Raw genomic sequence first — 57,413 nt, forward strand, 5'->3', positions numbered from 1 at the left:
TAGGCCATGCGCAGCCCGTATTCGGCGAAGGCCCGCTCATCGCGGCTGCCGACGCCGAACTGCAGGGTGCGCGATTCATGGCCGTTTTCCGGCAGCACCGGGCGCTCGACGTCCAGGCGCGGCGGCGGGTTGCGATTGATCGCCTGCAGCAGACGGTAACTGTGCGCGGCATTCGCCGGATCGCGCTCCTCACCAGTCACCCGGTAGCGCACCAGGCGATAGGCGCCGTCCTGAATCAGTGCCCGCCGCTCGCTCGGCAGCGCCTGGAAATCGTCCCGTTCGAGCTGCTGAGGATCGTCGGCCAACTGGCGTACCCAGCGCAGCTCCTCGCTCTCGAGCGGTGCGGTACGGGTCAGCAGTTCACGCTCGCGCGACGGCCGATAGTCGATGTCGGCGACCAGCCCGGCGTCGATCACCGCGCGCACGGTATCGGCCGGAATGGCGGTCAGCGGGAACTGTGCAGTCAATCTCAGGCCGGGCCGGGCAACCTCCAGCAGTTCAAGCAGACGGTAGGAACAGTTCTCGTCGAAGAAGAAGTAGTCGAAGCGAATCTGCTTGAGCTCCCAGACATGCTCGAGCATTCGGCCCGTTTCGTCCGGCGTCAGATTCAGCCGGTACTCCCACAGATCACGATTCTCCAGGCGGCTGTATTCGCCGATCTTCTCGCGGTAGGGCAAGAGCGAGAACAGTCCCGGATAACCGCCCATCAGGCCCTTCCATGCGTAGAGGACGCTGTTGTCCATCCCTTCGATGTAGGCGCCGAAGTTGAGTGCCGAACTCAGCAGCGGACTGCCCTGGGTATCGATATCGGCTTGGTCGATGCGCAGCAGGGTGTGGCCGAACATCGACGACGGGCTGTTGAGATAGGCCGCCGGAAAGACCAGCACGGTACTGTGCGGCGCGACGTCGGCGTACCAGGTGCGGAACTCCTTGCACTCGACGGTCGGCAGGTCGGTAAGGCTCAGCCGCTCGCGCAACCAGCGCGTGCGCGCCGGGAAAACACACTGGGGGTGACGGTCGCCAGCGCTCGCCGGCGCGTAGAGCGCGGCAAGGGTCGCCGCCAGCTCGGCAGCAGGATCATGTTCACCGCCGTCGGCCAGGAAGAAATCGTCGTCATCGACATAGCTGCGCCAACCGCCCAGCTTGCCGCTCTCGTAATGTCCGAGCGAGTGCCAGTAGGGCTCGTCGGCCAGCGATCGCAGCGTGGAATCGTCAGGTGGGGCAGACAGCGCGAGGGTGCTCGCGCTACAGAGCGCCAGCAGTAGCAGGGGTCGAAGCATATTCGGCCAATGGCAAGCAGATACGAAAGTGCCCGCCGGAGCGGGCACGAGAGAAGGAGCGTGAAACTCAGGCCTGCTCGGCGTACTGAGCCAGGCGAGCGTCCTGCTTGAGCACCGCCAGGGTGGCGGCATGCACCTGCTCGGCGGTCACGTCAGCGGAGCTGAAGATCTCGTCGAAGTGTGCCTGGGTGACGCTGGCGAAATGCGCGCGATCCTCGGGCTTGATGCCGAGGACGACGGCGTAGGTGGTCAGAGCCTCACCTTCGCCCATCGCCATGTCTTCGGACAGCTCGGTCATGATGCTGCCCAGCACGATCATGGACTTGCCGTTGTACTGCAGCGCGCCATCGGTCGAGCAACCGTTGGTGCCGGAGGTCATGCCGAAGGTGGCGTTACCGGAAGTGCCGTTGGTGGTCGAAGCCACCAGGTGGGAGGGCAGGCCGCGCTGGCCTTCGAACAGCATGTTGCCCCAGCCGCAACCTGGGCCACCCGGTGCGGTGGCGAAGGCACTGGCCGATGCGGAGAGGAGCAGGGACGCTAGCAGAATCCGTTTCATGATCGTTCTCTTGTGCGTGAGGAAAAGGCCGGCGCCCTCGCCGGCTGCGGTGTAGCTTTGGCAGAGCGGCGAGCGGTGTCAAGCCAGAAAGCCATTCGCTGCTGAATGGTTCAAGCTAAAGCGGTTGCAGCCACGCATCCACCCCTCGTCGGCGCACACCAAAAGAACAGATACCTGCGCAAAATCATGTCAACTTGCCATCACACCATGATAGCTTCCGCGCCGCGCGTCACGGAGCGCGCATGAAAAACAGACAACAAGGAGCTGTCGTGAAACTCACCCCTATTCTTCTCGCTGGTGCGATCCTGGCTTCCACCGGCTGCGCGAGCGGCCTGAATTCTTATCAGGAATCCGAGCTGCGCCACTTCGAAGCCGCCGGCCTGGCGGTCGAGGAAAAGAGCCCAGCGCTGGGTACCGCGCTGGGTCTGCTTCCCGGCGGCGGTTCGTTCTACGGTCGTGAGTACGGCCTTGGCGTGGTCAATCTGCTGTTCTGGCCGCTTTCCATTCTGTGGGATCCGGTCAGTGGCCACAGCGCAGCGGAAACCATCAACTACCACGCCACCAAGCATCACGTCAGCAAGTTGGAAAATGGCGAGCTGGACAAGCTGGAAGACCAGCTGGCACAGAACCAGATCGACATGACCCAGTTCACCCTGCAGAAGCGCAAGATCGAAGCGAAGTACCGCTACAACTGATCGAGCGCTCCGTGCCGGCCCTCAGCCGGCACGGACTCTCACTGCACGCTAGCGGGCAGCAAGCGCCTCACGCGTGACCAGCTCGATGAAGGCGCGCGTCAGCGGTGACTGCTCCTGACGGCGCTTGACCAGCCAGACGGCGGTGGTCGCGTCCTTGTCCAGCAGGGTACGAAATGCCACGCCGTCGATGCGGATGCGCTGGAACGACGCCGGCAGCACCGAAACCCCCAGCCCAGCAGCGACCAGGCCGATGATGGTCAGCGCCTCGTTCGCCTCCTGGGCGATGCGCGGGTTGAAGCCGGCCTGACGCGCCAGGTTGAGCAACTGGTCGTAGAGCCCGGTGCCGTAGCTGCGCGGAAAGAACACGAATGGCTCGGCGGCCAACTCGGCCAGGCAGATGCCCTCCTCGCTACCGCTCGCCAACGGATGGCCGGCGTGCATCAGCGCCACCAGCGGCTCGCTGAACAGCTCCGTGGTCTGCAGGCCGGCCGGCAGCGCGAACGGGCGGATCATGCCGACCTGCAGCGTCTCATCCTGCACCGCCTCCACCACCTGCTTGCTGGTCATCTCCTGCAGCGCCAGATGCACGGCTGGAAAGGCTTCGCGGAAAGCCAGAATCGCCCGCGGCAGAATCGAGGTGAACGGCGCCGAGGAGGTGAAACCGATCTGCAGCTCGCCGATCTCGCCCTGATTGGCGCGGCGCACCACATCCACCGACTTGTCGACCTGCACCAGCGTGCGGCGGGTTTCCTCGAGAAACAGCCGACCGGCATCGGTCAGCGAAACCCTACGGTTGGTGCGATCGAACAGGCGCACCCCCAGCTCGGCTTCCAACGCCTGGATCTGCTGGCTCAGCGGCGGCTGGGAAATGCGCAGCAGCTCGGCGGCACGGCCGAAGTGCAGCTCCTCGGCCACAGCGACGAAATACCGCAAATGGCGTAGCTCCATGACGACCTCTTTGATTCGCCAATCATATTGATTGGGTCGAATAATATATTGGAAACATTAAACAAAGCTCCCTATCGTTCTCCTTATCAGCCTGCGATCCCGACGCTCAACGAACGTCGAGCGGGTGAACGACAGCGAGAATCGGCGATGAACAGTTTCCAGTGCGCGACCGGCGAGCCGGCTCAACCCGACGCGCAGCCCTCCCCCGACGCCGTGGACCGCGCCGCCTTCACGGAGAAGGGCACACCACGCTTCACCCGCACCGTGCTGGCGCTGTTCGCCGGCGGCTTCGCGACCTTCGCCCTGCTCTACTGCGTGCAACCGCTGATGCCCATGCTGTCGCAGGCGTTCGCCATCAACGCGGCGCAAAGCAGTCTGGTGCTGTCGTCCTCGACCATCACCCTGGCGATCGGCCTGCTGCTCACCGGGCCGATCTCCGATGCCATCGGGCGCAAGTCGGTGATGGTCACCGCGTTGCTGGCCGCCGCGCTGTTCACCCTGCTCAGCGCGGTGATGCCCGGCTGGCATGGCGTGCTGTTGATGCGTGCCCTCGTCGGACTGGCACTGAGCGGACTGGCGGCGGTGGCGATGACCTATCTGAGTGAGGAGATCGATCCACGGCACCTCGGCCTGGCGATGGGCCTGTACATCGGCGGCAATGCGATCGGCGGCATGAGCGGCCGGCTGATCAGCGGCGTGCTGGTCGATTACCTGCCGTGGCAGAGCGTACTGACGGTGATGGGCGGGCTGGCGCTGTTAGCCGCACTGCTGTTCTGGCGCTTTCTGCCCGAATCGCGGCACTTCCGTCCGCGCCCATTGCGTCCGCGCGGGCTGGTGCAGGGCTACGCCATGCACTTTCGCGATGCCGGCCTGCCGTGGCTGTTCCTGCAGGCATTCCTGCTGATGGGCAGCTTCGTCACGCTGTTCAATTACATCGGCTACCGGTTGATCGCCGCGCCGTTCGAGCTCAGCCAGACGCTGGTCGGCCTGCTGGCGGTGGTCTACCTGTCGGGCATCTACAGCTCGGCGCAGGCCGGTGCGCTGGCCGACCGGATCGGCCGGCGCAAGGTGCTCTGGGCGATGATCGTGCTGATGCTGGGCGGGCTGGGGCTGACGCTGTTCGATGTACTGGCAGTCATCCTGCCGGGCATGCTGCTGTTTACCTTCGGCTTCTTCGGCGCGCATTCGGTAGCCAGCAGCTGGATTGGCCGCCGCGCCACCCAGGCGCGGGGTCAGGCGTCGTCGCTGTACCTGTTCGGCTATTACCTGGGCTCCAGCATCGCCGGAACGCTGGGCGGGCTGTTCTGGCATGCCGGCGGCTGGATTGGCGTAGGCCTGTTCATCGCCGCCCTGCTGCTGGTCTCGCTGCTGGTCGCGCTGCATCTGGCACGCTTGCCGGCCACGCCGGAAAACCACGCACGCGGATAGCAAAACGCCCCGCATGAGCGGGGCGTTTTGTCGTGCGCCAGGTGCTTAGCGGTGGTACTGCGCCGACAGCTCGTGCACGGCCTCGATGAACGCGCCGGCGTGCGCCGGATCGACTTCTGGGGTGATGCCGTGACCAAGGTTGAACACGTGGCCGTTGCCTTGGCCGAAGCTGGCGAGGATACGGCCAACCTCGGCACGAATCGCCTCCGGCTTGGCATACAGCACGCTGGGGTCCATGTTGCCCTGCAGCGCGACCTTGTCACCGACCCGCGCACGGGCGCTGCCGATATCGCAGGTCCAGTCCAGACCGAGTGCCTCGGCACCGGCATCTGCCATCGACTCCAGCCACAGCCCGCCGCCCTTGGTGAAGAGGATCACCGGCACGCGGCGGCCGTCATGCTCGCGGATCAGCCCGTCGACGATTTTCTGCATGTAAGCCAGGGAGAATTCCTGGTAAGCCGCCGCCGACAGGCTGCCGCCCCAGGAGTCGAAGATCTGCACGGCCTGCGCGCCGGCACGAATCTGGCCGTTGAGGTAGGCGGTGACCGATTGCGCCAGCTTGTCGAGCAGTGCATGCATCGCCGCCGGATCGCTGTAGAGCATCGCCTTGGATTTGCGGAAATCTTTCGACGAGCCGCCTTCGACCATGTAGGTCGCCAGAGTCCAGGGGCTGCCGGAGAAGCCGATCAGCGGCACGCGGCCGTTGAGTTCGCGGCGGATGGTGCGCACGGCGTCCATCACGTAACCCAGATCCTTTTCCGGATCGGGGATCGGCAGCGCGTCGATGTCCGCGGCGCTGCTGACCACCTTCTTGAAGCGCGGCCCTTCGCCGGTCTCGAAGTACAGCCCAAGACCCATGGCGTCCGGCACGGTGAGGATGTCGGAGAACAGGATCGCCGCATCCAGCGGATAGCGATCCAACGGCTGCAGGGTCACCTCGCAGGCCAGCTCCGGATTCATGCACAGGCTCATGAAGTCGCCGGCCTTGGCGCGGCTGGCGCGGTATTCCGGCAGGTAGCGGCCGGCCTGGCGCATCATCCACACCGGGGTGACGTCGACAGGCTGCTTGAGCAGGGCACGAAGGAAGCGATCGTTCTTCAAGGTGGTCATGGCGGGGTCCCGGCAAAAAAGTGCCGTGCATTGTCGCAAAGCGGAAAACAAAAGGCACGGCGAGTGCCGTGCCTTTTCCGCGAGCTTGATTCATGTCAGGCGCGGCGCGCCCGGCACGGGCTCAGACGCCGAGGTAATCCATGATCCCTTCGGCGGCCTGCCGGCCTTCGTAGATCGCCGTCACCACCAGGTCGGAACCGCGCACCATGTCGCCACCGGCGAAAATCTTCGGGTTGGCGGTCTGGTGCTTGAATTCACCCTGCGCCGGCGCGACCACGCGGCCCTGGTTGTCGAGCTGCACGCCCTGGGCCTCGAACCACGGTGCCGGACTCGGGCGAAAGCCGAAGGCGATGACCACCGCATCGGCCGGCAGCACCTGCTCGGAACCGGGGATCGGCTCCGGGCTGCGACGACCGCGGGCATCCGGCGCGCCGAGACGGGTCTCGACCACCTTGACGCCTTCGACCCGGTCCTCGCCGACGATGGCGATGGGCTGGCGGTTGAAGAGGAACTTCACGCCCTCCTCCTTGGCATTCTTCACTTCGCGACGCGAACCCGGCATGTTCGCCGCGTCGCGGCGGTAGGCACAGGTCACGCTCTTGGCGCCCTGGCGGATCGAGGTGCGGTTGCAGTCCATCGCGGTGTCACCACCGCCGAGCACCACCACCTTCTTGCCCTTCATGTCGATGAAGTCATCGGCAGACTTCTCGAAACCGAGGTTGCGGTTGACGTTGGCGATGAGGAAGTCCAGCGCGTCGTGCACGCCGGGCAGGTCCTCACCGGGGAAGCCACCCTTCATGTACGTGTAGGTGCCCATGCCCATGAATACCGCATCGTATTCGTCGAGCAGCTGCTCGATGCTGACGTCCTTGCCCACCTCGGTGTTCAGACGGAACTCGACGCCCATGCCGCTGAAGATCTCGCGGCGGCGACTGAGTACGGTCTTCTCCAGCTTGAACTCGGGAATGCCGAACGTCAGCAGGCCACCGATTTCCGGATTGCGGTCGAACACCACCGGCGCCACGCCGTTGCGTACCAGCACGTCGGCGCAGCCCAGACCCGCCGGGCCGGCACCGATGATGGCGACGCGCTTGCCGGTCGGCTTGACCTTGGACAGGTCTGGCCGCCAGCCCATCGCGAAGGCGGTATCGGCGATGTACTTCTCCACCGAGCCGATGGTTACCGCACCGAAACCGTCGTTCAGGGTGCAGGCGCCCTCACACAGGCGGTCCTGCGGGCACACGCGGCCGCAGACTTCCGGCAGGGTATTGGTCTGATGCGCCAGCTCGGCGGCGGCGAGAATGTTGCCCTCGGACACCAGCTTCAGCCAGTTGGGGATGTAGTTGTGGACCGGGCACTTCCACTCGCAATAGGGATTGCCACAGCCCAGGCAGCGGTGCGCCTGCTCGCAGGCCTGCTGCGGCTTGAAGGGTTCGTAAATCTCGACGAACTCCTTCTTGCGCTGGCGCAGCAGCTTCTTCTTCGGATCCTTGCGCCCGACCTCGATGAACTGGAAGTCGTTATTCAGACGTTCAGTCATTTCAAAACCTCTCAACAGCAGCGGCCAGCCACAGGCTGCAAACCGCATGACGATCACGGAGCCGTGCCTCACGCCGCTCGGGTCGTGAGGCTCGCGGCTTTAAGCTGCTTGTTATTGCGGGTTGGCCCGAGTGCTCGACAGCAGCGAGGCCAGGTTGGCCGCCTTCGGCTTCACCAGCCAGAAGCGCCGCAGATAGTCGTCGAGATTTTCCAGCAGCTCAGCACCCCACTCGCTCGCGGTTTCGGCGACATACTCGCGCAGCACGCCGTGCAGGTGGCTGCGATAGGCCTCCATCGCTTCGCCGGTGATGCGCTGCAGATTCACCAGCTCATTGTTGACCCGGTCAATGAAGCTGTTGTCCATATCCAGCACGTAGGCGAAGCCGCCGGTCATGCCGGAACCGAAGTTGTGCCCAGTCTTGCCCAGCACGCAGACGAAGCCGCCGGTCATGTACTCGCAGCAGTGATCGCCGGTGCCTTCCACCACGGCATGCGCGCCGGAGTTACGCACCGCGAAACGCTCCCCGGCGGTACCCGCCGCCAGCAGCTTGCCACCGGTCGCGCCATACAGGCAGGTGTTGCCGATGATGGCGGTGTCCTGCGAGGCATAGGCGCTGTTTTTGGGCGGGGTCACGATCAGCTTGCCGCCGGTCATGCCCTTGCCCACGTAGTCGTTGGCATCGCCTTCGAGATAGAGGTTCAGGCCGCCGGCGTTCCACACGCCGAAGCTCTGCCCCGCCGTGCCCTTGAAGCGGAAGGTGATCGGCGCCGCGGCCATGCCCTGGTTGCCGTGCAGGCGTGCAATTTCACCGGATACCCGTGCGCCGATGGAGCGATCGCAGTTGCAGATTTCCAGATCGAATTCGCCGCCGCTCTTGGCTTCGATCGCACCCTTGGCGAGTCGCACCATTTCCTCGGCCAGCAGGCCCTGATCGAACGGTGGGTTCTTCTCCACCTCGCAGAACTGCGGTTTATCGGCCGGAATATTGCTGCCGCCGAGCAACGGCGTCAGGTCGATATTGCCCTGCTTGGCGGTTTCGCCGGGCAGGATTTCCAGCAGATCGGTGCGCCCGATCAGCTCGCCGAGACTGCGCACGCCGAGCTTGGCTAGCCACTCGCGAGTTTCCTCGGCAACGAACTGGAAGAAGTTGACCACCATCTCGACGGTGCCGATGAAGTGATCCTTGCGCAGCTGCTCGTTCTGCGTGGCGATGCCGGTGGCGCAGTTGTTCAGGTGGCAGATGCGCAGGTACTTGCAGCCCAGCGCGATCATCGGCGCGGTGCCGAAGCCGAAGCTCTCGGCACCGAGGATCGCCGCCTTGACCACGTCGAGGCCGGTTTTCAGCCCGCCGTCGGTCTGTACTCGTACCTTGCCGCGCAGGTCGTTGCCGCGCAGAGTCTGGTGGGTTTCAGCCAGACCTAGTTCCCACGGCGAGCCGGCGTAGCGGATCGAGGTCAGCGGCGAGGCGCCGGTACCGCCGTCATAACCGGAGATGGTGATCAGATCGGCGTAGGCCTTGGCGACGCCGGCGGCGATGGTGCCGACGCCGGGCTCGGCCACCAGCTTGACCGACACCAGCGCGCGCGGATTGACCTGCTTGAGATCGAAGATCAGCTGCGCCAGGTCCTCGATGGAATAAATGTCGTGGTGCGGCGGCGGCGAGATCAGCGTCACGCCTGGCACCGCGTAGCGCAGTCGCGCGATCAGACCGTTGACCTTACCGCCGGGTAGCTGCCCACCTTCACCAGGCTTGGCGCCCTGAGCCACTTTGATCTGCAGCACCTCGGCGTTGATCAGGTATTCCGGCGTGACGCCGAAGCGGCCGGTGGCGACCTGCTTGATCTTCGAGCTGCGCTCGGTGCCGTAGCGTGCCGGATCCTCGCCACCCTCGCCGGAGTTGGAGCGCGCACCGATACGGTTCATCGCCGCGGCGATCGCCTCGTGCGCCTCTGGCGACAGGGCGCCCAGGGAGATACCGGCGGAATCGAAACGCTTGAGGATCGAATCCAGCGGCTCGACCTCTTCCAGCGCCAGCGGCTGCTCCGCCAGTTTGACGCCCAGCAGGTCACGCAGCATCGATACCGGACGCTTGTCGACCAGCGCACTGTATTCCTTGAAACGGGCGTAGTCGCCCGACTGCACGGCCGCCTGCAGGGCGCCGACCACGTCGGGGTTGTAGGCGTGGTACTCGCCACCATGGACGAACTTCAGCAGACCACCTTGCTGGATAGCCTTGCGATTGTTCCAGGCCTCGTCGGCCAGTGCCTTCTGCTCTGCCTCGAGATCGACGAAACGCGCGCCCTGGATGCGGCTGGCGACGCCGCGGAAGCTGAGCTCAACCACTTCTTCAGCCAGTCCGATCGCCTCGAACAGCTGCGCGCCGCGATAGGACGCGATGGTCGAGATGCCCATCTTCGAAATGATCTTCAGCAGGCCCTTGGAGATGCCCTTGCGGTAGTGCTTGAACACCTCGTACAGATCGCCGAGCACTTCGCCGGTGCGGATCAGGTCGCTGAGCACCTCGTAGGCGAGGAACGGATAGACCGCGGTGGCGCCGAAGCCGATCAGCACCGCGAAATGGTGCGGATCGCGTGCGGTGGCGGTTTCCACGAGAATATTGCAATCGCAGCGCAGACCGGTTTCCACCAGGCGATGGTGCACCGCGCCAACCGCCAGCGAAGCGTGCATCGGCAACTTGCCCGGTGCGATGTGGCGGTCGCTGAGCACCAGCAGAACCTTGCCAGCGCGCACCGCTTCCTCGGCCTGCTCGGCCAAGTTGCGCACCGCAGCCTCCAAGCCCAGGCTCTCGTCATAGTTCAAATCAAGGAAATGGCGCTCGAAGCCGGGGCGATCGAGTTCCATGATGGTCCGCCACTTGGCCGGCGAGATCACCGGCGTGGTCAGGATCGCGCGGTTAGCGTGATCGGCGGTTTCCTCGAAGACGTTGCGCTCGGCCCCCAGGCAGGTTTCCAGCGACATGACGATGGCTTCGCGCAGCGGGTCGATCGGCGGGTTGGTGACCTGCGCGAACTGCTGGCGGAAGTAATCGTAGGGTGAACGCACGCGACGCGACAGCACGGCCATCGGCGTATCGTCGCCCATCGAGCCGACCGCCTCCTGACCTTGCTCGGCCAGCGGGCGCAGGACCTGATCACGCTCCTCGAAGGTGACCTGGAACATCTTCATGTACTGCTTGAGCTGGTCGACGTCGTAGACCGCCGAGCCATGGTCGTTGTCGTCCAGGGTCGACTGGATACGCAGCGCCGTGCCACGCAGCCACTTCTTGTAGGGATGCTGGGCTTTCAGGCGGTTGTCGATGTCGCTGGTATGCAGAATCTGGCCGGTGTGGGTATCGACGGCGAGAATCTGACCCGGACCGACGCGACCCTTGGCGATGACATCCTCAGGCTGGTAGTCCCATACACCCACCTCAGACGCCAGGGTGATATAGCCATTCTTCGTCGTCACCCAGCGCGCCGGGCGCAAGCCGTTACGGTCCAGCAGGCATACCGCGTGGCGACCATCGGTCAGCACCACGCCGGCCGGCCCGTCCCAGGGCTCCATGTGCATGGAGTTGTATTCGTAGAACGCGCGCAGATCGGCATCCATCGTTTCGACGTTCTGCCACGCCGGCGGAATGATCATGCGCAGGCTGCGGAACAGGTCCATGCCGCCAGTGACCAGCAACTCGAGCATGTTGTCCATGCTTGAGGAGTCGGAACCGGTGCGGTTGATCAGCGGTGCCAGGCTTTCCAGATCCGGCAACAGTTCGTTGGCGAACTTGAGCCGCCGCGCCTGCGCCCAGTTGCGGTTGCCGGTGATGGTGTTGATTTCACCGTTGTGCGCGAGATAGCGGAACGGTTGGGCCAACGGCCAGCGCGGCAGGGTGTTGGTGGAGAAACGCTGGTGGAACACGCAGATCGCGGTCGCCAGGCGCTCATCACCGAGATCCGGATAGAACTGCGCCAGATCGGCCGGCATCATCAGGCCTTTATAGATGATGTCCTTGTCCGACAGACTGCAGACATAGAACTCTCGGTCGGCCAGAGCGACCTCAGCCCGACGGCGGGCGAAGAACAGCTTGATGCCGAAGTCACGCTCGGACAGGCCGGCGCCCGACACGTAAATCTGCTCGATGCGCGGCAGGCGCTCGAGGGCGAGGCGGCCAAGTACGCTGGTGTCCACCGGCACTTCACGCCAGCCGACCAGCGTCAGCCCTTGTGCCGCAACCTCTTCGTTGAGGCGCGCACGCGAAATGTTGGCTTCGCTGGGATCCTGGCTAAGGAAGATCATGCCGACCGCATACTGATCCGGTAGCTCAGTGGCAAAGTGCTCACGGGCCATGGCGCGCAGGAAAGCGTCCGGCTTCTGCATCAGCAAGCCACAGCCGTCACCGGTCTTACCATCGGCATTAATGCCGCCGCGGTGAGTCATGCAAGTGAGCGACGCAATTGCGGTTTTGAGCAGGTGATGGCTTGCCTCGCCCTGCATGTGGGCAATCAGACCGAAGCCGCAGTTATCCTTGAACTCTTCAGGACGAAACAGACCTGCTCTCATAGGCACTCCACCAGCTAAATGCGTTGTAAATCAACCCCTTACTGACGGAGCACAGGAGAGCCCCGTCATTCACGCGGGCGAAAGGGGGAGCAGTTTACAAAGCAACCGTGGAACGACACAATTTTTTTTTGCAAGCCCCAATTCGGTGCATTGCGCACTTTTTTGGGGCATTTTTTCGCTTATTTACGCATCTCCTGCTGAACGCTTCCCAGACTCCGCGCCCATGGCTTACCCGCCTGCAGTTCCGCCGGTAATGCCTTGATCGCCGCAGTGGCTGCGGTGCGGCTGGCGAAGCTGCCATAAGTCACTACGTAGAGCGGCTTGCCCTGGTGCTGCTTGATGAAATAACGGTAGCCAGCACCATGCTTGGCTATCACCGCCTGCGCACTCTTCTCGCTGCGCGTTCCGAGAATCTGCAGCAGATAGTTGCCGCCAGGTTGGCTGGCGTACCAGTTTCCTCCAGCCGCGTTCGTTGCCGGATTCGCCGAGGCCGCCGGTTTAGGAGCCGGGGTGGGCGCGGGCGCTCTAACTGGAGGAGTTACCGTCGGTGCCGGTGCGAGTGCTGGTGCTGGTGCTGGTGCTGGTGCTGGTGCTGGTACAGGCTCGCGCGCCGTCTCGGCCGGAGGCAGTGCCGCTGGCTCCATCAGCCGGGGTGAATCGACAGCACTCTGCATGCCGCTCGGCCCATCCTCTTGCTCGCCTCCGGCCGCCGCGGCCAATGGCTCACGAATTACCGGCTGGGCATTCGCCGTCAGCGGCAGCGCCGCCGGCCGATCAGCACCATCGAACTCGATTGCGGCCTCACCGGTCGCTGGCGATTCGGCCGAGGCGCCGCCTCCCAGCGGAAGCGCCGTGCTGCTCGGTGCCGCCGTATCCTGCTCGCCCGCGCCACGAAACAACAACGCCAGCCCAACGACGACCAGCACGGCGAGCACTGCCAGCAGGTGTTTTCTCGGAACAGGCAGGGAAAAACCGCCAGTGCGAGAGTGCTTCCTTTTCACCTGCATACCTTCGATCAGTTCCTCTCGCGCAACCTCGTTGATTGCACCAGGCCATCCACCAGCCAGCTCATGAATGCGCGCGATCTGCTCCCCGCTCAGGCACTCCAGACCAGCGCCCGCACCCTCCAGGCGCTGAGCAAGGTATTCGCGCGTTTCGTCCTCTTCGTAAGGCTGCAGAGCGATGACGTGATAACGCTCACCGGGTCCGTCGCTGAGCGCCTCCAGCCGCCCAACCAGGGCCGACTCGCCAAACAGAAACACGTGCGGTCGTGCCTCCGGGCTGCCTGCGGCGAAGCGCAACAGCGTCTCGATTGCCGCACCGGTCAGACGCTCGGCATCATCGACCAGCAGGTACACCTCCTGACCAGTGAGCGCCAACTGGACGATCTGCGCCATCACCGCGTCGAAATCGCTCCGCTGCACGTTCAGCGCCTGAGCCACCTGCTGCAGTATGGCGGCAGCATCTGCGGTTTCCTGCGGCGTGATCACCACGCTTTGCACGGACTGCTTGTTGCTGCTGGCGACCAGCGCCTGACGCAGCAGCGTCTTGCCGCTCCCCTGCGGGCCGGTTACCACCAATAGCAGCTGGCTGTATCGTGCCAGGTGATGTAGCTGCCCCAGCACCGGCTTGCGCTGAGCGGGAAAGAATTTGAAACCCGGGACACGGGCTCCAAAAGGATCATGACTGAACCCGTAATGGTTCAGAAACGAGTCGTCCGCAGACAAACTAGTCATGGAAATTTCTTACGCTCCTAAATGTTGCGTCAGCGCCCCATAGTCGACGCGCAATGTGTCTTCCAGCGCCTCACGGGGAAAATCGCCGGTCACGACGGCCTCACCGAGCTTCTTGAGCAGCACCAGCCGCAGCTTGCCGTCGAGAACCTTCTTGTCGACCGCCATGTGCTGCAGAAAATCCGACGCCGCCATATCCTGCGGCGGCACGACCGGCAAACCTGCGCGCACCAGCAGGCGGATCGCCCGGTCACGCTCGGCGGTTTCGATCCAGCCCAGCTGGCGCGACATCTCCAGCGCCATTACCGTGCCCGCCGAAACCGCCTCACCATGCAGCCAGGCACCATAGCCCTGATGTGTCTCGATGGCGTGCCCGAAGGTATGTCCCAGATTCAAGGTGGCGCGGACCCCCGACTCCCTCTCATCCGCTCCCACCACCCGAGCCTTGGCAGCACAGGAACGGTAGATGGCCTCGCTCAATGCCTTCGGCTCCAGCGCACGCAGGCTTTCGATATGAGCTTCCAACCATCCTAGGAAAGGCGCATCGCAGATCAGGCCGTACTTGATCACTTCCGCGAGTCCGGCCGAAAGCTCACGAGCCGGCAAAGTACCTAGCGTAGTCGTATCGATGATCACGGCGCGTGGTTGGTAGAACGCACCGATCATGTTCTTACCCAGCGGATGATTGATCCCGGTCTTGCCTCCGACCGAAGAGTCGACCTGCGATAACAAGGTCGTCGGCACTTGGATGAAATCGACGCCCCGCTGGTAGCTGGCCGCGGCATAGCCGGCCATATCACCGATCACACCGCCGCCCAGCGCGATGATCGTGGCGCCTCGATCAAGCCGCGCGCCGAGCAGACCATCGAAGATCAGCTGCAGCGTCTGCCAGCTCTTATGGGCTTCGCCATCGGGAAGGATGATCGGCGTGACCAAGAAAGCGCTCAATGAACGCGTCAGTTGATCCAGATACAACGGCGCAACGGTCTCGTTGGTGACGATCGCCACTTGCCTGCCGCGGATTCGAGCGGATATCACATCGGCATGATCCAGCAGGTGCTCGCCAATTTCTATCGGATAACTGCGCTCGCCGAGATCGACCTGAAGTGTCTGCATGAGGCCTCCAAAAAAGGAGGCTAGGATAGCGCAGTTCCGTCACGGCTTTCACGGTGCCGGAGCGCCTGGAGCCGCTCGAGAATTTCCATCACCACAAGTCGTGGCGGACGCTCATCGGTTTCCACCACGATATCGGCGATCTCCCGATAAAGCGGATCGCGAACGGCCATGAGAGTCTCCAACACAGCCCGTGGATCTGCGGCCTGCAGGAGCGGACGATTACGATCCCTGGAGGTTCGCTCCAGCTGCTGATCCACGGAGGTGCACAGATAAACAACCTGCCCGCCGGAGCGCAATGCGCGACGATTGTCCTCCTGCAACACAGCGCCCCCGCCCGTCGCCAGTACTACCCCGTTCAACAGGCAAAGGTCAGCGATCGCCGCGTGCTCGCGCTCACGGAAGCCGCCCTCACCCTCCACATCGAAGATCAGGGGGATACTGGCGCCAGTGCGCTGCTCGATCTCCTTATCCGAGTCCTTGAACGGCAAGCGCAACTCTTTGGCAAGCAAACGCCCGATGGTGCTCTTGCCAGCTCCCATCGGGCCTACGAGGATCAGATTTTGCACCCAGTCAACGACTCACAGCTATGGCGTTGTTGTTTACTATACGCGGAGTAAGAAAGACCAACAGCTCCGATTTCTCCTCCGTAACGGAGTCGCGACGGAACAGGCGACCGAGGAAGGGCAAATCCCCCAGCAACGGCACCTTGTCGACTGAGCGGCTCTGGGTGTTCGAGAAAACGCCACCGATGACAATGGTTTCACCATCGTTGACCAGTACTTTGGCATTTACTTCGTTCTTATTAATAGGCGGAACATCATTGAGCGCGTTTGCATAGTCCGGCGCATCCTTGGTGACCTTGACTTCCATGATAATGCGATTGTCCGGTGTGATTTGTGGGGTCACTTCCAACGACAGCACCGCCTCCTTGAACGACGTACTGGTCGCTCCGCTGGAGCTGGCTTCCTGATAGGGGATTTCAGATCCTTTGAGAATCTTCGCCGTCTCTTTGTCGGAGGTCACTACCTTGGGCTGGGAAACGATTTCACCGTTACCCGACTTTTCCATGGCCGAAAGCTCGAGATCAAGGATCAGATTGTCGGTCACATAGCCGATACCAATGCCTGCGGTACGGTTAGTAACCCCCAAATCGACGAATGGGTAATTGCCGTTACTATCTTCGCCAGCGTCGCCACCCTCATCACCGAAGTCGTCGCTACCGTATACGGCGCCGCGGCCGTTAGCGAATATCTGGGTACCACCCCAGCGGACCCCCAGACTCTTGTCGTAATCCACGTTAGCTTCAACAATTCGCGCCTCGATCATCACTTGACGAACCGGAATGTCCAACTGCGCAACGATACGCCGCAATTCGTCCAGCCGATCCTGCGTCTGATAAGCAATGATATTGTTGGTTCGATCATCAACGGCAATTGAGCCACGCTCGTCCACCTGACCCTCGGTGTTGGTCACTGACTGGAAGAGCTTGGCGATATCGGCCGCCTTGGCGTAGTTGACCTGTACCACTTCCCGACGCAGCGGAGCGAGTTCGGCGATCTGCCGCTGCGATTCGAGTTCCTGGCGTTCGCGCGCCGCAATCTCGTCAGCAGGCGCGACCAACAGCACATTACCAACCTGACGCTTATCCAACCCTTTGGTCTTGAGGACAAGATCAAGAGCCTGGTCCCACGGCACATTCTGCAGGCGCAGGGTGATATTTCCCTGCACCGTATCGCTGGCGACCAGATTGAGATCGGTGAAGTCTGCAATCAACTGCAGTACGGAGCGAACATCGATGTCCTGGAAGTTAAGGGACAACTTCTCTCCCGAATAAGCAAATCGCTCCGCCTTACGTTTCTGCGCCTCATCTTCGGTCAGCGGTTTGATGCTGATCGTCAGCTTGTCGTCGGTCTGATAGGCCAGATAGTCGTAGCGACCTGTAGGCTCAATGGCGATAGCTGCACCACCACCCTGTGCGGTGGCATCGACAAACTTCACTGGAGTAGCGAAATCCTGCACATCCAGACGAACCCGCAGAGACTCAGGCAACTGAGTCTTGGCAAACGAAACGCGGATTTTCCCGCTCTGCTCTTCGATATTCGAACTGATCGAAGGGTCGGAAAGCGTGATGATCACATTGCCAGCGCCATCCTCACCGCGCCGAAAATCAATGTTGTTAATCGCCTTGCTCGTTAGCAGCGGCTTAGAAGGCGCCGGAGTAGCTACAGGGGCGGCGACGGTGGAATTGGATACGGCAACCGGTGCCGAGGAGTCGCCGAGCACAACGAACAGGTTGCTACCCTCAATGCGCGTCGAGTACGGCACCAGGGTGGTCAGATTGACGATCAGACGGGTACGTCCTTGCGCCTCGACAACCGTGACGCTGCGAGCATTACCTACCCCCAACTCACGATTCTTCACACCCAGCTTGTTGGACACGCCGGGCAAATCCAGGGCAATGCGCGCCGGCTGCTCCAGCGTATAGCCATGCGGCTTATTCACTGGCTCGTCGAACGCCAGCTTGAGCTCGACACGATCACCGGGAAGCGCCGCAACATCCAAGGCGTTGAGGTTGGCAGCCAGCAGAGCCGGGGCGGCCAGGAACGCCAACAATGCGACACCAAGACGCGAGACGGTGCTATTCATAGAGTTCTTCCGTTGTGCAGACCGGTATAGGTTTTCCATTCTTGTTGCCCCGCGCTCAGGTGCGCTCTTTCAAATTCAAACTGCGCGGGCGCTCTAGCCACCCACCCTCACCATCCGGAACTATCTCCAGCACCTCGACTTCGGCATCGGTGATATCGACGATGCGACCGTGGTTTCGTCCCAAGTAATCGCCGACCTTGACGCGATGAACACCGTCCCCTCCCTTAACCAAGGCGAAGCGGCCGTCACCGTTAGCCAATGTTCCAACCATGACGAAATTTTCGATATTGAAACCTTCGAGGAACTGTTTGATCCGGGTTTCGTCCGGACGAATATCCTTGGATCCCTTCTCCCGCTGCGCCAGGTCTATTTTCACCGGCGGTTGGAATGGATGGCGCAAGGCGGCTGCGCTATAGGTGAAGGCCTCGTATGGAACAAAGGCTGGAAGAGGCTCGATCGTGCCCTTCGGCCGGGCTCGCACCTCGTCGAGATACCGCTGCAAATCGGAAAAATCGGATCCGCCGCCACAACCTGCCAGCGCCATCAGACCCAAGCCCAATACGGCGAAACGGGCTCTTTTCATTTTTGCAGCCCCTTGTCGTTATAGCGATAAGTCTTGGCCAAAATACTCATGCGCAACTTGTTGGAGGTATCCGCTTTTTCGGTCTTGATCTCAAAGTCATGCAACGTGACGATACGCGGCAAACTTGCAACACCGCTCACAAACGTCGCCAAATCGTGATAGCCGCCCACCACTTTTATCTGTATGGGAAGTTCTATATAGAACTGCTGAACAACTTCCGGCTGAAGCTTTATCTCCTCGAACTCCAGCCCACTTCCCAATCCGGTGCGAGTGATATCTTCGAGCAAACCGGGAACTTCCGTATCGCTAGGCAGTTGACGCAACAGTGCACCAAAGGAAATTTCCATTTCAGCCATTTGCTCTCGGTAGGCTTCTAGGTTCGCCGCCTGGAACGCCTTCGTCGAGAACTGCTGCTTCAGCGTTTCCTCTTGAGCCTGCTGCTGTTCAAGATTCGTCTGCAGGTCTTTCAAATGAAAGTAGTAACCCAGCGCAAGTACGACGGACAGCAGGAGTACCGAAGCAATGACCTTAACTGGCCCGGGCCAGGAGCCGAGGTTGTTGAGATCCAGCTCTGCCAGATCGACCTTGCGCAGACTTTCCAGCGAATCGGCCAGACTCATGGCTTGCCTCCTTCCATGGCGACGCCAGGTTGCGTCTGTTGCACCGTAAGCTGGAACACGTTTTCCTGATCCACCGCTCCCGCCGTGACTGCCTTGACCTCAGTGAGATTCGGCGCATCAAGCCAATCTGAACCATCGAGGTTGCGCATCAGGTTTGAAACCCGATTATTCGATTCCGCGGCGCCGACGATGGCGATGTTCTTACCGGTCATCTTCAAGCCGGTGAAATAGACGCCATCGGGCAAGGTGCGCACCAACTGGTCGAACACACGACCGATAACCGGTCGATTGCCTTGTAGATCCTGAATGATCTTCATACGCTCCAGAAGCTGCTGGCGCCGCTCCTTCAGCTCTCTGATCTCCTTGATACGCGCATCGAGCACAGCAATCTCCTTACGCACGAAGTCGTTACGCGCGTTCTGGTACTCGATAGCACCTTGAAAGTAACGATCGCCAAGGAAGACAAGTCCGCCCGCGAGCAGAAGCACACCAGCCAGCGTCGCCAGAAAGCGCTGCTTACGCTCCTCGCGCAGCTGCTCGCGCCAAGGAAGCAGGTTGATCCGTGCCATCAGTCGAAACTCCTCATCGCCAAGCCACACGCAATCATCAGCGCCGGTGCATCACTGGCCAGCGCACCAGCGTTGACCTTGTTACTCAGCGACATATCGGCAAAGGGATTGGCGACTAGAGTCTGCGTACCGATCTTCTGCTGGATCAGACGATCGAGTCCCGGCAGCGACGCCGTACCTCCGGCCAGCAGAATGTAATCCACATCGTGGAATTGCCCGGCGGCGAAGAAGAACTGCAGCGAACGCGAGACCTGTTGCACCACCGCCTCTTTGAACGGCTGCAACACCTCGCTGTCATAGTCATCTGGAAGACCGCCCTGTTTCTTGGCCAAACCAGCTTCCTCTACGGACAAACCATAACGCCGCTGAATCTCTTCGGTCAGCTGGCGGCCGCCGAATAGCTGTTCGCGCGTATAGATAGTGCGTCCGTTGTGCAACACGCTTAGCGTCGTCATGGTGGCACCGATATCAACGACAGCTACCGTCAGCTCGCCCTGCGCACCTGCCAACATCGGAGCAAGCAGGCCATAGGAGCGCTCCAGCGCATAGGCCTCGACATCCACGACCTTGGCAGTGAGGCCCGCCAGCGCAAGGGCGGCCTCACGAATTTCGACGTTTTCTTTACGACAGGCTGCCAGCAGTACCTCTACACGTCCCGGTGTACGCGCAGCAGGTCCCTGTACTTCGAAGTCGATGGCGACCTCTTCAAGGGGATAAGGGATGTACTGATCCGCCTCGATCTTGAGCTGATTCTCCAACTCATCGTCCGAGAGGCCGGACTCCATCTCGATGCTCTTGGTGATGACTGCCGAGCCAGACACGGCAACCGCCGCCTGCTTGGCATTGATCTTGGCCCTGGCGACAACACGCTGCAGCGCCTGACCGACACCTTCGAGCTCGACGATATTCTTCTCGACGACGGCATTCGGCGGTAGCGGCTCAACGGCGTAAGCCTCCACCCGATAGCGATTACCCGAGCGGCTCAATTCGAGGAGCTTGACGGATGTCGAACTAATATCGATCCCAAGTAGCGTGTTCGCTTTCTTCGTGAAGAGCCCTAGCACGACCAATTTCCTATTTTATCCGCGACTTACGGATTAATTATGGTTATCCACATTAGATTACAGCCTTGACAGAAGCGCAAATGGCTAGCCGACAAAAAAACCGCTTATAATGTGACCGGTTTTTCCCTTTCAGCATCGCCTGCGGCGCCCTCCTATATTCCGGATTTCAAGAACCCCGATGCGCTTTCTGAAGTTTCTCTTCTGGTCTTGCTTTGCACTTTTTTGCGCATTTTCGCTCAGCCTCAGCGGTGCCTTTCTGTATCTGAGTCCGAACCTGCCGTCCGTGGATTCGCTACGCAGCATTCAGCTGCAGATCCCGCTGCGGGTCTACAGCACCGATAACAAGCTCATCGCGGAGTTCGGCGAAATGCGTCGTTCTCCTGTTCGCTTCGAGGAGATTCCCAGCGACTTTATCCAGGCTCTGCTGGCCGCCGAAGACGACAATTTCGCAAATCATTATGGCGTCGACGTCACCGGCCTGCTGCGCGCTGCCGCGCAATTATTGAAAAGCGGGCACATTCAGACCGGCGGCAGCACCATCACCATGCAGGTCGCCAAGAACTTTTTCCTGACCAGCGAGCGCAGCTTTTCCCGCAAGATCAATGAAATCCTGCTGGCCCTGCAGATCGAGCGCGAGCTGACCAAGAACGAAATTCTCGAACTCTACGTGAACAAGATCTACCTGGGCCATCGCGCCTACGGTATCGAGGCGGCGGCGCAGGTCTATTACGGCAAGTCGATCGGCGAGCTGACGCTGGCCCAGAAGGCGATGATTGCCGGCCTACCCAAAGCCCCCTCGGCGTTCAATCCACTGGTCAACCCCGCGCGCAGCAAGGAGCGTCGCGACTGGATTCTGGGCCGCATGTATCGATTGGGCTCGATCGATGAGGCCAGCTACCAGCAAGCCATCGCCGAGCCCGAAACCGCACGCTACCACGGCGCTGCGCCGGAGCTGGATGCAGCCTACATCGCCGAAATGGCACGCGCAGAGATGGTCGGCCGCTTCGGCAGCGCAGCCTATACCGATGGCTTTCGTGTCTACACCACCGTCAGCAGCGAACGGCAGCAGGCCGCCAATCTGGCACTGTTCGAAGGTCTGATCGAATACGACCAACGCCACGGCTACCGCGGGCCCGAGGCTCGCCTGGGTGAAAAGTCGCGTGATGCTTGGCTCGAAGAACTGACACAGCATCGCGCACTTTCCGGTCTGCTCCCGGCCATCGTCAGCCAGGTCGACGCTGACGGGATCAAGGTACTGCTGCGCGACGGCAGCGAACACGCGGTGAGCTGGGAAAGCATGAAATGGGCCCGCCCGTTCCTCGCCACCAACAGCCTTGGTCCTCGCCCGCAGCGACCTGCTGAAGTCGTGGCGCGTGGCGACCTGATTCGCATCCGCCTCGATGGCGAGAGCGCCCGCTTCAGTCAGGTTCCGGTCGCGCAGGCAGCACTGGTATCGCTGAATCCCATCGACGGCTCCATCGAAGCACTGGCCGGCGGTTTTTCGTTCGGCCAAAGCAAATACAACCGTGCGATCCAGGCCAAACGCCAACCGGGATCGAGCTTCAAACCCTTCGTCTACAGCGCCGCGCTCGATGCCGGCTACACCGCCGCCACGCTCGTTAACGACTCACCAATCGTCTTCGTCGAAGAAGGAATGGATCGCATCTGGCGACCGAAGAACGACAACAACACCTTCCTCGGCCCTATCCGCATGCGCGAGGCGCTATACAAGTCGCGCAACCTCGTTTCGATCCGCTTGCTGCAGAGCATTGGCATCGATTACACCATCGACTATATCAGCCGTTTCGGCTTCCGCCCGCAGGATCTGCCACGCAACCTTTCGCTGGCGCTCGGCACCGCGACACTCACGCCGATGGAGATCGCCACCGGCTGGACCGTGTTCGCCAATGGCGGCTACAAGATCGAGCCCTATCTCATCGAGCGCGTCGAGGATCGCGAAGGCCAGCAGATTTTCGCCGCCAACCCCACCCGCGTTCCTGATGCGCCGAACGCAGCTACCGTCAGCACCAGCGAAGTCGAACCCGCGGAGGCAGACACGGCCCCGCGCATTGCCGAGCAGATCATCGACGAACGCACCGCCTACATCATGACCAGCATGTTGCAGGACGTAATCACCCGTGGTACCGGCCGGCGTGCGCTGGCGCTCGGCCGCCACGACCTCGCCGGCAAGACCGGCACCACCAACGACTCGATCGACAGCTGGTTCTCCGGCTACAACGCGGATCTGGTGACAACAGTCTGGGCCGGCTTCGATCAGCCACAGAGCCTCGGCCGGCACGAGTACGGCGGCACCGTGGCACTGCCCATCTGGATGAAGTACATGGGAAGCGTGCTCAAGGACCTTCCAGAACATATGCCAGCCGAGCCAGCCGGGCTGCTGACTCTGCGGGTCGATCCGCAGAGCGGCCGCGCAGCGACACCTTCGACACCGAATGCCTATTTCGAGCTATTCAAGAGCGAAGACTCGCCTCCCTCGATGAGCGAACTCGAACCCGGCGCTCCAGTGCCTGGCAGCCCACTGCCAGCCAGCGAAGCGGCGCCGATCGACCTGTTCTAGAATCTCTTCGACCCCAAACAAAAAAGCCCCGCAGAATCTGCGGGGCTTTTTCATTCAGACCGGGATCAGCCGTTGAATACGTCGTTGACCGACTTGAGCGGGTAGTTCGACGGATAAGGCAGCGTCGCCACGCCGCTGTCGATTGCCGCCTTGGCAACCGCATCCGATACCAGCGTGATCAGGCGCGGGTCCATCGGCTTCGGAATGATGTACTCGCGACCGAACTGCAGGTCGGACACGCCATAGGCCGCGGCCACTTCCGCCGGCACCGGCAGCTTCGCCAGATCACGCAGCGCGAGCGCCGCCGCGATCTTCATTTCCTCGTTGATGCGGGTCGCCCGTACGTCCAGCGCGCCGCGGAAGATGAACGGGAAGCCAAGCACGTTGTTGACCTGGTTCGGATAGTCCGAACGGCCTGTGGCCATGATCACGTCGGAACGGGTGGCGTGCGCCAGCTCCGGACTGATCTCCGGATCCGGATTGGAGCAGGCGAAAACGATCGGATCGGCCGCCATGCGCTTGAGACCCTCGGCGCTCAGCAGATTGGCCCCGGACAGGCCGACGAACACATCGGCGCCGTCCAGCGCGTCGTCCAGCGTGCGCTTGTCGGTTTCGTGGGCGAAGATCGCCTTGTACTGGTTGAGATCGTCGCGACCGGCGTGAATCACGCCCTTGCGGTCGACCATGAAGATGTTCTCGATCTTCGCGCCGATGCTGACCAGCAGCTTCATGCAGGAAGTCGCGGCAGCGCCGGCGCCGAGGCAGACAATCTTTGCCTCTTCGATGGTCTTACCAGCGATTTCCAGCGCGTTGAGCATGCCGGCGGCGGTCACGATGGCCGTGCCGTGCTGATCGTCATGGAAGACCGGAATATCGCACTGCTCGATGAGCGCACGCTCGATCTCGAAGCACTCGGGCGCCTTGATGTCTTCCAGGTTGATGCCACCGAAGGTGATCGAGATGCGCTTGACGGTGTCGATGAAGGCCTGCGGGCTTTCGGCGTCCACTTCGATGTCAAACACATCGACGCCGGCGAAGCGCTTGAACAGCACACCCTTGCCCTCCATCACCGGCTTGGAGGCCAGCGGGCCGAGGTTGCCCAGACCGAGAATCGCGGTGCCGTCGGAGATCACAGCGACCAGATTGCCCTTGCCGGTATAGCGGTAGGCCAGCTCCGGGTCACGGGCGATTTCTCGTACGGGAGCGGCAACACCTGGACTGTAGGCCAGCGAGAGATCGCGGGCGGTGGCGGTAGGCTTGGTCAGCTCGACACTCAGCTTTCCCGGACGCGGCTGGGAATGGTAGTCGAGAGCGGCGGTTTTCAGGTCAGTCATTGGCATTTCCGCTTGTTTTTACTGGGACAGACAGGCGGTCGAGCATACGCCAAGAGCGCGCGCCGTCACAAGCGAGCCAAGAGGAGAGTGTCAAGCGCCGACGCCTGCGACTTTTAGGGAATAAATGCCACGCAAAACGGCGTTTTGCCCAAGCTAGTTACCGACGAACATCGAGCGCCGCCGGATGCGACAGCCGCATCAGCCAGCGCGCCTGATCGCGGCGCGTCCGCGAACCACGATCGACCACCCAGCCGCGCGCCTCGATTCGGGCACCTCGCAGCGACGCCTGCAGCGCAGCGAAGGCTGCGACATCTCGTAGCGGCACGTGCAGCACCAGCGGTCCGTCAAGCTCGATCCACAGACCACCCCGGTTGCGCTCGACGCGCTCGACGCGACCCTCGACCAGGGCGAAGCCGCCGGCGCGAATCTCCCGCGCCTGCCGCAGCGGAGGCCGCTTCCAGAGCCCGCGATGCTTTTGGCGCGCCTGCGCCTCGGCGGCGCGATGGCAGTCGACCAGCTCGGTATTGGGCGCCACCGCGACGAAGAAGCCGAGCCCCTGCGCCAGCAATGCTGCCTCCAGGTTGTTTCCCTGGACATCGTAGGCATGCGCCAGCACGCGACCGTAGCGATCGCGCGCCTCGCGCCCCATGCGCAGGCCGAGCCGACCGTCACTGGCCTTCACCAATTGCTGCAGATGGTTGCGCGCCGCATCTGCCAGCGGCTCGGCGACACGGCCCTTGCGTCCCAGCTCCGGCGTGTTAAGGCCAATCAGGCGGACGCTGCGGCCATCGGTCAGGCGCAGGGTATCGCCATCGATGACCTGCGCTACCGCGACCTGTGGCAGGCGTTCCGGCGCAGGGCAGAATGCCTGCACCGACAAGCTGCAAACGACGGAAACGAAAAAGGCGCCCACCAGGGACGCCTTTTTCATGTACTCGGAGAACTGCATAAGTTCTCGATACGCCAGCTTACTTGGCGCCGAACACACCGAAACGCTGCTTGAAGCGATCGATACGGCCGCCGGTATCCAGTACCTTCTGCTTGCCGGTGTAGAACGGGTGGCATTCGGAGCACACGTCGATGTTCAGGTTCTTGCCCAGCGTGGAGCGAGTCTTGATGACGTTGCCGCAGCTGCAGGTGGCGTCGATTTCGACGTAATTCGGATGGATATCGGCTTTCATGATGAATCCTCTGGATTATGTGCCGCCACCCGACCCTATGCCGAGTACCGCACGAATTAGGGCGCGAATGATACCAGAGCATCCGAGTGATGCAAGCGCGAGCCATCGCCACCAGAGCAGCGGCGCGCGCGGCGATCGTTTACCATCGGCGCCCGCCCTCCAGGGATTGCCGCGTGCCCACGACCATCCTTCGCCTGGCCCTGCCCTCGCCGCTGCGCCGCCTGTTCGATTATCTGCCGCCGGCAGGCTGCGCGACCGCCGCGCTGCAACCGGGCGTGCGTCTGCGCGTGCCCTTCGGCCGGCGCGAGGTGGTGGGCGTGCTGGTCGAACTGGCCGACCACAGCGAAGTACCGGAAGCGAAGCTCAAGCCCGCACTCGAACTGCTCGACCGCCAGCCGCTGCTGCCGGCCGCACTGTTCCGGCTCTGCCTGTGGGCCGCCCAGTATTACCAGCACAGCCTCGGCGACACCTTCAGCTGGGCACTGCCGGTGCTGCTACGCCAGGGCGAACCGGCGGAAGCGCGGCAGGAGCGCTTCTGGCTGTTGGCCGAAGGCGCACGCGCCGACGATCCACGCCTGGCACGCGCGCCACGCCAGCGCGAAGCACTCAAGACCATCGCCCAGCACCCGCACGGCGTACCGCATAGTCTGCTCGGCAAGCTGCAGCTGAACCGCGATAGCCTCGAACTGCTGCTGGAAAAACGCCTGCTGCGCATCGACAGTCGGCGCCTCAGCCAGCCACGCGGCCATAGCGGCAGCTGGCTGCTGCAATCGGAGCTGGCGCTCAACAGTGAACAACGCGCGGCCTTCGAGGCCATACGCGCGGGGCTTGGCGGCTTCCAGGCGTTTCTGCTCGCCGGGGTGACCGGCAGCGGCAAGACCGAGGTCTACCTGCAACTGATTCATCAGGTACTCGCCGCCGGCAAACAGGCGCTGGTGCTGATTCCGGAGATCAACCTTGGGCCGCAGACGCTGGCGCGCTTCGAGCAGCGCTTCAACGCCCGCATCGCCCTGCTGCACTCCAGCGTGAACGACCGCGAGCGCCTGGACGCCTGGCTCGCGGCCCGCGACGGCGAGGCGGATATCGTCATCGGCACGCGCTCGGCGCTGTTCACACCGCTGAAGAACCCCGGTCTGATCATCATCGATGAGGAACACGACGCCTCCTATAAGCAGCAGGAGGGTCTGCGCTACCACGCCCGCGATCTCGCCCTGCTGCGCGCCCGCGAGGAGAACCTGCCAATCGTGCTCGGCTCGGCAACGCCGTCGCTGGAAAGCCTGCACAACGCCCACGCCGGCCGCTACGCGCTGCTCAAGCTGACCCGTCGCGCCGGCGGCGCCCAACCGCCGCGTTTCCTGCGTCTGGACGTCAAGAGCCGTCCGCTCGACTCGGGCATCTCCGGCCCGCTGCAGCAGGCCATCGCGCAGACCCTGGCGGCCGGCCAGCAAGTGCTGGTGTTCCTCAACCGCCGCGGCTTCGCCCCGACATTGCTGTGCCACGACTGCGGCTGGCTCAGCCAGTGCCCGCGCTGCGATGCGCGCATGACCCTGCACCAGCGCCACCACGAATTGCGCTGCCACCACTGCGGGCATGTCGAACGCCCACCAAGCAACTGCCCGCAGTGCGCCAAGGTCGATCTGCGCCCAGTGGGCGCCGGCACCGAACGCGCCGAGGAGCGGCTCGGCATCCTCTTCCCCGATTACCCGGTGCTGCGCATCGATCGCGACAGCACCGCCCGCAAGGGCGCGATGGAGCAGCTGTTCGGCACCATCAACCGCGGCGAGCCGTGCCTGCTGGTAGGCACGCAGATGCTCGCCAAGGGTCACCATTTTCCGCGCGTGACGCTGGTGGCGGTCCTCGATGCCGATGGCGGGCTGTTCTCCGCCGACTTCCGCGCCAGCGAACGCATGGCGCAGCTGATCGTCCAGGTCGCCGGACGCGCCGGACGCGCCGAGGAGCCCGGGCGCGTGATCATCCAGACTCATCTGGCCGATCATCCGCTGCTGGTGCAGCTCACCGAGCAAGGCTATTTCGCCTTCGCCGAGCAGGCGCTCTCCGAGCGGCGCGCGGCCGGCCTGCCGCCGTTCAGCCATCTCGCACTGCTGCGCGCCGAGGCGCACCGTCCGGGCCAGGCGGAAGAATTTCTCGATCAGGCCTGCGGTCTGGCCGAACGCCTGCTGGACGAACTGCAGCTCGGCGGCATCGAGCTGCTTGGCCCAGTGCCCGCGCCGATGGAACGCCGCGCCGGACGCTACCGCGCCCAGCTGTTGCTGCAAGGCAATAGCCGCGCGCCGCTGCACCGACTGATGAGCGCCTGGCTGGTGCAGCTCGAGCAATTGCCGGGCGGGCGGGCGGTGCGCTGGTCGCTGGATGTCGATCCGATCGATCTTTTCTAGCGGCAGGTGAACGCCGGCGGTGGCTTGCCACCGGTGGCTTGAAGCTTGTCGCTGCTTCTATAATGCCGGGTTTTCGCGCAAGCCCGCCCGACCGAGCCGATCATGAAAGACAGCATTCGCCACCTGATCCAGCAAGCCCTCGACCGCCTGACCGCCGACGGCGTGCTGCCTGCTGGCCTGAGCCCGACGATCCAGGTGGAAAACACCAAGGACAAGAGCCACGGCGACTTCGCCAGCAACATCGCGATGATGCTGGCCAAGCCCGCCGGCCTGAAGCCGCGTGAATTGGCCGAGAAGCTGATCGCCGCACTGCCGCAGGATGCCCAGGTCAGCAAGGTGGAGATCGCCGGCCCGGGCTTTCTCAACTTCTTCCAGAACACCGCTGCCCTTGCCGAACGCCTCGAGGCGGCCCTGGCCGATTCGCAGCTGGCGGTGCGCAAAGTTGGCGCCGCGCAGCGCGTGGTGATCGATCTGTCATCGCCGAACCTGGCCAAGGAGATGCACGTCGGCCACCTGCGCTCGACCATCATCGGCGACGCCGTCGCGCGCGTGCTGGCCTTTCTCGGCGACGACGTGATCCGGCAGAACCACGTCGGCGACTGGGGCACCCAGTTCGGCATGCTGCTGGCCTACCTGGAGGAGCAGCCGGCGGCCGCCGAAAGCGAGCTGGCCGATCTCGAGCAGTTCTACCGCGCGGCGAAGAAGCGCTTCGACGAATCCGCCGAGTTCGCCGACCGCGCCCGCGAGCTGGTGGTTCGCCTGCAAGCCGGCGATGCCGAGTGCCTGCGCCTGTGGCAGCGTTTCAACGACGTCTCGCTGAGCCACTGCCAGGCCGTCTACGACCGCCTCGGCGTCAGCCTGAGCCCAGCCGACGTCAAGGGTGAGAGCGCCTATAACGCCGAGCTGCCGGGCATCGTCGAGGCCCTGCGCGCAAAAGGTCTGCTGACCGAGGACGACGGCGCCCAATGCGTATTCCTCGACGAGTTCAAGAACGCCGAAGGCAACCCGCTGCCGGTGATCGTGCAGAAGGCCGGCGGTGGCTACCTCTACGCCACCACCGATCTCGCCGCCATGCGCTATCGCAGCCAGGTGCTGCATGCCGATCGCGTGCTGTACTTCGTCGACCAGCGCCAGGCGCTGCATTTCCAGATGGCCTTCGAAGTGGCGCGGCGCGCCGGCTTCGTGCATGACGGCATGCAGCTCGAACACATGGGCTTCGGCACCATGAACGGTGCCGATGGCCGCCCGTTCAAGACCCGCGACGGCGGTACGGTAAAGCTGATCGACCTGCTGGATGAAGCCGAGCAACGTGCCTATAGCCTGGTGAAGGAGAAAAACCCGGAGCTCGACGAAAGCGAATTGCGCCAGATCGCCCGCGCCGTGGGTATCAGCGCGGTGAAATACGCCGACCTGTCCAAGCACCGCACCAGCGACTACCGCTTCAACTTCGAGCTGATGCTCAGCTTCGAAGGCAACACCGCGCCTTACCTGTTGTACGCCTACACCCGTGTGGCCAGCGTGTTCCGCAAGCTGGGCAAGGGCATCGACGAGATCGCCGGCCACATCCGCCTGGAAGCCGAGCAGGAGCTGGCGCTGGCGGCCCGCCTCGCGCAGTTCGGCGAAGTGCTGAACAACGTTGCCGCCAAGGGCGAACCGCACCAGCTGTGCAGCTACCTCTATGACCTGGCCGGGCTGTTTTCCATTTTCTACGAGCATTGCCCGATCCTCGGTGCCGACGAACCAGAGCAGAAGGACAGCCGCCTGCGCCTGGCGGCCCTGACCGGCAAGACCCTCAAGCAGGGTCTGGAGCTGCTCGGCCTGGAACCGCTGGAGCGGATGTAAGTGGCTGCGCGCAAGAAGGCCGCCCCCAAGCGCGGCGCCAGTCGCTACCAGGCGCCGGCGAAGAAAGCCGTCCCCGGCTGGATCTGGCTCGCCTGTGGCCTGGTGATCGGCGGCTTCATCGTCTTCCTGGCCAGCCTGGAACCGGGCGGCAAAGAGGTGAAACGCAACAAGGAGGCCCCCAGAACCGCGATCAAGGAGCAGCCCAAGCGCAGCCCGGCGGCCAGCGAGCAGCCGAGCAAGCCCAAGTACGATTTCTACACGCTGCTGCCGGAATCGGAAGTGATACTGCCGCCGGAAACCAAACAGCCGGAGCCGCCGACGAGCAAGCCGGTGACGCCGGCCGAAGCGGCCAAGCTCGACGAAGCGCGCGCCCTGGCCGCCCTCAGCGGCCAGGTTCCGCCGCCGCCACCGACCGTGGCCAAGGCTCCGGTAACGCAATATTTCCTCCAGGCCGGCTCGTTCCGTCAGCAGGCCGAGGCGGAGAAGGTGCGCGCCCAGATCATCCTGCTCGGCCAGGATGTGCGCGTGGAGAACGTCAAGGTGCGCGACGAGCCCTGGTATCGCGTGCTGGTCGGGCCGTACAGCAGCCGTGAACAGCTGGGCGCGGCGCAGAAAACCCTGGCCGCCAGCGGCTACAAGAACCTGCTGCTGCAACAGCGCCAGGTTCGCTGAAACGAAAAACGCCGGGCTCGACCCGGCGTTTTTCTGCTTGCGTTACTGCGCGGCCGCTCAGGTCTCGCGCGGTGCGTAGGCGAAAACGTCGGCGCGCATCTGATGCGGGTCCATGCCGGCGGCCACCAGCGCGTCCAACGTGCCGTAGACCATCGAGGGCGAGCCGCTGGCGTAGACGTGCAGCTTGCCAAGGTCGCTGAAATCCTCGCGAATCGCCTCGTGCAGCAGCCCGCAGCGCCCCTCCCAGCCACAGACATCGCTGACCACCCGGTGCAGGTGCAGGTTGGCCATGCCCTGCCACTCTTCCCAGTGCGGCAGACGATAGAAGTCTTCCGGTCGCCGCACGCCCCAGTACAGATGCACCGGATGCGCGAAGCCGGCGGCGCGGCAGTATTCGATCAGACTGTGCATCTGCGCCATGCCGGTACCGGCGGCGACCAGCACCAGCGGGCCGTCCGGCAACTCGGCCAGATGCGTATCGCCGAACGGCAGCTGTATGCGGGCGAAACCCTGACGGCGTACATGCGCCAGCAGCTCGATCGCCGAATCCTCGCGCGCCAGCACGTGCAGCTCCAGCTCCCGGCCGCGCCCCGGTGCCGAGGCCAGGGAAAATGCCGACCACTCGCCATCGGCGCGCTGCAGCAGCAGGTACTGCCCGGCGTAGTAACGCGGTTGCTTGCCAGCCGGCAGGCGCAGCAGCAGACGTACCACATCGCCACCCACTTCCTCGTAGCCGCTCAGCTGGCAGCTCAGCTCGCGCACCGGCAGCTCGCCGGGGGCCAGCACGCCGTCCCAGTGCAGCACGCAGTCTTCCAATGGCTCGGCCAGACAGGCAAGCAACTCGCCGTGGTCGCGTTCTTCGCCGCTTTGACGCACGCGCCCCTCAACCAGCAGCGAAGCGCAGATATGGCAGTTGCCGTTGCGACAGCTCTGCGGGCACTCGTAGCCCAGGCGCCGCGCGGCGTCGAGAATGCGTTCGCCGGGGACTACGTCGAGAACGGCCCCGGATGGCTGCAAGGTCACTTTCATGTGCACGTCGTTTCTTCAATGAGCGGGTTGCCCCGCCAAGGCTGCGGGCGGACTCGAGCCCGCCTCTGTGTTATCTCAATCGATGCCCAGCTGCGACCAGAGTTCGTCGACCCGTCGTTTCACCGCCTCGTCCTGCACGATGGCGCGTCCCCATTCGCGGCTGGTTTCGCCCGGCCACTTGTGAGTGGCATCCAGGCCCATCTTCGAGCCCAGACCGGAAACCGGCGAGGCGAAGTCCAGGTAGTCGATGGGTGTGTTGTCGATCAGCACTGTGTCGCGCTTGGGGTCCATGCGCGTGGTGATCGCCCAGATCACGTCGTTCCAGTCGCGCGCATTGATGTCGTCGTCGGTGACGATGACGAACTTGGTGTACATGAACTGGCGCAGGAAGCTCCACACGCCGAGCATCACACGCTTGGCGTGGCCCGGGTACTGCTTCTTCATGGTCACCACCGCCATGCGATAGGAGCAACCTTCGGGCGGCAGGTAGAAGTCGACGATCTCCGGGAACTGCTTCTGCAGGATCGGCACGAACACTTCATTCAGCGCCACGCCGAGGACGGCTGGCTCATCCGGCGGACGGCCGGTGTAGGTGCTGTGGTAGATCGGGTTCTTGCGATGGGTGATGCGCTCGACGGTGAACACCGGGAAGCGATCAACCTCGTTGTAATAGCCGGTGTGGTCGCCGTAGGGCCCTTCGTCGGCCATTTCGCCGGGATAGATATGCCCCTCGAGGACGATCTCGGCATAGGCCGGCACCTGCAGGTCCGAGCCGATCGCCTTGACCAGCTCGGTGCGCGAGCCGCGCAGCAGGCCGGCGAAAGCGTACTCGGAGAGGGTGTCCGGCACCGGCGTAACCGCACCGAGAATGGTCGCCGGATCGGCACCCAGCGCCACGGCCACCGGATACGGGCGATCCGGATATTTCTCGCACCATTCGCGGAAATCCAGCGCGCCGCCACGGTGGCTCAGCCAGCGCATGATCACCTTGTTGCGGCCGATGACCTGCTGGCGATAGATGCCGAGGTTCTGCCGCTCCTTGTTCGGGCCTTTGGTGATGGTCAGCCCCCAGGTGATCAGCGGCGCGGCATCGCCCGGCCAGCAGTGCTGCACCGGAATCTTCGCCAGGTCGACATCGTCGCCTTCGAGCAGCACTTCCTGGCAGGGCGCATCCTTCAGCACCTTGGGTGCCATGCTGATGACCTTCTTGAAGATCGGCAGCTTGCTCCAGGCGTCCTTCAGCCCCTTCGGCGGCTCCGGCTCCTTGAGGTAGGCCAGCAGCTTGCCGATCTCGCGCAGCTCACTCACCGCCTCGGCGCCCATGCCCAGCGCAACGCGCTGCGGGGTGCCGAACAGGTTGCCGAGTACCGGCATGTCGAAACCGGTCGGGTTCTCGAACAGCAGCGCCGGGCCCTGTTTGCGCAGGGTACGGTCGCAGATCTCGGTCATTTCCAGAACGGGAGACACGGCCGTCGTGACGCGCTTGAGTTCACCGCGTTGTTCCAGGCCGCTGATAAAGTCGCGCAGATCGCGATACTGCATGCTTGAGCCTCGCATGGGCCGGCAGGTCGGGGCGCAAAGTTTAGCGCTCGCGTCGGGTTTTCCAAAACCTGCAGATAGACGAAGGCCGGGTTTCCCCGGCCTTGTTGGCAACGACGTGATGCTTACTTGCGCTTCATGGACATGAAGAATTCGTCGTTGGTCTTGGTGTCCTTGAGCTTGTCGAGCAGGAACTCGATGGCGGCGATCTCGTCCATCGGGTGCAGCAGCTTGCGCAGGATCCACATGCGCTGCAGCTCGTCCTCGCTGGTCAGCAACTCTTCGCGACGGGTACCGGACTTGTTGATGTTGATCGCCGGGAACACGCGCTTCTCGGCGATGCGGCGATCCAGCTGCAGCTCCAAGTTACCGGTGCCCTTGAATTCCTCGTAAATCACTTCGTCCATCTTCGAGCCGGTTTCCACCAGCGCGGTGGCGAGGATGGTCAGGCTGCCGCCCTCCTCGATGTTGCGCGCCGCGCCGAAGAAGCGCTTGGGCTTTTCCAGCGCGTGGGCATCGACACCACCAGTCAGTACCTTGCCGGAGCTCGGGATCACGGTGTTGTAGGCGCGTGCCAGACGGGTGATGGAGTCGAGCAGGATGACCACGTCCTTCTTGTGCTCGACCAGGCGCTTGGCCTTCTCGATCACCATTTCGGCGACCTGCACGTGGCGGGTCGGCGGCTCGTCGAAGGTCGAAGCAACCACTTCGCCGCGCACGGTGCGCTGCATCTCGGTGACTTCTTCCGGACGCTCGTCGATCAGCAGGACGATCAGATGGCAGTCGGGGTTGTTGCGGGTGATGTTGCTGGCAATGTTCTGCAGCATGATGGTCTTGCCCGCTTTCGGCGGGGCGACGATCAGGCCGCGCTGGCCCTTGCCGATAGGTGCGGTCAGATCAATGACGCGACCGGTGAGGTCTTCGGTGGAGCCGTTGCCAGCCTCCATCTTCAGCCGCTCGTTGGGGAACAGCGGTGTGAGGTTCTCGAAGAGGATCTTGTTCTTCGCGTTTTCCGGCCGGTCGTAGTTGATCGAGTCGACCTTGAGCAGGGCGAAATAGCGCTCGCCTTCTTTCGGCGGACGAATCTTGCCGACGATGGTGTCGCCGGTACGCAGATTGAACCGGCGGATCTGGCTGGGCGAGACGTAGATGTCGTCCGGGCCGGCCAGGTACGAAGAATCCGCGGAGCGCAGGAAGCCGAAGCCGTCCTGGAGAATCTCCAGCACGCCGTCACCGGAGATTTCCTCGCCGCCTTTGGCGTGCTTCTTGAGCAGGGAGAAAATCACGTCCTGCTTGCGCGAACGGGCCATGTTTTCGATGCCCATCTGTTCGGCCATTTCCAGCAGTTCGGTGATGGGCTTTTGCTTGAGTTCAGTCAGATTCATAGAAAGAGATCAGGAAGGATGTAGACAGCGATTAGCTTGAGAAGCCGCGCAGCAGGAGACGAACAGGTTCGTGGTGCTTTGAGAGGCTGATGTGCGTCGGCGACGGCATGCAGAGGGCGACCGAAGGAATGATCGCGTGGCCGAATTTAGCACCGCATCAACTTAGCGTCCACCCTGGAATGCAAAAAGCCCCCGCGGATGCGAGGGCTTTGCGTGTGGCGCGCAGGCTCAGATATTGCTATCGAGGAACGCCGCCAGCTGCGATTTCGACAGGGCGCCGACCTTGGTGGCCTCGACGTTGCCGTTCTTGAACAGCATCAGAGTCGGGATACCACGCACGCCGTACTTGGGCGGAGTTTCCTGGTTTTCATCGATGTTCAGCTTGCAGACCTTGAGGCGGCCTTCGTAATCCTTGGCGATCTCGTCGAGCACCGGGGCAATCATCTTGCACGGCCCGCACCACTCGGCCCAGTAATCGACCAGCACGGGACCATCCGCCTGGAGAACGTCCTGCTCGAAGCTGCTGTCGCTGACATTGTTGATGTATTCGCTCATGGATAGTCTCCAGGGTCTGAACGTAAAGTGGCCGACATGATAGCCCGCCTTCCGGCTGACCGAAAGCCGCAGGCGGCCGGCGGGCACGCCCGGCGCTTGCGCCTGCGTCAGCGCCTCACGTTGGCGGATGAATGTCGATCGTGTCACGATGTCGAGGTTCTGCATCGAGACCAGCCCATGCGCAAGACCGCTCCCGAATCCTATCCCCTGATCGCCGCCCTCGATCTGGGCTCGAACAGTTTCCACATGGTGCTGGCACGTACCAACAATGGTGAGATGCGCATCCTCGAACGCCTCGGCGAGAAGGTGCAGCTGGCTGCGGGCATCGATGAGAAAAGCCGTCTGCTCGACGAAGCCGCCATGCAACGCGGCCTCGACTGCCTGCGGCGCTTTGCGCAACTGGTCAACCATCTGCCGCAAGGCGCCGTGCGTGTGGTCGGTACCAACGCGCTGCGCGAGGCACGCAATCGCGCCGAGTTCATTCGCCGCGCCGAGGAAATCGTCAACCACCAGGTCGAGGTTGTCTCCGGCCGGGAGGAGGCGCGCCTGATCTACCTCGGCGTCTCACATACCTTCCCCGGTCGCGCCGGCCGCCGTCTGGTGGCCGATATCGGCGGCGGCAGCACGGAATTCATCATCGGCGAGCATTTCGAATCGCAGCTGCGTGAAAGCCTGCAGATGGGCTGTGTCAGCTATACCCAGCGTTTCTTCCGCGACGGCAAGATCACACCGGCGCGCTATGCGCAGGCCTATACCGCCGCGCGCGTGGAGCTGATGGGGATCGAACATGCGCTGCGCCGGCTGGGCTGGCAGGAATCGATCGGCGCGTCGGGCACGATTCGAGCGGTCGGACAGGCAATCAAGGGTGGCGGTTACAGCAATGGCGAGGTCACGACCGAAGGCATCGGCTGGCTGAAGCGCCGCCTGTTCAAGCTCGGCGACGTCGAGCGCATCGACATGGACGGCATCAAGCCGGATCGCCGTGGCGTGTTCCCGGCCGGACTGGCGATCCTCGAAGCGATCTTCGATGCGCTCGAACTGGACAGCATGACCCACTCCGAAGGCGCGTTGCGCGAGGGCGTGCTCTATGACCTGCTCGGCCGCCATCATCGCGAAGACGTGCGCGACCGGACCCTGAGCTTCCTCATGGAGCGCTATCACGTCGACACCGAACACGCCGCGCGCGTGGAAGCCAAGGCACTGGAGGCCTTCGATCAGGTGGCCGAGAGCTGGGGGCTGGACGACGAATGGCTGCGCGAACTGCTGGGCTGGGCGGCGCGCATCCATGAGGTCGGACTGGACATCGCGCACTATCACTACCACAAGCACGGCGCCTATCTGATCGAGCACTCCGACCTGCCCGGGTTCTCGCGCCAGGACCAGCAGATGCTCGCCCTGCTGGTACGCGGCCATCGCCGCAACATTCCCAAGCAGAAGTTCGAGGAGCTGTCCGAGGAAGGCGTCAAGCTGACGCGCCTGTGCGTGCTGCTGCGCTTCGCCATCCTCTTCCACCATATCCGCGGCGCGCAGCAGGCGCCGGCCTACCGCTTGAGTGTCGATGGCGACAGCCTGGACGTGGTATTCGCCGATGGCTGGCTGCAGGACAACCCGCTCACGGAGGCCGATTTCGCCCTCGAAGCCGAATGGCTCAAGCGCATCGGCTTCACCCTCAGCGTCCGCTGAGCGATCACGGCGCCAGCGCAACCCGGCTGGCGCCGCACATCCCTCGTACTAGCGCGAGTTAGGGTTGCTCAGCCGCTCGAGCAACGCGTACTGCGCATTGCGCGGATTCTGGTTGCCGCTCGGGCTGTTGCGCACGTAGCTGCCATCGGGCTGCAGAATCCAGCTCTGGGTGTTGTCGGTGAGGAAGGCTTCGAGCTCCTTCTTCACACGCGTAACCAGCTTCTTGCCTTCGACCGGGAAGCAGGTTTCCACCCGCCGATCCAGGTTGCGCTCCATCCAGTCGGCACTCGAGAGATAGAGCTTCTCGTCGCCGTCGTTATGGAAATAGAACACCCGGCTGTGCTCGAGGAATCGGCCGATGATCGAGCGCACCTGAATGTTGTGCGAAACCCCGGCGATACCCGGCCGCAGGCAGCACATGCCGCGCACCACCAGGTCGATGCGCACGCCGGTCTGGCTGGCCTTGTACAGCGCCTTGATCATCCGCGGATCGGTCAGTGAGTTGACCTTGAGGATGATGTGCGCCGGCTTGCCTTCGCTGGCGTGCTGGGTTTCCTGCGCGATGAGATCGAGCAGCGCCTTCTTCAGGGTGAACGGTGCGTGCAGCAGTTTCTTCATGCGCATGGTCTTGCCCATGCCGATCAGCTGACTGAACAGTTTGGAGACGTCCTCGCAAAGCGCATCGTCCGAGGTCAGCAGGCTGTAATCGGTATACAGACGGGCGTTGCCGGCGTGGTAGTTGCCGGTTCCAAGGTGCGCGTAGCGGCACAGCTCGCCGTTCTCGCGGCGCAGGATCAGCATCATCTTGGCGTGGGTCTTGTAGCCCACCACGCCGTAGATCACCACCGCGCCAGCCTGCTGCAGCCGGCTGGCGAGCTGCAGGTTGGACTCCTCATCGAACCGCGCGCGCAGCTCGATCACCGCGGTGACCTCCTTGCCGTTGCGCGCCGCTTCGACCAGTGCGTCGACGATCTCGGAGTTGGCGCCCGAGCGATACAGCGTCTGTTTCACGGCCAGCACCGACGGATCCTTGGCCGCTTCGCGCAACAGATCGATCACCGGAGTGAACGACTCAAACGGGTGCATCAGCAGAATGTCCTGCTTACGCACTACGTTGAAGATGTTGCCGCTGTTCTGCAGCAACTTGGGGATCGTCGGGGTGAACGGCAAATATTGCAGCTCCGGATGGCTATCCAGACCGGTGATGCTGAACAGCCGGGTCAGGTTCACCGGGCCGTTGACCCGGTACAGCTCACTCTCGCCGAGGCTGAACTGCTTGAGCAGGAAATCGGCCAGGTGCTGCGGACAGGTGTCGGCCACCTCCAACCGCACCGCATCGCCGTAGCGGCGCGACATCAGCTCGCCGCGCAGCGCCCGAGCGAGATCCTCGACGTCCTCGGTATCCACCGACAGATCGGCGTTGCGGGTCAGGCGGAACTGGTAGCAACCCTTGACGCGCATGCCGTGGAACAGGTCGTCGGCATGCGCGTGAATCATCGAGGAGAGGAACACGAAGTTGTCGCCCGCGCCGCCGACGTCTTCCGGCACGCGAATCACCCGCGGCAGCAGACGCGGCGCCGGGATGATCGCCAGGCCCGAATCGCGGCCGAACGCATCGATGCCTTCGAGCTCGACGATGAAGTTCAGGCTCTTGTTCACCAGCAGCGGGAACGGGTGCGTCGGATCGAGGCCGATCGGCGTGACGATCGGCGCGATTTCGTCGCGGAAGTAGCGACGCACCCAGGTCTTGATCTTGGTGGTCCAGTGACGGCGACGAATGAAGCGGATGCCGTGCTCGGCCAGCGCCGGCAGCAGCACCTCGTTGAGAATCGCGTACTGCCGATCCACCTGAACGTGCACCAGCTCGGAGATGCGCGCCAGCGCCTGATGGGGCTGCAGGCCGTCAGCACCAGCCTGCTCACGGGCGAAGGCAACCTGCTTCTTCAGGCCGGCGACGCGGATCTCGAAGAATTCATCCAGATTGCTGGAGAAAATCAGCAGGAACTTCAGCCGCTCCAGCAACGGATTGGACTCGTCCAACGCCTGTTCCAGCACGCGGATGTTGAACTGCAGCTGCGACAGCTCGCGATGGATATACAGACTGCTGTCGTCGAGGTTCGGCACCGGCACAGTGACCGGCACCGGCAATGGCAGCGGCGCCTCGACCACGGGGACCTCAGCCACCGCCTCGGCCAGCGGCTGAACCTCTTCGGTGGCGGTGTGCAATTCCGTTTCGCTGAGTCCTTGATTGGTCATGCAATGCCTCGCGGGCCTACTGGCCCCGTTTCAATTGTTGTGCGGCCTGTTTGGCGAAGTAAGTGAGGATGCCATCGGCCCCGGCACGCTTGAAGCCGACCAAAGACTCAAGAATGACCGCCTCGCTCAGCCAACCGTTCTGGATCGCTGCCATGTGCATCGCGTACTCGCCACTGACCTGATAGACGAAGGTCGGCGCCTTGAACGCCTCCTTGACCCGCCAGACGATATCCAGATACGGCTGCCCCGGTTTGACCATCACCATGTCGGCGCCTTCGGCCAGATCCGCGCCCACTTCGTGCAACGCCTCGTCGCCGTTGGCCGGGTCCATCTGGTAGGTGTTCTTGCTGCCCTTGCCGAGGTTCGCCGCCGAGCCCACCGCATCGCGGAACGGGCCGTAGTAGGCACTGGCGTACTTCGCCGAGTAGGCCATGATGCGCACGTTGTGATGCTCGGCGACTTCCAGCGCCTCGCGGATCGCCTGGATGCGGCCATCCATCATGTCCGACGGCGCGACGACCTGGGCACCCGCCTCGGCATGCGACAACGCCTGCTTGACCAGCGCATCGACGGTCACGTCGTTCTGCACGTAGCCGTCGGCATCCAGGATGCCGTCCTGGCCGTGGGTGGTGAACGGATCGAGCGCCACGTCGGTGATGATCCCCAGTTCCGGGAAGCGCTCACGCAGCGCGCGGGTGGCGCGCTGGGCAATGCCGTCCGGGTTCCAGGCTTCGGCGGCGTCGAGCGACTTCGTCTCCAGCGGCGTTACCGGGAACAGCGCCAACGCCGGAATGCCCAGCGCCACCAGCTCCTCGGCTTCCTTGAGCAGCAGGTCGATGGACAGGCGCTCCACGCCAGGCATCGACGGCACCGCCTCGCGGCGGTTCTCGCCGTCGAGGACGAATACCGGCAGGATCAGGTCGTCCACCGTCAGCACGTTCTCGCGTACCAGGCGACGGGAAAAATCGTCGCGACGATTGCGCCGCAGGCGAGTGGCAGGAAACAAGCGATTGGCCGGAACGAGACTCACGGACGAACTCCTGGCCCGAAGAACGGGCGAATATGACGGTTATAGGCCAACCCGATGACAGCTTGATGACAGGCGGACCAAAAAATATCCGGGCCATTGTCGCCAGCCACGGCGCCGACTGCCAGTGCTTTGCACCGCCGCGAATCGCCGCGCAGGCGCAACGTAGAGCGTACTGAACACCGGGACGGCGCGAGCATCAAAGCTAACAGAAGGGCTTACCTGCGATCCGCTCGCGTTTTAGCATCAGCGCATGCGCAGGCCCGCTCGGCCGTGTCTAGATCAGGAGTATCGCTATGAACAAGAAAGTCGCCGTGATCCTTTCCGGCTGTGGCGTCTACGACGGCTCGGAAATCTACGAAAGCGTGATCACCCTGCTGCGCCTCGACCAGCGCGGCGCGCAGGTGCAGTGCTTCGCACCGAACGTGCCGCAGCTCCACGTGATCAACCACCTCACCGGCGAAGAGATGCCCGAGTCGCGCAACGTGCTCACCGAATCGGCGCGACTGGCACGTGGCCAGATCAAGGACCTGCGCGAGGCCCGCGCCGAAGATTTCGACGCCCTGATCATGCCCGGCGGCTTCGGCGCGGCGAAGAACCTGTCGACCTTTGCTACCGAAGGTGCAGCGGCAAAGGTGCTGCCGGAAGTGCTGGCGCTGGCCCAGGCCTTCGCTCAGGCCGGCAAGCCGGTCGGCCTGATGTGCATCGCACCGACGATGGCGGCGCAGATCTTCGGCGCCGGCGTGGTCTGCACGCTGGGCAGCGATGACGCCGACGCCGCGCGTGCGGTGGTCACGATGGGCGCGGAGCACCAGGCATGCGACGTCGGCGACATCGTCGAAGACCCGCAACACAAGCTCGTCACCACTCCGGCCTACATGCTCGCCGAATCGATCAGCGAGGCTGCCGCCGGCATCTACAAACTGGTCGACCGCGTGCTCGAACTGGCCAGCGAGGACTGACAGGCATCGCCAGAAGAATCCCGGGGCAACCCGGGATTTTTTTGCGTGAAACTCGCCAAACCCGCGGGTACTCGCGCCGTCGCTCTGTTCAGCCGGGCGTCCGTGAGGCAGCGTTGACACTCGTCCACGCAGGAAACCGATCATGAACGACGACACGCTGCTTGCCGAACAGGCCCAGGCGGTACGCGAGATGTTCGAGCGCATCCCCTTCAACCAGGCGCTGGGCATCGAACTGGACGAAATCTCGACCTCACGGGTGGTCATGCACCTGTCGATGAAGCCCGAGCTGGTCGGCAACTTCGTCCACGGCATCCTGCATGGCGGCGTCATTGCCTCGCTGCTGGATGTCGCCGGCGGCGCCACGGCGATGCTCGGCGTGTTCGACCGGCACCGACATCTCACCGAGCATGAACGTGCGACGCGCCTGGCGCGGCTCGGCACCATCGACCTGCGCATCGACTACCTGCGCCCCGGACGCGGAAAGCGCTTCAGCGCCAGCGCGGTGCCGTTGCGCGCAGGCAACAAGGTGGCGGTCGTACGCTCGGAACTGCACAACGAGGAGGGCGTGCTGGTCGCGGTGGGAACCGGAACCTATCTGTGCGGCTGAGACGCAGGGCGGATGCCGCCCGCCCTACTGGCGCCGCATCAGCTGCGTCAGCAGCCGATCCAGGGCATTGGCGAACGCCTGGCGCTCGCGCTCGCCATAGGCGGCCTGACCGCCGCCGACCTGGCCCTGCTCGCGCAGATCGGTGAACAGGTTGCGCACGGCCAGGCGCTCGCCCATGTTGCGCTCATCGAACTCGCGCCCGCGCGGATCGAGCGCGACCACGCCCTTCTTCACCAGACGATCGGCCAGCGGCACGTCGCTGCAGATCACCAGATCGCCCGGAACGGCATGCTCGACCAGATAGTCGTCAGCGGCATCCGGCCCGCTCGGCACCACGATCAGCCGGACACAGGCGAACGCCGGTTTCACCTGGCTCTGCCCGGCCACCAGCCGCACCTCGAAGCCGCGCTTCAGGGCGAACTTGACCACCTGATCCTTGGCGGCACGCGGGCAGGCGTCGGCGTCGATCCAGACGCGCGTTCGCTGCGTGCTCACGCGGCGGCGCGCCTGACGGTCGCCAGCAACGCGGCCGCACCGGCAAACATGACGGCAAAGCTGCGATTGACCAGCCGCTGCTGGCGCGGCGTACGCAACAGGCGCAGCACCCGGGCAGCCAGGCCGGTATAACCGGCCATGACAATGAGATCGACCGCCACCATCGTCACGGCCATTTCCGTGTACTGCAGCACCAGCGGTCGCTGCGGATCGAGGAACTGCGGCAGCACCGCGAGAATGAACACGATTGCCTTGGGATTACTGGCATTCACCAGGACGCCGCGCAGCACCAGGCTTAGCGGCCGCCCGATCGGGCGCGGCGCAGCGGAATCGTCCAGCGCTTCGGGTTGCGCCTGCCATTGCTTGAATGCCAGCCACAGCAGGTAGCCGACGCCAAACCACTTGATCAGGCCGAACGCCAGTTCCGAGGTCGCCAGCACCGCACCGACACCGGCAGCGACGATGGCGATCTGCAGGACCAGCGCCAGCTGCAGGCCGATAGCGTTCCAGTAGCCGCGCCAGAAGCCGTACTGCAGCCCGCAGGACATCGAGGCAATGGCGCCCGCGCCAGGCGACAGGCTGATCACCCAGCAGGCGACGAAGAAGGCAAGCCAGGTTTCAAGCGTCATGTTCCATCTCCTGGTTGAACGAGGGTCGGGCGCTGCACGAGGCCGGCGATCAGTCCGGCACGTCCTTGCCCAGTTTCACCGGCTCCTTGAGCTTGCGGCCCATCGCCTTGCGCATGCGGATGTTCAGCGCTTCGACACCTAGCGAGAACGCCATCGCGAAGTAGACATAGCCCTTGGGCACATGCACGCCGAAGGCCTCGGCAATCAGCAGGGTGCCGACCACGATGAGGAACGACAGCGCGAGGATCTTCAGGGTCGGGTGCTTCTCGATGAAATCGCTGATGGTACCCGCCGACATCATCATGACCAGCACCGCGATGACGATGGCCGCGACCATCACCGGCACGTTCTGCACCAGCCCCACGGCGGTGATCACCGAGTCCAGCGAGAAGACGATATCGATAACCGCAATCTGCAGGATGATGCCAAGGAAGCCAGCCTTCACCGCGCCGTCGGCGCCGTGCTGCTCTTCTTCCTCACCTTCGACGCTGTGCCAGATTTCCATGGTGCTCTTGAACAGCAGGAACAGGCCGCCGAAGAACAGGATCAGATCGCGCCCGGAGACGCCCTGCTCCCAAACGGTGAACAGGTCGTCGGTCAGGCGCATGACCCACGCAATCGACAGCAGCAGCAGGATCCGCGTACCCATCGCCAGCGCCAGACCGAAGAAGCGCGCCTTCGGTTGCTGCGCCTTGGGCAGCCGGCTGACGAGGATCGAGATGAAGATGATGTTGTCGATGCCAAGGACGATTTCCAGGGCGGTCAGGGTTAGAAATGCGACCCAGATTTCCGGGTTGCTCAGCCATTCCATAAGGATTTACTTCTCGTTAGGGGGTTGTGGGGTGAACTGCAGGTCGCTGCCGCGCCAGCGGCGCACGGCTTTCTGGAAAAACAAGCTGTTGGGCACCTGAACGATGGCGCCGGTTCCGCTCTCGGCGCTCTCCTCGAGGGTGGTGTAGAGCAGATTGATGTCGATCACGCGGCCTTTGACGATGGGCTTGTCGAACGCCTCGACGATCTCCACCACATCACCGAGCCGAAACGGCCCGACGGTGAGGATTAGCACCGCGCAGAGCAGGTTGGACAGCACGCTCCAGATCGCGAAGAATGCCACGGCCGCCACCGCGACGAAGCCGGAAATCGCCGTCCACAACACGGTGGCGGATACGCCGAGGCGCTCCAGAACCATGATCAGCGCACCACCCATGATGAACCAGCGGATGCCGCCACGCACCGGCAGCAGCAACTCCGGCGGTAGCGGATAGCGACTGCCCAGGCGGGTCAGACCGCGCGCCACCAGGCGCTGCAGCACGTAGGCCACCAGCAGGATCAACAGCACCTGCAGGCCAAGCAGCAGCGGTTCGCGCCACGGGCCGAAGAGGGTCAGCAGGCGCTCGTTCATGCGCTTGCCTCCAGCTGCGCCTGCAGGCGCTCGAGGGTTTCCAGCGCTTCCAGCCAGGCCTCCTCCAGTTCGCCTTCGCGCACCTTCAGCTCAGCCTGACGCGCCAGCAGCTCGCGCAGCTCGTCCTTGCGCGCCGCCTCGTAGAGCGCCGGGTCGCCGAGTCGATCTTCCAGCTCGGCCAGCTTCTCGTGCACGCCGCCAAGGTCCTTCTCCAGCTTGTCGGCGTGCCGCTTGTGCGGTGCCAGCTGCTGGCGCAGCGCAGCGGCGGCCTGGCGCTGGGCGCGGCGGTCGGTCTTATCCGGCGCGCCGTCGTTGACCGTCGTGGGCTGCTGGCGCGCGCGGTAATCCACCAGCCAGCGTGCGTAATCCTCCAGATCGCCATCGAAGGACTGCACCTGACCGTCAGCCACCAGCAGAAACTCGTCGGTGGTGCTCTTGAGCAGATGGCGGTCGTGGGAAACCACCAGCACCGCGCCTTCGAACTCCTGCAGAGCCAGGGTCAGCGCCAGGCGCATTTCCAGATCGAGATGGTTGGTCGGTTCGTCGAGCAGCAGCAGGTTCGGCTTACCCCAGGCGATCAGTGCCAGCGCCAGTCGTGCCTTCTCGCCGCCGGAAAAATTCAGCACCGGCTCATCACAGCGCTCGCCACGAAAATCGAATCCACCGAGGAAATCGCGCAGGGTCTGCTCGCGCTCGCCGGGTGCGATGCGCTGCAGATGCAACAGCGGGCTGGCCTTGGGGTCGAGCGCATCCAGCTGATGTTGGGCGAAATAGCCGATCACCAGATTCTCGCCGCGCTGCAGGCGGCCGGCGATCGGGCTGAGCTCGTTGGCCAGGGTCTTGATCAGCGTCGACTTGCCCGCACCGTTCGGTCCCAGCAGGCCGATCCGTGCACCGGGCACCAGCTGCAGCTTGACCTTGTCCAGCACGGTCTTGTCGCCGTAGCCGAGCCGGCCTTCAGCCAAATCGAGCAGCGGGCTTGACACCTTGTCGGCCTCGCGAAAGCTGAAATCGAACGGCGAATCGACATGGGCCGGCGCCAACTCCTCGAGGCGCTCCAGCGCCTTGATCCGGCTCTGCGCCTGACGTGCCTTGGTCGCCTTGGCCTTGAAGCGACGGATGAAGCTCTCCATGTGCGCGCGCTGCGCCTGCTGTTTCTCGTACGCCTGCTGCTGTTGCGCCAGGCGCTCGGCACGGGTGCGCTCGAAGGCCGAGTAGCCGCCGCGATAGAGCGTCAGCGTACGCTGTTCGAGATGAATGACGTGATCGACCACTGCATCGAGGAAATCGCGGTCGTGGGAAATCAGCAGCAGCGTGCCCGGATAGTTCTTCAGCCAGTCCTCCAGCCAGAGGATCGCATCGAGATCGAGGTGGTTGGTCGGTTCGTCCAGCAGCAGCAGCTCGGACGGACACATCAGCGCCTGCGCCAGGTTCAGGCGCATGCGCCAGCCACCGGAGAAGCTGCCGACCGGCAGGGCCATCTGCGCGTGGGAAAAGCCCAGCCCGGCGAGCAGCTTGCGCGCGCGCGCATCGGCGCTGTAGCCGTCGGCGTTGTCCAGCTCGGTGTGCAGGCGCGCCAGCGCGTTGCCGTCGTGCGCCTGCTCGGCCATGGCCAGATCACGCTGGATGCGCCGCAACTCGACGTCGCCATCGAGCACATAATCCACCGCCAGCCGATCGAGCGTCTCGATTTCCTGACGCATATGGGCGATGCGCCAGTCCGGCGGCAGCTGGCAGTCGCCGCCGTCCGGCACCAGCTCGCCGCGCAGCAACGCGAACAGGGTGGATTTGCCGGCACCGTTGGCGCCCACCAGACCGGCCTTCTGGCCAGGATGCAGGGTCAGCTCGGCGCCTTCCAGCAGACGCTGGGGGCCGCGCTGTAGAGTGAGGTTCTGAAGTCGGATCATAATGGCGGCGGAGTTTATCAGCTCGCCCGAAATGCGGTCGGGCGCCGACAAAAAAAACCGAGCCCATGCCCACCACCGATCTCTGGACCTTCGCTCTCGCCTGCTATGCCCGTCCCGGCGTGGAGTCCGCCTGCCTGGAGCTGCAAGCGCAAGGCGCCGACGTCTGCCTGCTGTTGTGTGGCGCCTGGCTGGAAGTGCGCGGCAGCGCATCCGATCCGGTGCGCCTGGGGCAACTCAGGGCAATCGCCACACCCTGGCAGCAGCATCTCCAATCGCTGCGCCAGCTACGGCAGCAATGGCGTGCCGCCGCGCAGCAGGATGCCGCGCTGCATCGGCTGCGCGAACAGCTCAAATCGCTGGAGTTACAAGGAGAACGCGTCTTGCTGGAGCGCTTGGAGCGCTGCAGTGACACCTGGCCGACGAGCGCACAGCAGGCGCACTGGCTGGAGGCGCTGCTGCCCGTGGACAGCGAAAGCAGTCGCGCAGCCCTGGCGGTGCTGCGCGACGCGGCTCGGCGGACTCAGCTGGAGCTGCGCGGCGCCTGAGTGGTTGCACCGCTGGACTTGGCCGGCTTGCGCGCCGCGGGTTTCTTGGTAGCCGGCTTCGGCGTGGCCGCCGGCGTCGACGTGACCGCCGGCTTGCTCGCGACCGGCCTGCTACGCGCGGGTTTGGCCGCCGGCGCAGCCGCTTCCGGCTCGACCTTGGCGGCAGGTTTGCTCGCCGGCGCCTTCGCCGGGCGCGCCCGGGTGGCGGCCGGCTTGGCGGCGGCAGCCGGCGCACGGCTGCTGCGTGCTGCCGGCTTGCGCGCGCTGGCACTCGTCGCTGCCGTTTCTGCAGACGAATTGCGCGTCTGCAACGCCTGCGCGGCGGAATCACCCACCTGACGCACGCCCTGCGCCAGATGCAGGCTCTGAGCGATGTCACGCTTGAGTTCGGCAATGTAACCGAGCATCTCGCCCTGGCGCGCCTGCAGCAACGCCATCAGCTCCTCCAGCTCGGCAATGCGCGTGCGCGCCTTGCCCTGAGCCTTGGCGCGACCAGCACGACCGGCTTCATCCAGTCGTGTACGGGCCTTCGCCAGTCGCTCCTGGGCCTTACCGCGCTGCTTCTCCAGCTTGCCCAGCGTACCTTCGGCATCCTGCAGTGCCAGCTGGCAGGCCTTGTCCAGATGGTCGACGAGGGTGTTCGCCAATTGCTCTAGCAGATGCAGCGGGGTGTTAACCGACTTCTTCTTCGCGGGCATGAAGGTGCCTCCTGGCGGGTTCGATGGAGCCATACTAGACGCGCGCCAGGCCGCCCGCCAGAGGGCCTGTGAGGCCCGCGGCGCGGCGAACGGAACGCGATCCAGAGGCTCAGGCCGTGACGGCGACCTGCTTGTGCGCGGTGTGCAGCACTTCGATCAGGCAGTCTTCCAGTTCGAAGCGCTCGTGCAACAGCTGGCCTAGCTGCCGAAGCTCGTCACCCAAGCCAGGGCTACCGAGGCAGTCACCTTTCTCGCAGCGATCGTTGAAGGCGAGCGACACCTGGGTGATGACCTCGATGCGCGGGTAGATCTGCTTGGCCAGTTCGATGCCACGCGCATCGCCGAAAGCCTTGGCCTCGGCAAGCAGCTGTTCGTAAATCTCGAAGTGGCCGGCGGACACGTAGTCGACCAGCAATTGGCAGAATCTCTGCAGGGCTTGGCGCGTTGCGGAATCGCTTTCCACATGCAGCCCGTCGAATGCGTTGACGAGCGCATGACGTTCCTGCAGCCAGCGGTCAATCAGCAGATGCACACCACCCCAGCGTTCCTGGGCGTTCCGACAGCTCTCGAGCATGATGACCTCACTTCCCTAATCGAAATACTTTTTCGCCTTTCCGAGACGTTTTTTTGTCTTTCGGCATCGGCCTTGGGTGAGTGGCGGTGCAAACGGCGAATTTCCGTCACCGCACGAGCAGACTATGCTGCCGCGCATCAGGCTTCAAGCAATGCCGGCGTTTTTTCCGCCCGCCTGTCCCCCTGCATTCTGGCTCCCGGATGAGCGCCGGAATTACAGTGCCCGAGCCATCATCTGCGCTTTCTCACTGACCCTCGAACGGGAAGCAGGTTCGCTGACGAAGCGCGACGATCAGCCGCGACGCAGCATCTGCCAGATGCAGAATGCTGCCATGCCGATGAACGCCAGCAACGTCCACTCCGGAATGCTCATGCCCAGCAGGGTCCAGCTGACCTCCGCGCACGCGGCGGTGCCGTGCAGCACCAGACGGGCAATTTCCTGGAAGGGCAGCGCTTCCATCATGTATTCCAGGCTCGGCAGGCAGCTCGGCAGCTCTTCGGCCGGCACGCTCTGCAGCCAGATCTGGCGGATCGCCGTGGCGCCTCCGGCCACGGCAAACAGCAACGCGAACGCGGCATACAGGCGCCGACCGGTCAGTGCCGGATCATGCAGCGCAGCGATCAGACAGACCACCCCGAAGCCGATCACACAGATCCGCTGCACGATGCACAGCGGGCAAGGCGCCAGACCGACCACATGTTCCAGATACAGCGCAGCGCCCATCATCGCGACGCAGGCAAGGAAGGCGAGAAGGAAAAGCGAACGTGGGCTGGCCAGGTTCATGGGAGCTCCGCAGGCAGGAAAAGCCCGCTACGGTAGAGGAAAGCGACGACCGCTTACAAGCTGCGGCCGCCTGGCTTGCGAACGGCGACACCCGCGCGACGGCGGGTGTCGCCCAACGTCAGAGCGGTGCCGGCAGGTTGCGATCCAGTAATCCGAGCCCTTCGTGGAACAGCTGGTTGCTTCGCTGTGCATCACCCAGCTGGGCGAGCAGGCGCGCCAGTTCGGCGCAGGTTTGCGGGCGGTGTTCGATGCGCAGACTCGCCTCGAAGTAATCGCGCGCCTTGCCCCACAGCTCGTTACGCAGACTCAGCCGCGCGAGCGCCAACAGCAGCGCGGCGTTGTCCGGGTGCGCCTTGAGCCAGCCTTCGGCATGTGCCAGCTGACGAGCCGAATCGCGCCCCTGGACGCAGCCGTAGCGCTCGACCAGGCGATCATCGAACTGACGCTTGAGCGCGGCGTACAGCACTTCCTCGGCCTTCGCCTCGGCGCCGAGTCGGCTCAGGCCGTCGGCGTAGGCACGCACCAGCTGGGGTTCGTGACGCAACGCGGCGGGTACCGACTGCCAGCGCTGTTCGAGCGCCTGGCGCGCCTCCTCCGCCGTGCCGGCTTCGGCCCGCGCGACCTGCTCGACAGCGGCGGTCCAGGCCAATCGCTCCAGCTCGTCCAGACGCGCCACCGGCAGCACGTGCTGCTTGCGCAGATCGGGCAGCAGCCGGCACAGCGCGGGCCAGTCCTCCAGTTGCACATAGAGCTGCTGCAACTGCACCAGCAGATAGGGATGGCGCGGATGTTCGTCGTGCAGCGCGCTCAGCGTCGCCCGTGCTTCGGCGTACTGGCCGCGCGCGATCTGTAGCTGTGCCTGCGCCAGGCCGATGGCCAGCGCGGCCTGCGGTTCGCGTTCCCGCGCCTGACGCAGCAGCTCGTCGCTCTGCTCATGTTCGCCCAGTTCGTTGGCAGCGCGGGCCGCGCCCAGGTAATGCACCAGTGGCTGGCGGTCGTGTTCGGCGGCGGTACGCAGATGCCCGAGCGCCGGCTGCCATTGCCCTTCGGCCAGCTCGCGCATGCCGCGCCGCGAAGCGTTCTCGACCCGCCGCGCGCGATGCCGCCGTGACCACGGGTTAACCAGCGCGCCGGACAGCTGCAGCAGCCCCAGCAGGCGATGCAGCAACACCGCAAGCAGCCAGAAGGCGGCGATCAGCCCGAGGAAAACCCAGAAACTGGATTCGTAGCGGAAGCGATCGTAGGTGATCAGCACGTAGCCGGCACCCTGGCTGATGGCCCAGCCGAGGAAGCCGGCGATCGCCAGGATCAGGATGAGAACGAGAGCCAGGCGTTTCATGTGCGCTGCGCCTCCTGCTCCGTCTCGGCCGCCGGCTGCTTCGGCTCCGACTCGCTGCTGTCCGGGGTTTCACGCTTCTGCACGTAGACCTGCAACGCCTTGAGCGCCGGCGCCAGGTCGGGCAGCGCCACCGCGACCTGCCGTCCGGCGAGCGCCTCGATGCGCTGGCGCAGCCCGCGGGCGTCGCCGTTATCCTCACTGAAGTGGTCCTGCAGCATGCTGCGCGCCTGCTCCAGCGACTGCTGGTAGACCTCGGTATTGCCGTTGAGCACCGCCCACTGCGCCTGCTCGATGGCCAGCGACAGCGCCAGCTGCACTTGCGCCAGGCTCTGGCCGGCGAGCAGCGGCTTGACGTTGGTGCCGGCGTCGAAGTCGATGCGCACGTAGCGCATCAGCTCGTCGAGCCAGCGCTGCCAGCGGCTTTGCACCGCATCGCCCGGCAGCGCTTCACCATTGACGAATTCCGGCGCCAGCGCGCTGAGCCGGCTGGTCTGCCCACGCAGCGCACCGAGCTGCAGGAACAGCCCGGTGCGGTCGAGATCCGGCAGGCTGCGCAGGCCTTCGAGTCCTTCGAGCAGTTTCTGCCGGGTAGCGTAGGCGGCCGGGTCGTCCTGCTTCTGCAGGATCAGGTCGGCCTCGTGCACCAGCATCTCGGCGCTCTTCACGTCCTGCATGGCCGACAGGCGCAGCATCGCCATGCGCAGCAGATGTTCGGCTTCGGCCAGCCGCCACTCCTCGCGGCTGGCGCCAAGCACCTGCTCGACGCGCCCGGAAAGGCGCTGCTGGTCGCTCTGCAGGGCGGCGAGCAGGCGCCGCTGCTCGTCCAGCTCCGCCGGCGATGGCAGTTGTTCCAGGGGCGTCAGGCGGCTGGCCAGTTGTCGATCGGCCTCGGCCAGGCGCTGCGCCTGCGCGTCAGCGGTCTGCAGCGCCTGCGCCTGCTGTGCATCACGAGCGGCGAACTGCTGCACCTGCCAGACGCTGTAGCCGGCCACGGCAATACCGGCGACGCCGCACAGCAGCGCCAGCAGAGACAGCGCCTTGCCGCCGCCCTGGCGGGCTGGCTTGGCCGGGGCGTTTTTGCGGGCGTCGTTGGCGATGGGATCCGGCGGCGTGCTGGCCGGGGATTGCAGCGGCTCGTTCTTGTCTGTTTCGCTCACATTTCCGTCCTTTGCTTCAGAAGGCAGGCCGCGGTGTGCTGCGTACGGCCGCCAGCAAGGCCGTGGCGGCAGCGCCACGGCAATCCACGATTCGTCTGGCGCCCAGCTGTCGGGCCATCTCGGCGACCCTGGGGCTGGGTACGAACAAGGGTAATTCAAGCAGATCAGGCCAGGCGGCGCCGGCCAGCGCATGCAGCGACTGCAGCCCCTGGCCGCTGCTGACCACCAGCCCGTTGAGCCGCTGCGCCTCCACCAGATCCATCAGCGCATGCGGCGGATACTCAGGCAAGCAACGGCGATAAAGCCCCAGCGTGTCGACCTGCACGCCGCGCGCGCGCAGGGTCTCGGCAAAAAACTCGCGTCCGCCCTCGCCACGCACGATAAGCACCTTCGGCGCCGGTATTGCCAACGCCTCGGCCAGCTGCGGCAGCGCCAGCAGGGCCTCGCTGTCGTCGCCGGTCTGCGGCCAGCTGGCGTCCAGGCCGTAGTCCGCGAGGATCGCTCCGGTCGCCGCGCCGACGCTGAACCAGCGCTGGCCGAACGGCGGCTGCGGCCAGTAGCGATCGAGCAGCTCCAGCGCCCGGCGCGCGGCCGGCTTGCTGACCACGACCACTGCGCAGTAGCGGTCCAGTTCGAGAATGGTCGCGCGCTGCTCGGCGGTTTCCGGCAGCGGCTCGATCGCCAGCAGCGGCAGGCTGGCGCTGTCGATTCCGGCCTCGGCCAGCGTCGCCGCCAGCGCGGCGCATTCGTCGGCCGGCCGGGTCAGCAGCAGGCGCCAGCCGCTCACGCGTGACCGGCCTCGCCGTAGACCGCCTGGAGAATTCGCTCGGCGCCCTGCGCCAGCAGGTCTTCGGCGACGCGCACACCCAGCGCCTCGGCCTCGGCGGCCGGCGCACGACCCTCGGCGCGCAGCAGCAGGCTGCCGTCGGGCTGGCCAACCAGGCCGCGCAGCCACAGCTGCTCACCCTCGAGCACCGCGTAGCAGGCGATCGGCACCTGGCAGCCGCCATTCAGCCGCTTGTTCAGCGCACGTTCGGCGGTGACGCGCGTAGCGGTCGCGGAGTCATTCAGGCAGGCGAGCAGCTGATGCACTTCGCTGTCGGCGCTGCGGCATTCGATGCCGACCGCGCCCTGGCCGCCGGCCGGCAGGCTCTCGTCGACACCGATGCTGGAGCGGATGCGCTCGCCGAAGCCAAGGCGAATCAGCCCGGCGGCGGCGAGGATGATGGCGTCGTACTCGCCGGCATCCAGCTTGGCCAGACGGGTGTTGACGTTGCCGCGCAGGAACTGGATTTTCAGGTCCGGGCGACGCGCCAGCAGCTGGGCCTGGCGACGCAGGCTGGAGGTACCGACCACCGCGCCGGCTGGCAGCGCGTCGAGACTGTCGTAGGTGTTGGAGACGAAGGCGTCGCGCGGGTCTTCGCGCTCGCAGATGCAGTACAGGCCGAGCCCGGCAGGAAACTCCATCGGCACGTCCTTCATCGAGTGCACGGCGATGTCCGCCTCGTTCTCCAGCAGCGCGGTTTCCAGCTCTTTGACGAACAGACCCTTGCCGCCGATCTTCGCCAGCGGCGCGTCGAGCAGCTTGTCGCCGCGACTGACCATCGGCACCAGGCTGACGGTCAGGTCGGGGTGCGCCGCCTCCAGGCGGGCCTTGACGTATTCGGCCTGCCACAGGGCCAGGGCACTCTTGCGGGTGGCGATGCGAATTTCGCGAGACATGGGCTAATCCAGAACCAGTGAATTGCCGGCGATGATAACAGGGCCGGCGGCGTCGCTGGGTTGGCAGGAATCAAGGAACACCGCCGCATCGACGACCCGGTAAGGCGCGGCGGCAAACCGGCAACGGGCTGCCACCCGCACCGTGCCGCGTGCAATCAGCGCGGACGACCTTCCTGCGCCTAGAGGTTCTGCATCAGCTTGCGCACGCCGGCGACATGTCGCCGACTCACCGTCAGCGCCTCGCCCTCGAGGCCCTTGAGGTACAGCTGGAAATGCCCCAGCGGCGTGCGCTGCAGGCGCTCGATGCGATCGCGGAACACCAGTGCATTGCGGTGGATGCGCACGAAGCGCTCTCCGAACTCGTCCTCCAGCGACTTCAACGGCTCGTCCAGCAGCACCTCGCCGCCAGCGTGACGCAGCGTCACGTACTTGTGGTCGGCGATGAAATAGATCACCTCGTCCAGCGGAATCAGCTCGATGCCTTTGCGCGTGCGGGCACTGATGTGGCTGCGCGGCCCGCCACCGGAAACCGCCGCCGGACGGGTCAGTGCAGCGAGCTGCACGCGGTTGGGACGCTCGGCCTTCTTCAGCGCTTCGGCCAGATGCTCGGGGCGCACCGGCTTGACCAGATAGCCAACCGCGCTGACCTGGAAGGCCTCGAGGGCGAATTCGTCATGGGCAGTACAGAAGATCACCGCCGGCGGCGCATCCATCTCGCACAGCCGGGCGGCGACCTGCAGGCCGTCGAGGCCGGGCATGCGGATATCGAGCAGCACGATATCCGGGCGCAGTTCTTCGATCAGCGACAGGGCTTGCTCGCCGTTGCTCGCGGTCGGCTCGAGGACACGATAACCGTCGAGGTCACCTACCAGTCGGCTTAGGCGCTCGCGGGCCAGAGGTTCGTCATCGACAATCAGGACATTCATAGAGGTCAGGCTTCCTGCTTTTGTCTCGCACATGGATAGCGTAGACAGGTGTAGTGGCGGCCATCACGGCGCTCCACGCTGAGACTCGCCTGCGGCCCGAAAAGTGCCGCTAATCGTGCGTCGATATTCAGCAAACCCTGGCGAGTACCGCGCGAAACCTGCGTTTGCGCCGCTTCGTCGAACGGGTTGCTGACCTCCAGGCTGAACACGCCGCCGGCGTATTTCGCCGTCACGCTGACCAGGCCGCCCTCGATGCGCGGCTGGATGCCGTACACCAGCGCATTCTCCAGCAGCGGCTGCAGCGTGAGCTGCGGTATCGGCAGGTCCGCCGGCACCTCGTCGACCTGCCACTGCAGCTGCAGGCGCTCGCCAAGGCGGTACTGCTCGATCGACAGATAGCGGCGCGCCAGTTCCAGCTCATCCTGCCAGGTCACCAGCGTGCCGGGGCGCGCCAGGCTGGCGCGGAACAGGTCGGACAAGTCCAGCACCGCCTGCTCGGCCTTGGCCGGATCGAGCGCGACCAGACTGGCGATGCTGTTCAGGCTGTTGAACAGGAAGTGCGGGCGGATCCGCGCCTGCAACGATTCGATTCGCGCGCGCAGCTCGGCCTGTTCCTGGCGTCGCCACTGGCTCTGCAGGTAGAAGTAGCGTAGCAGCAGCCCGGACATGATCAGGCTGATCAGCGCGTGGCGCAGGTACAGGTTGACCTCGCCGTCGCGCTGCAGCGGCCCTGCGAGCTGGTAGATATCGGCCACCGCGGTGCAGGCCAGGGTCAGGCCGAGCACCAACACGCAGCACACCAGCCCCGCCAGCGCCGCGCGCAGCTGCGCCAGCAGCGGGCGCAGCAGGCACAGCGTGCCGGCCGAGAGCAGCACGATCCATTGCACGAACAACGAGGTCAGCGCCAGGCGCATCCAGTCGAAGCCCGGCTGCATCGGTTCGGCCAGCACCAGTACCAGCACCAGCAGCTCGGCCAGCAGCACCAGACCGAGCAGCGCCTCCGCGCGGCACAGTTCGGGAATGAAGAAATCGTCGGTTACGCCAGTGGACTTCACTTGATCAGCCTGTTGGTTTGCCCGCCCGGCAGTTTCCGTGCGCCCTCCGGCATCGGCAAGCCGGCCGCCGAGCGCAAGCGCCGGAAAAGCGTGGATTTGCCAGCCAGCTCACCCTTCCGGCCGTGCCCGATCGCGACGCCATCCCTGCTATCATCGCGGCCTTTCCTCAGCCTTCGGATTTCAGCGAGCGCATTCATGAGCACCGACAAGACCAACCAGTCCTGGGGCGGCCGTTTCAGCGAGCCCGTCGACGCCTTCGTCGCCCGATTCACCGCCTCCGTCGAGTTCGACAAGCGCCTCTACCGCCACGACATCATGGGCTCGATCGCCCACGCCACCATGCTCGCCAAAGCCGGCGTGCTGACCGAGGCCGAGCGCGACCAGATCATCGCCAACCTGAAGGACATCCAGGCCGAAATCGAGGCCGGCACCTTCGACTGGCGCGTCGACCTGGAAGACGTGCACATGAACATCGAGGCGCGCCTGACCGACCGTATCGGCGTCACCGGCAAGAAGCTGCACACCGGCCGCTCGCGCAACGACCAGGTCGCCACCGACATCCGCCTGTGGCTGCGCGACGAGATCGACACCATCCTCGGCGAGATCACCCGCCTGCAGCAGGGTCTGCTGGCGCTGGCCGAGGCCGAAGCCGACACCATCATGCCGGGCTTCACCCACCTGCAGACCGCCCAGCCGGTGACCTTCGGCCATCACCTCTTGGCCTGGTTCGAGATGCTCTCGCGCGACTACGAGCGTCTGGTCGACTGCCGCAAGCGCACCAACCGCATGCCGCTCGGCTCGGCCGCGCTGGCCGGCACCACCTATCCGATCCAGCGCGAGATCACCTGCGAGCTGCTGGGTTTCGAGGCGATCTCCGGCAACTCGCTGGATGGCGTGTCCGATCGCGACTTCGCCATCGAATTCTGCGCCGCCGCCTCGCTGGCGATGATGCACCTGTCGCGCTTCTCCGAAGAGCTGGTGCTGTGGACCAGCGCGCAGTTCCAATTCATCGACCTGCCCGACCGCTTCTGCACCGGCTCCTCGATCATGCCGCAGAAGAAGAACCCGGACGTGCCCGAGCTGGTGCGCGGCAAGACTGGTCGTGTGTTCGGCGCGCTCGCCGGCCTGCTGGTGCTGATGAAGGGCCAGCCGTTGGCCTACAACAAGGACAACCAGGAGGACAAGGAACCGCTGTTCGACGCCGCCGACACCCTGCGCGACTCGCTGCGCGCCTTTGCCGACATGGTTCCGGCGATCAAGCCCAAGCGCGAGATCATGCGCGAGGCGGCGCTGCGCGGTTTCTCTACCGCCACGGATCTCGCCGACTATCTGGTACGCAAGGGCCTGCCCTTCCGCGACTGCCATGAGATCGTCGGCCATGCGGTGAAGTACGGCGTGCAGACCGGCAAGGACCTGGCCGAGATGAGCCTCGACGAGCTGCGCCAGTTCAGCGACCAGATCGGCGACGACGTGTTCGCCGTGCTGACCCTGGAAGGTTCGGTGAACGCCCGCAACCACATCGGCGGCACCGCGCCGCAGCAGGTGCGGGCCGCCGTGCAGCGTGGCCGCGACCTGCTCGCCAGCCGCTGATCCCACCTTCGGAGCGGGCGCCGGCCCGCTCCGACCCGGAGGCGCCCATGCACCCGCGCAAGCCGCGTCTTCCCTTCGCCAACGCCTGGTTCTTTCCCGCCGCCGCGCTGTATGCGGCCGTGCTGCTGCCGATCTCGGTACTCGGCCTGCTGGGCCTGCTGCCCGCGCTGCCGGGGCTGGTCACGCCTGCCGGTCATGCGCGGGAAATGCTGTTCGGCTTCGCCCTGGCGGTGATCGCCGGTTACCTGCTCGGCCCGCAACCGTTGCGGCTGATCCTGTCACTGCTCGGCTGCTGGTTGCTGGCGCGCGTCGGCGCGCTGTTCTGGCCCGGTTCCTGGCTGACGATGGGGGCCACGCTGCTGTTCGCCGCCGGGTTGGCGTGGAAGGTGCTGCCGCGCTTCGTCGGTGCGGCGAAGAAGTGGCGCAACCAGTCCGTCGCGCCGGTGGTCGGCGGGTTGGCGCTGCTCAGCGCGATCACCGCCACCGGTCTCGATTACGGGATGCTGCGCCTGCTGCAGCACGAGGCGCTGCTGCTACTCGCCGCCCTGCTGTTCTTCATGGGCGGACGCGTCATCGCCCCGGCGCTGGCCGGCCATGCGCAGAATGAAGGGCGCCGGCTAAACGCCCGCGTGCAGCCGCAACTGGAAGGCGCGGTGCTGATCCTGCTGGCGCTCGCCCTGCTGCTGGCGCCGCTGTCCTGGCTGCTGCTGCAGCGCCTGGCGGCCGCCATGCTGGTCGCCGCCAGCGTGCTCTGCGGGATTCGCCTGCTGCGCTGGCAGCCCTGGCACTGCCGCACACGTCCGGACCTGCTGGTGCTGCTGCTCGGCTACGCCTGGCTCGTGCTCGGCCTGCTGCTGCTCGGCCTGAGCGCACTGATCCCGACGCTGCCGGCAACCGCCACGCTGCATGCGCTGAGCGTCGGTGCCCTGGGCAGCCTGACCTTCGGCGTGATGGGACGTACGCGGCTGGTGCAACGCTTCCGCGATCCCGAGGCGCGGCGCTGGATTCACCCCTTCGCGCTGCTGCTCAGCCTGGCCGCGCTGGCACGCATCGTTCCGCCCATGCTGGGCCTGCAACCAATGCCCTGGTTGCTGTTGGCG

The 57,413-nt window shown here is 64.2% G+C and carries 50 protein-coding genes (2 of these 50 running past the window's edge); 12 read left to right on the forward strand and 38 right to left on the reverse strand.

Annotation, left to right across the window (positions count from 1 at the left end; translation table 11 throughout):
- Positions 1-1,280 carry the 5' portion of an Lnb N-terminal periplasmic domain-containing protein gene (locus NAV27_RS10075; protein ID WP_102828992.1) on the reverse strand. The gene continues 574 nt to the left of window position 1, outside the view, so the window shows 1,280 of its 1,854 coding nt (coding positions 1-1,280); its start codon is at positions 1,278-1,280; its stop codon lies beyond the left edge, outside the window.
- Positions 1,281-1,347: 67 nt separating this feature from the next.
- Positions 1,348-1,836: a DUF3015 domain-containing protein gene (locus NAV27_RS10080; protein ID WP_008568296.1), complete on the reverse strand. Its 489-nt coding sequence runs from the start codon at positions 1,834-1,836 to the stop codon at positions 1,348-1,350.
- Between the two features lie 269 nt (positions 1,837-2,105).
- Here NAV27_RS10080 and NAV27_RS10085 point away from each other — a divergent pair, with 269 nt between their 5' ends.
- Complete coding sequence (locus tag NAV27_RS10085) at positions 2,106-2,531, forward strand: hypothetical protein (RefSeq protein ID WP_008568297.1); 426 nt, start codon at positions 2,106-2,108, stop codon at positions 2,529-2,531.
- A gap of 48 nt (positions 2,532-2,579) precedes the next feature.
- Here NAV27_RS10085 and NAV27_RS10090 read toward each other — a convergent pair whose 3' ends face one another.
- A complete protein-coding gene (locus tag NAV27_RS10090) occupies positions 2,580-3,479 on the reverse strand; it encodes a LysR family transcriptional regulator (protein WP_008568298.1) in 900 nt (299 codons plus the stop codon).
- 147 nt (positions 3,480-3,626) lie between these two features.
- Between NAV27_RS10090 and NAV27_RS10095 the strand changes: the two genes are divergently transcribed.
- Positions 3,627-4,907 (forward strand): MFS transporter, encoded by a 1,281-nt coding sequence (locus NAV27_RS10095; protein WP_008568299.1) that lies wholly within the window; start codon positions 3,627-3,629, stop codon positions 4,905-4,907.
- A 45-nt stretch (positions 4,908-4,952) separates the two neighbouring features.
- Here the strand turns inward: NAV27_RS10095 and hemE are convergent, their stop codons facing one another.
- From hemE to NAV27_RS10150, 11 genes are all read right to left on the reverse strand, one after another.
- Positions 4,953-6,017, reverse strand: a complete 1,065-nt coding sequence (gene hemE / locus NAV27_RS10100; protein WP_102828993.1) for a uroporphyrinogen decarboxylase — start codon at positions 6,015-6,017, stop codon at positions 4,953-4,955.
- Positions 6,018-6,138: 121 nt separating this feature from the next.
- Complete coding sequence (locus NAV27_RS10105; protein WP_008568301.1) at positions 6,139-7,557, reverse strand: FAD-dependent oxidoreductase; 1,419 nt, start codon at positions 7,555-7,557, stop codon at positions 6,139-6,141.
- 111 nt (positions 7,558-7,668) lie between these two features.
- A complete protein-coding gene (gene gltB / locus NAV27_RS10110; RefSeq protein WP_102828994.1) occupies positions 7,669-12,114 on the reverse strand; it encodes a glutamate synthase large subunit in 4,446 nt (1,481 codons plus the stop codon).
- Positions 12,115-12,293: 179 nt separating this feature from the next.
- Positions 12,294-13,850 (reverse strand): AAA family ATPase, encoded by a 1,557-nt coding sequence (locus tag NAV27_RS10115; protein ID WP_102828995.1) that lies wholly within the window; start codon positions 13,848-13,850, stop codon positions 12,294-12,296.
- A gap of 9 nt (positions 13,851-13,859) precedes the next feature.
- Complete coding sequence (aroB, locus tag NAV27_RS10120) at positions 13,860-14,963, reverse strand: 3-dehydroquinate synthase (protein ID WP_102828996.1); 1,104 nt, start codon at positions 14,961-14,963, stop codon at positions 13,860-13,862.
- A gap of 20 nt (positions 14,964-14,983) precedes the next feature.
- Positions 14,984-15,529, reverse strand: coding sequence for a shikimate kinase AroK (aroK, locus tag NAV27_RS10125; protein WP_102828997.1), 546 nt, complete (start codon positions 15,527-15,529; stop codon positions 14,984-14,986).
- 4 nt (positions 15,530-15,533) lie between these two features.
- Complete coding sequence (locus tag NAV27_RS10130; RefSeq protein WP_102828998.1) at positions 15,534-17,609, reverse strand: type IV pilus secretin PilQ; 2,076 nt, start codon at positions 17,607-17,609, stop codon at positions 15,534-15,536.
- Between the two features lie 55 nt (positions 17,610-17,664).
- A complete protein-coding gene (gene pilP / locus NAV27_RS10135) occupies positions 17,665-18,192 on the reverse strand; it encodes a type 4a pilus biogenesis lipoprotein PilP (RefSeq protein WP_102828999.1) in 528 nt (175 codons plus the stop codon).
- Positions 18,189-18,812: a type 4a pilus biogenesis protein PilO gene (gene pilO / locus NAV27_RS10140; protein WP_102829000.1), complete on the reverse strand. Its 624-nt coding sequence runs from the start codon at positions 18,810-18,812 to the stop codon at positions 18,189-18,191. Before pilO ends, pilP begins: the two co-directional genes overlap by 4 nt.
- Positions 18,809-19,381, reverse strand: coding sequence for a type 4a pilus biogenesis protein PilN (pilN, locus tag NAV27_RS10145; RefSeq protein ID WP_043297920.1), 573 nt, complete (start codon positions 19,379-19,381; stop codon positions 18,809-18,811). Before pilN ends, pilO begins: the two co-directional genes overlap by 4 nt.
- Entirely contained in the window at positions 19,381-20,445 is a 1,065-nt protein-coding gene (locus tag NAV27_RS10150; protein ID WP_102829001.1) for a pilus assembly protein PilM, read from the reverse strand. Before NAV27_RS10150 ends, pilN begins: the two co-directional genes overlap by 1 nt.
- A 178-nt stretch (positions 20,446-20,623) precedes the next feature.
- Between NAV27_RS10150 and NAV27_RS10155 the strand changes: the two genes are divergently transcribed.
- Positions 20,624-23,023, forward strand: coding sequence for a penicillin-binding protein 1A (locus tag NAV27_RS10155; protein ID WP_102829002.1), 2,400 nt, complete (start codon positions 20,624-20,626; stop codon positions 23,021-23,023).
- A 65-nt stretch (positions 23,024-23,088) separates the two neighbouring features.
- Here NAV27_RS10155 and NAV27_RS10160 read toward each other — a convergent pair whose 3' ends face one another.
- The 3 genes from NAV27_RS10160 to rpmE all read right to left on the reverse strand — a co-directional run bounded on the left by NAV27_RS10160 (position 23,089) and on the right by rpmE (position 25,538).
- Positions 23,089-24,357: a malic enzyme-like NAD(P)-binding protein gene (locus NAV27_RS10160; protein ID WP_008568316.1), complete on the reverse strand. Its 1,269-nt coding sequence runs from the start codon at positions 24,355-24,357 to the stop codon at positions 23,089-23,091.
- Positions 24,358-24,514: 157 nt separating this feature from the next.
- Positions 24,515-25,306 carry a thermonuclease family protein gene (locus tag NAV27_RS10165; RefSeq protein WP_102829003.1) on the reverse strand — a complete coding sequence of 264 codons (792 nt, stop codon included), beginning with the start codon at positions 25,304-25,306 and terminating at the stop codon, positions 24,515-24,517.
- A gap of 19 nt (positions 25,307-25,325) precedes the next feature.
- Complete coding sequence (gene rpmE / locus NAV27_RS10170) at positions 25,326-25,538, reverse strand: 50S ribosomal protein L31 (RefSeq protein WP_008568318.1); 213 nt, start codon at positions 25,536-25,538, stop codon at positions 25,326-25,328.
- A 173-nt stretch (positions 25,539-25,711) separates the two neighbouring features.
- Between rpmE and NAV27_RS10175 the strand changes: the two genes are divergently transcribed.
- The 3 genes from NAV27_RS10175 to NAV27_RS10185 all read left to right on the forward strand — a co-directional run bounded on the left by NAV27_RS10175 (position 25,712) and on the right by NAV27_RS10185 (position 30,448).
- Positions 25,712-27,934, forward strand: coding sequence for a primosomal protein N' (locus tag NAV27_RS10175; RefSeq protein ID WP_102829004.1), 2,223 nt, complete (start codon positions 25,712-25,714; stop codon positions 27,932-27,934).
- Between the two features lie 102 nt (positions 27,935-28,036).
- Positions 28,037-29,776, forward strand: coding sequence for an arginine--tRNA ligase (gene argS, locus NAV27_RS10180; protein WP_102829005.1), 1,740 nt, complete (start codon positions 28,037-28,039; stop codon positions 29,774-29,776).
- Positions 29,777-30,448, forward strand: a complete 672-nt coding sequence (locus NAV27_RS10185) for an SPOR domain-containing protein (protein ID WP_102829006.1) — start codon at positions 29,777-29,779, stop codon at positions 30,446-30,448. It abuts the gene before it with no gap.
- 57 nt (positions 30,449-30,505) lie between these two features.
- On the opposite strand, the gene NAV27_RS10190 is transcribed toward NAV27_RS10185, so the two are convergent.
- The 4 genes from NAV27_RS10190 to trxA all read right to left on the reverse strand — a co-directional run bounded on the left by NAV27_RS10190 (position 30,506) and on the right by trxA (position 34,956).
- On the reverse strand, positions 30,506-31,477 hold the full coding sequence (locus NAV27_RS10190) for a CDP-6-deoxy-delta-3,4-glucoseen reductase (RefSeq protein WP_102829007.1): 972 nt from the start codon (positions 31,475-31,477) through the stop codon (positions 30,506-30,508).
- A 75-nt stretch (positions 31,478-31,552) separates the two neighbouring features.
- Complete coding sequence (gene ubiD / locus NAV27_RS10195; protein ID WP_102829008.1) at positions 31,553-33,019, reverse strand: 4-hydroxy-3-polyprenylbenzoate decarboxylase; 1,467 nt, start codon at positions 33,017-33,019, stop codon at positions 31,553-31,555.
- A gap of 122 nt (positions 33,020-33,141) precedes the next feature.
- Positions 33,142-34,401, reverse strand: coding sequence for a transcription termination factor Rho (rho, locus tag NAV27_RS10200; protein WP_008568325.1), 1,260 nt, complete (start codon positions 34,399-34,401; stop codon positions 33,142-33,144).
- Between the two features lie 228 nt (positions 34,402-34,629).
- Positions 34,630-34,956, reverse strand: a complete 327-nt coding sequence (gene trxA, locus NAV27_RS10205) for a thioredoxin TrxA (RefSeq protein ID WP_003283463.1) — start codon at positions 34,954-34,956, stop codon at positions 34,630-34,632.
- A gap of 177 nt (positions 34,957-35,133) precedes the next feature.
- On the opposite strand from trxA, the gene ppx reads away from it, so the two are divergent.
- The gene (ppx, locus tag NAV27_RS10210; protein WP_102829009.1) at positions 35,134-36,639 is read left to right on the forward strand and encodes an exopolyphosphatase; all 1,506 of its coding nucleotides are present in this window, start codon (positions 35,134-35,136) and stop codon (positions 36,637-36,639) included.
- Between the two features lie 48 nt (positions 36,640-36,687).
- Here ppx and ppk1 read toward each other — a convergent pair whose 3' ends face one another.
- Both ppk1 and hemB read right to left on the reverse strand, forming a co-directional pair.
- On the reverse strand, positions 36,688-38,895 hold the full coding sequence (ppk1, locus tag NAV27_RS10215; protein WP_102829010.1) for a polyphosphate kinase 1: 2,208 nt from the start codon (positions 38,893-38,895) through the stop codon (positions 36,688-36,690).
- 16 nt (positions 38,896-38,911) lie between these two features.
- Entirely contained in the window at positions 38,912-39,925 is a 1,014-nt protein-coding gene (gene hemB, locus NAV27_RS10220) for a porphobilinogen synthase (RefSeq protein WP_102829011.1), read from the reverse strand.
- Positions 39,926-40,218: 293 nt separating this feature from the next.
- On the opposite strand from hemB, the gene elbB reads away from it, so the two are divergent.
- A complete protein-coding gene (gene elbB, locus NAV27_RS10225) occupies positions 40,219-40,884 on the forward strand; it encodes an isoprenoid biosynthesis glyoxalase ElbB (protein WP_102829012.1) in 666 nt (221 codons plus the stop codon).
- A 142-nt stretch (positions 40,885-41,026) separates the two neighbouring features.
- Entirely contained in the window at positions 41,027-41,491 is a 465-nt protein-coding gene (locus tag NAV27_RS10230) for a thioesterase family protein (RefSeq protein WP_102829013.1), read from the forward strand.
- A gap of 24 nt (positions 41,492-41,515) precedes the next feature.
- On the opposite strand, the gene NAV27_RS10235 is transcribed toward NAV27_RS10230, so the two are convergent.
- From NAV27_RS10235 to NAV27_RS10255, 5 genes are read right to left on the reverse strand one after another with little or no spacing between them, the layout of a single operon-like run.
- Positions 41,516-41,986 (reverse strand): YaiI/YqxD family protein, encoded by a 471-nt coding sequence (locus NAV27_RS10235; protein ID WP_102829014.1) that lies wholly within the window; start codon positions 41,984-41,986, stop codon positions 41,516-41,518.
- The gene (locus NAV27_RS10240; protein WP_102829015.1) at positions 41,983-42,615 is read right to left on the reverse strand and encodes a LysE family transporter; all 633 of its coding nucleotides are present in this window, start codon (positions 42,613-42,615) and stop codon (positions 41,983-41,985) included. Before NAV27_RS10240 ends, NAV27_RS10235 begins: the two co-directional genes overlap by 4 nt.
- 49 nt (positions 42,616-42,664) lie before the next feature.
- On the reverse strand, positions 42,665-43,426 hold the full coding sequence (locus NAV27_RS10245) for a TerC family protein (RefSeq protein WP_102829016.1): 762 nt from the start codon (positions 43,424-43,426) through the stop codon (positions 42,665-42,667).
- A 6-nt stretch (positions 43,427-43,432) separates the two neighbouring features.
- Entirely contained in the window at positions 43,433-44,017 is a 585-nt protein-coding gene (locus tag NAV27_RS10250) for a mechanosensitive ion channel family protein (protein ID WP_102829017.1), read from the reverse strand.
- Positions 44,014-45,924 (reverse strand): ATP-binding cassette domain-containing protein, encoded by a 1,911-nt coding sequence (locus tag NAV27_RS10255; protein ID WP_102829185.1) that lies wholly within the window; start codon positions 45,922-45,924, stop codon positions 44,014-44,016. Before NAV27_RS10255 ends, NAV27_RS10250 begins: the two co-directional genes overlap by 4 nt.
- 65 nt (positions 45,925-45,989) lie before the next feature.
- Between NAV27_RS10255 and NAV27_RS10260 the strand changes: the two genes are divergently transcribed.
- On the forward strand, positions 45,990-46,469 hold the full coding sequence (locus NAV27_RS10260) for a TIGR02444 family protein (protein ID WP_008568339.1): 480 nt from the start codon (positions 45,990-45,992) through the stop codon (positions 46,467-46,469).
- Here the strand turns inward: NAV27_RS10260 and NAV27_RS10265 are convergent.
- From NAV27_RS10265 to NAV27_RS10310, 10 genes are all read right to left on the reverse strand, one after another.
- Positions 46,445-47,167, reverse strand: coding sequence for an AlgP family protein (locus NAV27_RS10265; protein ID WP_102829018.1), 723 nt, complete (start codon positions 47,165-47,167; stop codon positions 46,445-46,447). The genes NAV27_RS10260 and NAV27_RS10265 overlap by 25 nt on opposite strands.
- A gap of 109 nt (positions 47,168-47,276) precedes the next feature.
- On the reverse strand, positions 47,277-47,741 hold the full coding sequence (locus NAV27_RS10270) for an Rsd/AlgQ family anti-sigma factor (RefSeq protein WP_008568343.1): 465 nt from the start codon (positions 47,739-47,741) through the stop codon (positions 47,277-47,279).
- Positions 47,742-48,032: 291 nt separating this feature from the next.
- Positions 48,033-48,524 carry a disulfide bond formation protein B gene (locus tag NAV27_RS10275; RefSeq protein WP_102829019.1) on the reverse strand — a complete coding sequence of 164 codons (492 nt, stop codon included), beginning with the start codon at positions 48,522-48,524 and terminating at the stop codon, positions 48,033-48,035.
- A gap of 118 nt (positions 48,525-48,642) precedes the next feature.
- Positions 48,643-49,863, reverse strand: coding sequence for a heme biosynthesis HemY N-terminal domain-containing protein (locus NAV27_RS10280; protein WP_102829020.1), 1,221 nt, complete (start codon positions 49,861-49,863; stop codon positions 48,643-48,645).
- Entirely contained in the window at positions 49,860-51,020 is a 1,161-nt protein-coding gene (locus tag NAV27_RS10285) for a uroporphyrinogen-III C-methyltransferase (RefSeq protein ID WP_102829021.1), read from the reverse strand. Before NAV27_RS10285 ends, NAV27_RS10280 begins: the two co-directional genes overlap by 4 nt.
- 16 nt (positions 51,021-51,036) lie before the next feature.
- Positions 51,037-51,807, reverse strand: coding sequence for a uroporphyrinogen-III synthase (locus NAV27_RS10290; protein ID WP_102829022.1), 771 nt, complete (start codon positions 51,805-51,807; stop codon positions 51,037-51,039).
- Positions 51,804-52,742 carry a hydroxymethylbilane synthase gene (gene hemC / locus NAV27_RS10295; protein ID WP_102829023.1) on the reverse strand — a complete coding sequence of 313 codons (939 nt, stop codon included), beginning with the start codon at positions 52,740-52,742 and terminating at the stop codon, positions 51,804-51,806. The genes NAV27_RS10290 and hemC overlap by 4 nt, the downstream gene beginning before the upstream one ends.
- A 179-nt stretch (positions 52,743-52,921) precedes the next feature.
- Entirely contained in the window at positions 52,922-53,668 is a 747-nt protein-coding gene (locus tag NAV27_RS10300) for a LytR/AlgR family response regulator transcription factor (protein ID WP_008568350.1), read from the reverse strand.
- A gap of 5 nt (positions 53,669-53,673) precedes the next feature.
- Positions 53,674-54,723, reverse strand: coding sequence for a sensor histidine kinase (locus NAV27_RS10305; protein WP_102829024.1), 1,050 nt, complete (start codon positions 54,721-54,723; stop codon positions 53,674-53,676).
- The gene (locus tag NAV27_RS10310; RefSeq protein WP_232249191.1) at positions 54,720-54,926 is read right to left on the reverse strand and encodes a hypothetical protein; all 207 of its coding nucleotides are present in this window, start codon (positions 54,924-54,926) and stop codon (positions 54,720-54,722) included. Before NAV27_RS10310 ends, NAV27_RS10305 begins: the two co-directional genes overlap by 4 nt.
- Between NAV27_RS10310 and argH the strand changes: the two genes are divergently transcribed.
- Together argH and NAV27_RS10320 are read left to right on the forward strand one after the other, a co-directional pair.
- Positions 54,919-56,313 carry an argininosuccinate lyase gene (gene argH, locus NAV27_RS10315; protein WP_102829026.1) on the forward strand — a complete coding sequence of 465 codons (1,395 nt, stop codon included), beginning with the start codon at positions 54,919-54,921 and terminating at the stop codon, positions 56,311-56,313. The two genes, NAV27_RS10310 and argH, sit on opposite strands and share 8 nt — an antisense overlap.
- 47 nt (positions 56,314-56,360) lie before the next feature.
- Positions 56,361-57,413, forward strand: the 5' portion of a protein-coding gene (locus tag NAV27_RS10320; RefSeq protein ID WP_102829027.1) for an NnrS family protein. Its footprint extends 99 nt past the window's final position; only the first 1,053 of its 1,152 coding nucleotides appear in the window; it begins with the start codon at positions 56,361-56,363; its stop codon lies off the right edge, out of view.

Origin of the sequence: Stutzerimonas degradans (genome assembly GCF_024448505.1) — a bacterium.
In the GTDB taxonomy this organism is placed as follows: Bacteria; Pseudomonadota; Gammaproteobacteria; order Pseudomonadales; family Pseudomonadaceae; genus Stutzerimonas; species Stutzerimonas degradans.

Excerpts from the sequence above, each read along its gene's own strand:
- NAV27_RS10080 (WP_008568296.1), bottom strand. The coding sequence starts at position 1,836 with ATGAAACGGATTCTGCTAGCGTCCCTGCTCCTCTCCGCATCGGCCAGT.
- NAV27_RS10090 (WP_008568298.1), bottom strand. The coding sequence starts at position 3,479 with ATGGAGCTACGCCATTTGCGGTATTTCGTCGCTGTGGCCGAGGAGCTG.
- NAV27_RS10095 (WP_008568299.1), top strand. The coding sequence starts at position 3,627 with ATGAACAGTTTCCAGTGCGCGACCGGCGAGCCGGCTCAACCCGACGCG.
- hemE (WP_102828993.1), bottom strand. The coding sequence starts at position 6,017 with ATGACCACCTTGAAGAACGATCGCTTCCTTCGTGCCCTGCTCAAGCAG.
- NAV27_RS10105 (WP_008568301.1), bottom strand. The coding sequence starts at position 7,557 with ATGACTGAACGTCTGAATAACGACTTCCAGTTCATCGAGGTCGGGCGC.
- gltB (WP_102828994.1), bottom strand. The coding sequence starts at position 12,114 with ATGAGAGCAGGTCTGTTTCGTCCTGAAGAGTTCAAGGATAACTGCGGC.
- NAV27_RS10115 (WP_102828995.1), bottom strand. The coding sequence starts at position 13,850 with ATGACTAGTTTGTCTGCGGACGACTCGTTTCTGAACCATTACGGGTTC.
- aroB (WP_102828996.1), bottom strand. The coding sequence starts at position 14,963 with ATGCAGACACTTCAGGTCGATCTCGGCGAGCGCAGTTATCCGATAGAA.
- NAV27_RS10130 (WP_102828998.1), bottom strand. The coding sequence starts at position 17,609 with ATGAATAGCACCGTCTCGCGTCTTGGTGTCGCATTGTTGGCGTTCCTG.
- pilP (WP_102828999.1), bottom strand. The coding sequence starts at position 18,192 with ATGAAAAGAGCCCGTTTCGCCGTATTGGGCTTGGGTCTGATGGCGCTG.
- pilO (WP_102829000.1), bottom strand. The coding sequence starts at position 18,812 with ATGAGTCTGGCCGATTCGCTGGAAAGTCTGCGCAAGGTCGATCTGGCA.
- pilN (WP_043297920.1), bottom strand. The coding sequence starts at position 19,381 with ATGGCACGGATCAACCTGCTTCCTTGGCGCGAGCAGCTGCGCGAGGAG.
- NAV27_RS10155 (WP_102829002.1), top strand. The coding sequence starts at position 20,624 with ATGCGCTTTCTGAAGTTTCTCTTCTGGTCTTGCTTTGCACTTTTTTGC.
- NAV27_RS10160 (WP_008568316.1), bottom strand. The coding sequence starts at position 24,357 with ATGACTGACCTGAAAACCGCCGCTCTCGACTACCATTCCCAGCCGCGT.
- NAV27_RS10165 (WP_102829003.1), bottom strand. The coding sequence starts at position 25,306 with ATGCAGTTCTCCGAGTACATGAAAAAGGCGTCCCTGGTGGGCGCCTTT.
- rpmE (WP_008568318.1), bottom strand. The coding sequence starts at position 25,538 with ATGAAAGCCGATATCCATCCGAATTACGTCGAAATCGACGCCACCTGC.
- argS (WP_102829005.1), top strand. The coding sequence starts at position 28,037 with ATGAAAGACAGCATTCGCCACCTGATCCAGCAAGCCCTCGACCGCCTG.
- NAV27_RS10190 (WP_102829007.1), bottom strand. The coding sequence starts at position 31,477 with ATGAAAGTGACCTTGCAGCCATCCGGGGCCGTTCTCGACGTAGTCCCC.
- ubiD (WP_102829008.1), bottom strand. The coding sequence starts at position 33,019 with ATGCAGTATCGCGATCTGCGCGACTTTATCAGCGGCCTGGAACAACGC.
- rho (WP_008568325.1), bottom strand. The coding sequence starts at position 34,401 with ATGAATCTGACTGAACTCAAGCAAAAGCCCATCACCGAACTGCTGGAA.
- trxA (WP_003283463.1), bottom strand. The coding sequence starts at position 34,956 with ATGAGCGAATACATCAACAATGTCAGCGACAGCAGCTTCGAGCAGGAC.
- ppx (WP_102829009.1), top strand. The coding sequence starts at position 35,134 with ATGCGCAAGACCGCTCCCGAATCCTATCCCCTGATCGCCGCCCTCGAT.
- ppk1 (WP_102829010.1), bottom strand. The coding sequence starts at position 38,895 with ATGACCAATCAAGGACTCAGCGAAACGGAATTGCACACCGCCACCGAA.
- elbB (WP_102829012.1), top strand. The coding sequence starts at position 40,219 with ATGAACAAGAAAGTCGCCGTGATCCTTTCCGGCTGTGGCGTCTACGAC.
- NAV27_RS10230 (WP_102829013.1), top strand. The coding sequence starts at position 41,027 with ATGAACGACGACACGCTGCTTGCCGAACAGGCCCAGGCGGTACGCGAG.
- NAV27_RS10240 (WP_102829015.1), bottom strand. The coding sequence starts at position 42,615 with ATGACGCTTGAAACCTGGCTTGCCTTCTTCGTCGCCTGCTGGGTGATC.
- NAV27_RS10245 (WP_102829016.1), bottom strand. The coding sequence starts at position 43,426 with ATGGAATGGCTGAGCAACCCGGAAATCTGGGTCGCATTTCTAACCCTG.
- NAV27_RS10250 (WP_102829017.1), bottom strand. The coding sequence starts at position 44,017 with ATGAACGAGCGCCTGCTGACCCTCTTCGGCCCGTGGCGCGAACCGCTG.
- NAV27_RS10255 (WP_102829185.1), bottom strand. The coding sequence starts at position 45,924 with ATGATCCGACTTCAGAACCTCACTCTACAGCGCGGCCCCCAGCGTCTG.
- NAV27_RS10260 (WP_008568339.1), top strand. The coding sequence starts at position 45,990 with ATGCCCACCACCGATCTCTGGACCTTCGCTCTCGCCTGCTATGCCCGT.
- NAV27_RS10265 (WP_102829018.1), bottom strand. The coding sequence starts at position 47,167 with ATGCCCGCGAAGAAGAAGTCGGTTAACACCCCGCTGCATCTGCTAGAG.
- NAV27_RS10270 (WP_008568343.1), bottom strand. The coding sequence starts at position 47,741 with ATGCTCGAGAGCTGTCGGAACGCCCAGGAACGCTGGGGTGGTGTGCAT.
- NAV27_RS10275 (WP_102829019.1), bottom strand. The coding sequence starts at position 48,524 with ATGAACCTGGCCAGCCCACGTTCGCTTTTCCTTCTCGCCTTCCTTGCC.
- NAV27_RS10280 (WP_102829020.1), bottom strand. The coding sequence starts at position 49,863 with ATGAAACGCCTGGCTCTCGTTCTCATCCTGATCCTGGCGATCGCCGGC.
- hemC (WP_102829023.1), bottom strand. The coding sequence starts at position 52,742 with ATGTCTCGCGAAATTCGCATCGCCACCCGCAAGAGTGCCCTGGCCCTG.
- NAV27_RS10300 (WP_008568350.1), bottom strand. The coding sequence starts at position 53,668 with ATGAATGTCCTGATTGTCGATGACGAACCTCTGGCCCGCGAGCGCCTA.
- argH (WP_102829026.1), top strand. The coding sequence starts at position 54,919 with ATGAGCACCGACAAGACCAACCAGTCCTGGGGCGGCCGTTTCAGCGAG.